Origin of the sequence: Leptospira perolatii, assembly GCF_002811875.1 — a bacterium.
Classification (GTDB): Bacteria; Spirochaetota; Leptospiria; order Leptospirales; family Leptospiraceae; genus Leptospira_B; species Leptospira_B perolatii.
The window spans coordinates 1-57,671 of sequence record NZ_NPDZ01000015.1 but is presented as its reverse complement, the minus strand read 5'-3'; the positions used below and the strand labels follow the sequence as shown (position 1 = coordinate 57,671).

The following is a 57,671-nucleotide window of genomic DNA, read 5'->3' as shown; positions in this document are numbered from 1 at the left end:
GATGTAGTTACAAAAAGCGGATTTAAAAATTTCCGCAGGGCTACAGAAACTCCTTTTAACATCGTATACGAAGCAAGACTCTGAACGCACTTTGGGTCCGCGGTCAGCTCGTCTGCGGACCCACTTTTTATATGCAGGTTCTAATTTTTCTCAATGACGGTAACTAATAATTCAGATTTGAACATATCCGAAGGAGACATTACGTTTTCATGATATGGTATTTTGGAGCCATATCGGGCTTTCATCATTTTTTGCACAAATGGGTCGCTAAGGTCAAAGTCGGAAAGATGAGATAGTGGTCCGAGTTCTACACCGATTATTTTTTTATAAATTTTCCAGACAAGTTCCGTGCAATAAATTCGTTCATCGCTCCATTCAAAGAAAGGATCGTAGTGTCGGCCCAGGAAACTTCTTCCATAATCTTTCATTTTTTGAATTTTTTGGTCGCTTAGGTGCTGATCGAAATTGTTTAGTCTTTTGATTACAAAATGCCTGTTCTTTCCTCGGGCGATAAAAGATTCTAACTCAGTGATCCTTACCGGCTCGACCGCTTCCAAGACTTTAAGCTCTTGGCCGAAGCGAAATAAAATTCCGATATGCGTGTATCTAGACTTCGTAGCCAATTTAAGAGCCTTACTTTGCTTAGATAAACTTTCGTGGAAAATAATATCTCCCTCTTTTAAGATTGATGGATCCAAGGAGCTTGCTTGCACATTGAACACTAAACTTAGAGAGAAGAATAAAAGCAGAGCCAAGAATGCTGTTCTAAATCTATAATTGAGTCCTTGGTAGAGCGTTAAGCAGAAGAGAGTTTTGAATTGTGGGGTGTGTTTTTTATCTTGATTCATATTTTCTTAAAATGCCTTGGTAAGAATACTTTGTAAGGTAATACTGAAAATAGGTTACTGTTGTTGGATTTCTTTTTCTAGTTTAAGTTTCCATTTTTCCAATTCTTCGTCACTGATTGGAATGAATGCGCTCAGTATGCATACTTTATTGTAACGCAAAAAACCTGTTCTGAACTGGAACTCTGGGTGCTTTGCTGCGGCTCGCTCGCCATATTTTCTTTTCAGGTCGGGCGGAATTTCCTGGATCCTAGGAAATCTTTCGTAGGCTTTGGTTTCATTTAAGAATGATTCTTCTTCTATCAGAAATTTGTAAATAGATCCGTCTTCGTTTTTGCAATCGGCAAGAATGCTTTCCTTTACTTGCAGCTCAAATTCCTTTTTTTCCCAAGGATTTGGAAGGCTAACGGTTCTGGATCGGACTTTGCAATTTGCAAGTTCCACGACCATTTGTAGGCTCTTTTTTGCTTTTGCGATTTTAGCCAGAAGACCGGAGTTCGAAACTAGAACCAAACTGAGGATGAGAATCCATACCGAAGAGTGGAAAAGGATCTTAGCCAAATGATGTCGCTTATCAGTTCGGTTTCGAGATCCGTACAAAAAAAGGGGAGTCTTGGAGACAAAACGTCCGGGGAGTGTCGAAAGCGCCAGGGATACGGAGGGCTGCAAAGCAGTCCGGAACGGACGAGCGGGGCTCCGCGAGCCCGAAGGTGCCCGGTCGGGGGTCTTTTTCGATATAAAAAAGGAATTGCTCACCTTTGGAATTCTCCATTGAAAAAAGACCTCCGAGGCGCCCCAAATGTTCCCGAAAAAGCCGGCTCTAACGCTAACTTGGTATTCGAATTGTACCCACTTTAAACGTTCCAGGTCTTAGGTGTGTAAAAACTGAAACCGCTTTACAGAATTATTTCCCTTCCGAAAAGTGAAATCGAGGCGGTCCCTTCCGAGGACAGATAAACAGCCTCTGTAGGATCATCGATGTCCATTGAGATAAAGGTCCCCGAAATGGGGGAATCCATTACCGAAGCAACAATAGCAAATTGGGTCAAGAAAGTTGGAGAACGAGTGGAACAAGACGAAGTCTTGGTAGAACTGGAAACCGATAAGGTGACCATGGAAGTTCCGGCACCTTCGGCGGGTGTTCTCCAGCAGATTCATAAAAAGCCCGGAGACACAGTCAAGATCAAGGAAGTGATCGGATTGATCGACCCGGCCGCAAAGGCGACCACGACCTCCTCTCCCTCACCTTCCGCTTCTGCAACCTCTACACCAGTTACTTCCTCAACAACTTCTACAACTCAAACAAACGAAACTCTTTCACCTGCGGTTCGCAAACTCATAGAAGAGAACGGATTGAATCCTTCTTCTATTAAAGGAAGCGGTAAAAACGGACAGATCACGAAAGAAGATGTATTACTCGCTATTTCTAATAAATCCTCATCTCCCGGAGCGACCAGCGGCGGAGTTACTTCTGCTGCAAGTTTAGCTGCTGGGTCTGTTGTCGCAGCTTCTGCGCCGATTCCGAAGGCTGTTCCTGCAGCGCGCAGAACGGATCGCCCTAGAGAAGAAGTGGTCCCAATGACCAGACTTCGTCGTGCAATCGCAGAAAGATTGGTGAGCGCGCAACACAACGCCGCTCACCTGACCACTTTTAACGAAGTGGATATGGGCGCCGTAATGGAGCTCAGAAATAAATACAAGGATAAGTTCAAAGAGGCGCATAACGTTGGCCTCGGGTTCATGAGCTTTTTCACTAAGGCGGCGATTCATGCCTTGCACGCAGTTCCGGCGATCAATGCTGAAATCAGAAATACCGATATAGTCTATAAGAACTTCTACGATGTAGGAGTCGCTGTAGGAGGTCCTAAGGGCTTGGTAGTTCCGATTGTGAGGGATGCCGATCTGCTTAGCTTCGCTCAAGTTGAATCAGAGATCGCAAGACTTGCGCAAAAGGTGAAGGATGGAAAAATAGAACTCTCCGAAATGGAAGGTGGTACATTCACCATTTCCAATGGAGGAATCTACGGCTCGATGATGTCAACGCCTATCTTGAATCCTCCTCAAAGTGGTATTTTAGGATTGCATAATATTGTAAAGCGCGCCGTTGTCGTGAACGATCAGATCGTGATCCGTCCGATGATGTATCTTGCGCTTTCTTATGACCATCGAATTGTCGACGGAAAGGAAGCGGTTACGTTTCTTGTGAAAGTAAAAGAAGCTATCGAAGACCCAACTCGGTTATTATTGGAACTATAAGGAATATTAAGAATGTCTGAAGTTTATGACGTTCTCGTCATCGGAGCCGGACCCGGAGGATATGTCGCAGCCATCCGGGCGGCACAGTTAGGGAAAAAAGTCGGAATCGTAGAAAAGAGAAAAACCTTAGGAGGAACTTGCTTAAACGTAGGTTGTATTCCCTCCAAAGCATTATTGGATTCTTCTGAAGAATATCATAAAATTCTTCATAAAGCGCAGGACCACGGTATCGGTGTGGGAAAGGTTTCCCTGGATCTGAATAAGCTCCTAGAGAGAAAGAACCAGGTTGTCAAAGAAGTCACCGAGGGCGTTGACTATTTGATGAAGAAGAACAAGATCACCAGATACGAAGGATTTGGAAAACTTCTGGGTGGAGAAAAAGTCGAAGTCTCGCTGGTCGACGGCAAAAAAGAAACACTCACAGCAAAGAACATCATTCTAGCTACAGGTTCTGTTCCTATCGATATTCCTAGTCTTCCTGTGGATGGTAAAACCATTGTGACTTCCGACCATGCGATCGACCTCAGGGCAGTCCCAAAACATTTGGTCGTAATCGGTGCCGGAGTCATTGGGCTGGAGCTCGGATCCGTTTGGAGAAGGCTGGGTGCCGAAGTCACTGTCGTAGAACTTTTACCGGGCTTGATCTCTAATATTGATCCCCAAATGGGAAATTTATTGCAAAGAAGCCTCGAGGCTCAGGGGATCAAGTTCTTGTTTGAGCATAAGGTATTGGGTGCGAACCTTTCTAAATCGGGTAATAAGACATCTGCAAAGGTGAAAATTTCTGCTCCTGATGGAAAAGAATCAGAATTAGATGCGGATGTGGTGTTAGTCGCGGTCGGCCGTCGTCCATTTATAGAGGGGATCGGTTTGGAAACTGCAGGAGTCCAACTTACTGAGAGAAAAAGAATTAAAGTGGACTCTCATTTCCGAACAAACGTTCCAGGAATCTATGCAATCGGGGACGTAGTCGACGGTCCTATGCTCGCTCACAAAGCGGAAGAAGAGGGCGTGGCACTGGCGGAGCAAATCTCTGGCCAAGCAGGCCATGTGAATTACGACGCAATTCCTTTCATTATTTATACCTGGCCGGAAATGGCCTGGGTCGGAAAAGGCGAAGAAGAATTAAGAGCATCCGGTGTAGAATATAAAATCGGAAGATCCTTATTTAAGCCAAATGCGAGAGCAAAAGCGATGAATGAGGCAGAAGGCCAGGTCAAGATTTTGGCGGATAAAAAAACGGACAAAATCTTAGGAGCTTTCGTCTGCGGGCCAAGGGCTTCAGATATGATTGCTGAATTGGCTGTGGCTCTAGAGTTCGGAGCCTCTGCAGAAGATATCGCAAGATCGTTCCATGCGCATCCGACTCTATCTGAAATTATTAAAGAAGCGGCGATGGCCGTTGACAAGTGGGCGATCCACGCCTGAGGGAGATTTACGATGAAGATAGAACAACTAATGGCCCTTTACGGGGAAAATGGTGTTCTCCTTGAGGAACTGTACCAAAAGTACAAACAAGATCCGAAAGCTATCGATAAAGAGTGGGGATTATTTTTCCAAGAAGTTGAGACAAACGGTTCCTATGTAGGAAACGGCGCGGTAACGAACGGAAACGGCAACGGAAAAGCCGCAGTCGCTACATCGTTTACCGACGCGCAAGCTGGTTCCATCCGAGAGATGGGGATTATCAACTTGCTGAACGCATACAGAAGGCAAGGACACTTAGCTGCAAAACTGGACCCACTTGGACTTCACCAACCGAACCGAGATTTTATCGATTCGAAATTAAGACATTTGAGTGAAGCGGATTTAGATACGGTTGTAGAAACAGATAATCCTACATTAGGAAGAGCTAAACTACGAGATGTAGTCGATTGGTTTGAGAAGACGTATTGCAATACAATCGGTGTCGAGCATTATTATTTAGTAAACGATGAAGAAAGAGAGTGGCTCCAAAAGCAATTAGAATCAGCGGAATTCCACGCGCAAATTCCAAAGAGCGCTAGACTAAGGCTGTTTGAGAAACTTTTCCAAGCAGACCATTTCGAGACCTTCCTCGCGAAGAAATACGTAGGTAAAAAAAGATTTTCTCTCGAAGGCGGAGAGAGCATGATTCCGATGCTCGATACCATCGTTGAGGAAGCAGGAAGATACCACATGGAAGGTTTGGTAATCGGTATGGCTCACCGAGGTAGACTGAACGTTCTTGTGAACATTATCGAAAAGCCTGCGTCTTTAGTCTTTGCAGAATTCGAAGAAAAGGCTGCGAAAGATGGAGCAAGCTATGCCGACGTTAAATACCATTTAGGTTATTCTAATAGTAAAATGACTACTGCCGGAAAGGAAGTGAAGCTTTCTTTAGCGTTTAATCCAAGCCACTTGGAAGCGGTAGATCCTGTAGTCGCGGGTTCCATTCGTGCAAGACAAGAGCAGTATGGTGATTTGGACAGATCTAAATATATGCCTGTGGTGATCCACGGAGATGCTGCTTTTGCAGGCCAAGGCGTAGTTGCAGAAACCCTAAACTTGATGAATCTGGACGGTTATACAACTGGAGGAACTTTTCATATAGTGATTAATAATCAGATCGGATTCACCACTCTCCCGGAAGAATCTCGCTCTACACTGTATGCAACTGATCTGGCAAAAGGATTCCAAATCCCGATCATACACGTCAACGGAGACGATCCTGAGGCGGTCTATCGCGTCACTAAATTAGGGATGGATTATCGTCAGAAGTTTAAAAAAGACTTTATTATAGATTTGATATGTTATCGAAGATTAGGCCATAACGAAACGGACGAGCCTGCATTCACTCAGCCTAAGATGTACTCCGTGATCAAAAGTCATCCGACGACCGCCCAATTGTTGGAAGAAAAGCTACTTTCGGAAGGCGATATCACTCAGGATGAAGTAGATTTTATTAAGAACGGTTCCGCGCAAGGCTTAGAAGACTCTTTCCAAAGAGCAAAAGAGCAAGACGTAAAAATGAAAGTGGATACCATGAGAGGTGTCTGGGCTAGATACTCCAAGGATCCACTGGATAGCGAGCCAGCTACTAAGTTATTGTCTGAGCAGATCAACGGTATCGTTCACGCGATTACAACTGTACCAGAAGGATTCACTCCGAATCCTAAGCTCGTAAAATTGTTACAAAGTAGAAAGGAAATGGCGGATGGAAAGATTCCTTTGGACTACGGAATGGCTGAGGCTCTTTCTTTCGGATCTATTCTAGAGAACGGCTTCCGGATCCGTCTTTCAGGACAGGACAGCCAAAGGGGTACTTTTTCTCACCGTCACGCAGTTTTGGTCGATATACACAGCGGCCAAAAATACGTTCCTTTGAATCACATTTCTCCGGCCCAGGCAAAAGCAGAGATCATCAACTCCTCGCTTTCCGAATATTCTGTTTTAGGATTTGAATATGGATATTCTTTATCCGATCCGAATGCGCTTGTAATTTGGGAAGCCCAGTTCGGAGATTTTGCGAACAATGCGCAAGTGATCTTTGACCAGTTCTTGTCTAGTTCCGAAGTGAAGTGGCAAAGACTCTCCGGTCTTACGATTTTGCTTCCTCACGGCTACGAGGGTCAAGGACCGGAGCACAGTTCCGGTAGGATGGAGAGGTTCTTGCAACTTTGCGCAGACCAAAACATGCAGGTCGCCAACTGTACGACTGCCGCGCAGTACTTCCATTTGCTCCGCCGTCAGATGTTGAGAAATTACAGAAAACCTTTGATTATCTTTACTCCAAAATCACTGCTACGTTTTCCAGGAGCATTATCTCCGATTGGAGAATTGTTACACGGTGCCTTCCAAGAGTTAGTGATCGGTCATTCTCCTGCCAAGGCAGAGAAAGTAGAGAAGATCATCTTCAGTGTCGGTAAGGTTTGTTATGATCTTTCTAAATACTGGGAAGAGAACCAAATTCAAAACACAGTTCTTGTAAGAATGGAGCAAGTATATCCTTTCCCTGAAAAAGAAATTCAGAATTTGATGAAAACATACAAGAATGCAAAAACTTTTGTATGGTGTCAGGAAGAGCCGAAGAATCAGGGAGCTTGGTTCTTTGTAAGAGATAGAATCGAGGAACTACTTCCGAACGGACAAAGACTGAAATACGCAGGTAGAAAAGAGTCTGCAAGTCCTGCGGCAGGTCATATGAAGGTTCACTTACAGGAGCAGGACCAACTGGTTCAGGACGCATTCCTAGCCTAGTGAGCGAGCCCGTATTATTAGCATTAATTTTTGCTGATAGAGTTATCACTGAAGAAAACGGAAAGCGAGGAATTATCGGAACCTTCACGAAGTTCTTCGCTCAACAATTTCCTGTAGTGTTTCCTCCTTGGGGAATTTATGTTTGCGTAACAAATCTTCGTCCGGGAGATCACGAGTTTTCCCTGGAGCTCGAACACGCAGAGACTGGAGAGAAGTCCATGGGTGTTGGCGGGACTATTCGGGTGAACAACGGAGCCGAGCCTGTCGAAATTAGCATTCCGATTCCACATGCGGTCTTTCCTCGCGAAGGAAGATATATTCTTTCGTTCCTAGTTGGAAAAGAAATCGTTGGAAGCAGGCCTCTCTGGGTAGAAAAAATCCTGCCTCCTGAGGAAACGAATCAGTAATTTCTTTTTGAGAGAAGCAACGTAGGAGCTCCTACAACGCTCACAAGAAACTACTTGCGTAAATGCAGTTTTTCTGATAGATGGACGGGAACGACGCTGCGGTTTTCCCACCACCAGCCCCCCACCCAAAGAGGGCGGGGAGATTCCGCGAACATAGGTAACACTTTAAACCGGAGACACAGGTTACACTTTTAGTTGTGGAATGAACCTTTCTCCTTTCTTCTTTCAAAATGATTTGGATAAAAGATTCAGCTAATTTATTCGGGAAGGGCTTAGACGAACTTGCGTATAAACTAGCAGTTAGGCGAAATAGGGCAAAAATCATAGATTAAAACGGAAAAGAAAACATTTTACAATTGGGTTATTTTCTTAAGCAAAGTGGATATATATCTGATTGACAGATATATCTGAATTGCGAATATATGGTTTAATGATCAAATCTTTTGGGGATAAGGAAACAGAGAAGATCTTTCACCAAGAGTTTTCGAAGAAAATACCTCCAGATATTCAGAGTAGGGCTTTAATTAAGCTCCTTATTCTCGAAAACGCTGAAAGAGAGGAAGATCTCAAAAGTCCTCCTACAAATAGATTTGAGCATTTGAAAGGAAATCTGAGAGGTTATTGTTCTGTAAGAATAAATGATCACTGGAGAATAACATTCAACTTTTCAGAAGGAAATTGTTTTGATGTATCTATCACGGATTACCATTGATAAGGCTTTATATTATGAAAACTAAAAGAATTCCAACACCAACAGTTTCTCAAATTCTTAGAGAAGAGTTTTTGGATCCTTTAGAGGTAACTCCTTATAGGCTCGCAAAAGAATTGCATGTTTCAACTTCTACAGTATTGGAGATTTTGCACAATAAGCGGAAAATCTCCGTGGATATGTCTTTAAGGTTAGCTAAGTTTTTTGGTATGTCGGATAAGTTTTGGATCAATCTTCAAAATGATTTAGAAATAAGAAAACAGAAAGAGAAGTTAAAACTCAAATTAGATAGTATTCAAACGCTACAAAGAACAGGCTGAGAGTCTATTGCCCTACTTTCCTAACTATCGGCTCTGAAGCTGCGCTTCGAGATCGCTTACGCGACTCTGGCTTGACCGTTAGGCGAAAAACCCGGCGAAAATTTTTCTGTTAGCTAAAATTTTCACAATCAGTCTCTGAATCGATGTACGTTCTATATGTAGATTAGCAAATGAACAAATATCAATTGACATACAAATGTTTAGCTCAATTGTAGAGTCGGATGCCTACAATACTCAAAATATATGGTTATAGATTTCATTTTTATTCGAATGAAGGCAAAGAACCACCGCATATTCATTGTAGAAAGGGGAATTCTGAGTGCAAATTTTGGTTAGATAGCATAATGTTATCTGACAACAAAGGCTTTAAAGCTCACGAAGTTCGCGAAATAGAGAAACTTGTATTTGAATATAGAAACCAATTCTTAAAGGCTTATAATGAGTTCCATAATTAAAGATAATATTCTTTCAAATGTGCCTGCGACTAAAGTCTGGACGGAAACTCGCATGGTCTATATCGAACTCTCTGATGGTCGTGTAATAGGTTTTCCTGCCGATCGATTTAAACTTTTGAAAGCAGCAACAGAATCAGAACTTAAAGAAGTGAATTTAGAGTTGGACGGATATGCCTTGAGATGGGAGAATCTTGATGAAGATTTGACAGTTCAAGGAATTCTTGAAGGTCGTTTTCAACTCCCTTTGTAAATATCTCAAAATTCAATTGATAGCGCCGGGTTCATCGCCTAACTGTCGGCTCTGAAGCTGCGCTTCTGGATTGCTCGGCAACCCTTGCTTGACCTCCGGTACATTTCGCTTTGACGCCCGGTGATGAAAGTATTTCTCGAATCAGTACTGAGTCAGAGATAACACGTTTTGGTCAGGATCCTTAAACCAGGCAATTTTTGCCCCGCTCGGAGAAGCCCAAATTCCACTGACATCTTGATTCAACCCCGGATAGCGCTCAAACTGAATCCCTCTTCGAGTCAGCTCCTCAATTTCTTTTTCTATGTCTTCCACCATCCAGCCCAAGGCAGTATATTCCTTTGGAGTGACTTTTTCAACAATCTGAACGCGCAACATTGTCTTGTTCAAATGGAAGACTAAGGCAAATTGATCCTCACTTACGAATCTTAGCCCCAGAGAATTTTGATAAAACTCTTTCGCTCTTGCAGGATTAGCTGTGGCGATAAAAGCAATTGGTTGAGCTTCGGTTAACATTCGAAATACTTTTTAAAGCTTCGTCAGATGAATTGCAATCTAATAATTACAAAAAGCTAATTCGGATAATAAATCTTTATAGAAATTGGCAGAGTAAAAGATTCTGCAACACCGAAGAATCAATGCGGGCTGTAGGACAATGAAGTATGGATGAAATGTAGGATGCGATTCGCGCTTTCGGCGGACAATGCTTGAAAAGTAGGAAGAAACGTGAAGCATAAATGTAGCGTTGTGAGGTCCAATGTTTTGGAATATCCTACTGGCCAGGTTCGATGCAAGCATTTGGAATTGTTGCCGGTAGCGAACAAAGCGGAAATGTCCTTTGGTCCGAATCGGTTTCTGCTCCATTGAATGATCCAGCAATCGCACAATTATTTCGGGAATTCGAGTCCACTTTCTATGTAGAATAAACTTTTGCTAAGTCGATTTCGGTAATTTACATAAAGCTAAATTTCAAAAGTTTGGAAGACGTCTCGGGATCTCGTTGCGCTAAACTGGTGTCTCGATTTTGAAGTGGATATGGTATCGTTTGCACTCAAAGAAGTTGTGCGGGGAGTTGAAATGAGAAACAAATCTGAATTGTTGAGAATAGCAACTAAGGTATTATTTTCTATAATGTTTGTTTCTCTGTTTGGTTTCACTGCTGAGATGGACTCGAAAAGCACGAGAGCTCGAATGAATCAGGCAGGCGAGACCTCGGATTTTAGTTCCGCAGACGTCCCAAAGTATTTTCCGTTAGAGCCTGGTAATCGGTGGTGGTATTCGGGAAAAGCAAAGCAGAGCATAGGTCCCGGTAAAACCATAGAAAAAAATATTTCTATAGAAATGCGCGTTTTGGAAGTAATAAAAAATCGAGAAGCCCAACTATTCATTCTTGAAGGTCATCCATCTCAGGCAGTTTGGTATCTTAAACCAGAACATAAAAATCTGAAGAAAGTGGTGATTCGCCCCGAAAGGTATGCGTATCTATCTGTCGGGGGAAAGCTATTTGAAATTAGAGGAGATTCCGTCGATACAGTAATTTCCGATCTGCGCAAGAATTCTAATTTACCAAATCTTGATTTGGATGATATTGCTTTCGAATTTCCCTTATTTGATGGGCAGAAATTCGGAGGCACCAAGGGCCCTGATGGGGAGGTAGAAGGATATGATTGGCAAGTAGACCGAGTTCTGTCTAAGGCCCAAAAATCATTGAGAAAGATGAAGAAATATCTTGCATTTCAAATTATCCAGCGCGCTTTATCTAGCTATACCGAAATTCAGTTTGAGCCGTATTCAGGCATTACAAAATACAAATATATTCATCATGGTTCTGTATGTGAGGTTTATTTAGACCTAAGAGAACATCATTTGAAGTAAAACCTTATTTTCAATGATAAACTGTCCGGGGGAAGGACGAAATCGATAAGTATAAATAGTACACTTTTTGGATGCTGGCCTTTCACAAGCACACAGAATTTATTAGAAAAATATGAATTATTGAATAGAAGGATTCATGAAAGCAATCATTTACGAAAATTATGGACCGCCGGAGGTCCTTACACTTGTAAACGCGGAAAAGCCTGAGCCTAAAGAGAATGAAATTTTAGTAAAGGTGCGTGCCACGACGGTTACAGCAGGGACTCAGTTTGTTCGGGCGGGAAGGCATCCTGATTCTAAGTTTTTTACGATCATGATGCGTTTAATCTTTGGTATGAATAGGCCAAAGAGACAGATACTGGGATATGAATTTGCTGGCGAAATCGAAAAGGTTGGGAAGGATGTGAGCCTTTTTAAAATAGGAGATAAGGTCTTCGGGACAACTACTGGATTGCGACAAGGAGCTTATGCAGAATATGTATGTGTACCAGAAAGTTGGAAGTTGGGCGTCGTAACAATCATGCCGAGTCAAACAACCTTCGAGGAAGCAACAGCGATTCCGATCGGAGGAATGACTGCATTACATATTCTTAAAAAGGGAAATATCCTAAAGGGACAAAGAGTTCTAATTTACGGAGCGTCTGGCAGTGTAGGAACTTACGCGGTTCAGCTCGCCAAATACTGGCAGGCGGAAGTTACAGGTGTTTGTAGTACTTCCAGTTTGGATTTGGTAAGATCGATAGGTGCCGATAAAGTCATTGATTACACAAAGGAAGATTTTTCAAAAGCGGACCAGCAATTCGATGTGATTTTTGATGCAGTAGGCAAAATATCAAAAGCTACGTGCAAAAATATTTTGAAGAAAAAGGGAACTTACCTCTCTGTAAAATCTATCACAAGTGAAAAAACAGAATCACTGATTTTTCTAAAAGAGCTGATCGAATCCAAAAAAATCAGGCCTGTAATTGATAAGATTTATCCGCTCGAAGAAACTGCACAAGCTCATGCTTACGCTGACTTGGGGCATAAAAAGGGAAATGTAGTGATTTCAATCTGATTCCCGACTGTTCCAAAGCGAGTTACTGAAACAAGGGAACTGCTCCATAAGCAGTTTCAAATGCCTCAGCTTGTTCTTCACAGGCCCAGAGTTCCAGGCTTTTGTCGTACCCGGATTTAGGGACAAGGGAAAATATGATTTGGTTTTTTCTGGTTTGGCAGCGGATCGTTTCGATCAGACCTTGTCTATTCCGATTACAAGCGCTCGCGACTCTTAGTAACCCCGATAATTTCTGAACTGTTTCTTGATCTCGCAAAGAAATTCTTTGGTATTCTCTGTGCTTCGCTTTGGGAGGGCTCTTTCTGTGGTACCTCGCGGTTAATGCGATTAACTCGATTTCTCCCCAAGTGAATCCTAACATCGCCTCCGAATTTCGGATCAAGTAGTAACTGTGCTTATGATAAGCAGAATGTGAAATGAAAAGGCCTACTTCATGCAAAAGCGCTGCCGCCTCTAAAAGTTCCCTTTCTTCCACACCCAAATGGTGAAACGATTTTAATTGATCGAATAGATCAAGTGAAAGTTTGGCAACATGTCTAGCGTAGTCCTCATCTCTAGTAAAGGAAACAAGCAAATTATGAACTGATTTCTGCCGAATATCATCCAAGTGCTTGGATTCTTTTACATCCTGAAAGTGCTCCCATTTTCGGATCGTATCATAAATGATTCCTTCTCTCAGTGCAAAGTCGGAGACTGTCAAAGCGGGGAGGTCCAACAGAGTAAACAGCTCTTCTAAGATCAGCATTCCTCCTACGATAATGTCTGCCCTTCGAGCATCTAACCCTGGTAATTTGGATCTTTTCTTAGAAGTGTCAGCTTCTAAGATCATATTTTTCGCCCTCTTAAATTCAGGAGATGTAAATGTGAAATGGTTCAGAGGCCTTTCTTCGGGATCCCCACTGGATGCTCTCACTACTTCTGCCATCGCCTGGATGGTTCCGGAAGATCCTATAATCGTATCAGGTTGCAGTTCCTTCAGAATCTTTCGGAAGGGCAAAAGCATCTCTTCTATATACAGTCTGCATTTTTTTACATCCGCAGAACTGATCGGGTCTGAGTTTAGAAATTTACCTGTGAGCCGGATTGCTCCTAGTTTAAAACTTTTGGAGAATAGGATATCGCCTCGATACCCAACGAGCACTTCTGTGCTTCCTCCCCCTATATCTATCATTAGAATCTTTCTATCAAATACTGGGAGACCTTGTAGAACGCCGAAATAGATCAAGCGAGCTTCTTCGTAACCGCTGATTACATCGATGCGTATCCCGGCTTCTTTCCAAGCGGCTTCCAAAAAGGAAATTCGATTGGAAGCCTCCCTGAGAGCCGATGTAGCGACTGCTCGAATTTCTGCCTTGGAGTTGTCGGCTAGTAGCTTGAATCTTTTCAAGCACTCGACAGCTCTTCGAAAAGCTTCGGGGTCTATTTCTCCGCCTTCTTCCAGCCCGCTTCCGAGACGAACGTTCTCCTTCTCTCGAGCCAGGGCCTCAAAGGTCCCGTTTTCACGGACCCGAACAATAATCATATGAAAGGAGTTTGTACCAAGATCGATGGCAGCTAGGGTATTGGCCCGGACCATAAACCACTAGTGTAGGAAGTCCGTCCATGTTTCCAATTTGTTTTTCGTTTTTTTTGTTTTGGAATTGCCCGTAAGGGTTGCGCTGGAAATATTGAAATGGATCGAAGGCTCAAACGCCCAAGATTCGTCGTACTGGCGGCGGCAGGAAATGTCAGTACGGAACTTCCTGAAATTTAAAATAGAACCGCTAGCCGGTGCAAAGGGAAAGCAATGATATTCGATAAGCTCTACGGATTATTTTCCAACGATATGGGAATCGACCTCGGAACCGCAAATACTTTGGTTCACGTAAAAGGGCAGGGGATCGTTCTTTCCGAACCGTCGGTTGTGGCAGTGCATGCAGCCACCGGAAAGGTTTTGGCAGTGGGCCAAGAGGCGAAAAGGATGCTAGGACGAACTCCGGGAGAGATCGTCGCCATCCGACCTATGAAAGACGGGGTTATCGCGGATTTCGAAACCGTGGAAAAAATGATCCGCTACTTTATCGCAAAGGTACACAATCGGACTACCTTTGTAAAACCTCGAATTGTGATTGGAGTTCCTTCCGGAATTACGGAAGTAGAAAGACGCGCCGTCCGCGAATCTGCAGAACAGGCCGGTGCGAGAGAAATCTTTTTGATTGAGGAAGCCTTGGCCGCAGCAATCGGTGCCAATATCCCAATCAACGAACCTGCGGGAAATATGATCGTAGATATAGGCGGTGGAACCACCGAAATCGCAGTCATTTCCTTAGGCGGAATGGTAATCGCAGAATCTATCCGTACGGGTGGAGACGAGTTCGACGAAGCAATTATCAAATATTTGAGAAATCAATATAACCTCGTAGTTGGTGAGCGTACCGCGGAAGATATCAAGCTTACGATCGGAAATGCATATCCAGAAAAGAAAACCGAGACGATGGAAGTAAAAGGTCGGGACGCGATTTCTGGACTTCCTAGAACCTTAGAACTGGAATCGAATGAGATTCGAAAAGCTCTTAAAGAACCTACGGACGAAATACTCGATGGAATCAAAAGGGTCCTGGAAAAGACTCCTCCTGAATTGGCTTCCGACATTGTAGAACGAGGGATCGTATTAACCGGAGGCGGTTGCTTGCTAAGAGGACTCGAAACCTATCTTTCCAAGGAAACCGGTGTACCTGTCTTCCGCGCGGAAAACCCACTGACCTGTGTGGTTTTGGGTACCGGAAAATACTTGGACGAGCTCAAGTACATCAAGCCGGGAATTCGCTAGAAATCTTTTTTGGGGGGCTGAAAGGATCGGGTATTATCGAATTTTCAAGTTCGACCGATCTATAGGTTGGCGGGCAAATACAATCGAATGCTTTGGATTCAGATCAGTAAAAGTAAAGAAACAGTTTCCCTCCTTTTCTGTGTACTCTTTTCTATTCTCTCTTTAACCTTTAGAAGTAACGTACTCGTTAGAGGTATTGCAAGTTTTCAGAGAGTCGGTGATAGTGTTTCAGGATCCATCGATGGCTTGGGTTCTTTTTTCAAAGGAGCCTACAACAAGTTAGAGTCTTTCGAAAGCGTAAGACAAGAAAGAGATGCTTGTGTCGCGGCGATCGACGATTACAAATTGCTTCCGCAAGATTTAGAAAAACTAGATAGAGAAAACGAATCCTTAAGAAGAGAACTCCGTTTTAACACCAGGCAAAAATATCCTACAGTAAAAGCGGAAGTACTTTCCGTTCGATTGAATTCCATTTATAGAACGATCATTGTAGACAAAGGATCAGAAGCCGGGATCAAACCTTATATGCCCGTCACTGCCCGAGCTGTGAACCAAAAGGGAGAGATCATTGAAGCCCTAGTCGGAAAAGTAATCGCGGTTACCGGCGGCTCTGCAGTCGTCCAACCTATCATCAACTCCAACTTCAATATGGGCGTTTCGATTCCGGACAGCAACCTTTGGGCAAATCTTTCTGGAAATTCCGGAAAAGGAATCGAAGCGCTATTGAACTATATTGATAGCGGGATCGTCATCGATCCGCGAGTATTCGGAGATTATCCTTTAGGTCCTTCCGAGATGATTCAATACACAGAATCTCTGAGTAAAATTGGAAAAGCAGTATACTCTTCCGGTTCTTCCGGAGTGTTTCCTCCCGGAATCCCAGTAGGTATCATCACGGAAGAGGGACCCAGAGATGGAAGTTTTAAGACCGCATTCTTAAAACCTTTTATTCGATTCGATATGATCGAGTCCGTAACCATTCTAATGAAGCTGCCAGAAAAATGGGCAGAGACATGGCCAGAAGGTCAAAATATTAATTTAGAAAATCCTTATTTTGGTGAATTAAGTTATCCTAAAGAAGAAAGGGAGAAGGAAAAACCCCAAAGCAATGAAGGGCAAACTCCTTTGAATGAAAATAAAAAGCCCCCTAAGTCTAAGCCGGAAGGCGGCGGTTTCTCCGAAGAGGAGAATGCGGAATGATTTTAGAATACGTCGTTATTGGCGCGGGACTTTTTATCGCGCATTTTTTGAACGGAACGAATTCATTTGAAACTTTCGGAACCAAGCCAGATTTTATGGTTCTATTCGTGCTTTTCTTTGCGCTCAGAAAAGGAGCACTTGCTGGAGTATGGGTGGGTTTTTTCGGAGGCCTGCTTTCTGATTCAGGGCTTGGCGGAGAAATCGTTGGAAACGTAGTCACTTATAAGATCGGGCTGCACTCACTCACATTTTGTCTGATGGGCTTTCTTGTCGGAAAGTTCGCACGTTCTGCGTATCACGAGAACTATCTTTCAATCACGTTATATTCTGTTATTATAACTTTCGTAACTAGGGTAGCGACCTACCTTCTGTTCTCTCTCTTTTTTCACGAGAATCTTAGTTATTCTCTATTTGGAACTTCCATCTACAACGCTATTATTGCTCCGCTCTTTTTCTATCTTCTCGGCAAGTTGTATCGTTTGGAGCAAGCGGAGGCTTAAGTGCTCGGTGGATCTCCTACAGCAACAGAGTTTAAGCTAGAAAGAAGCTTTCGAATCCGGCTCTATATCTTTTCGGGCTTCGTGGTGTTTACACTTGCCTCCTTTGTTATACAGCTATTCAATCTGCAGATAGTACACGGAACGGACAATTCCTTAAAGGCCGAAAAATTCGTTAGAAAGAGTGAGACGATCCCTGCGGCAAGAGGAGAAATGTTCGACCGGAATTTTCTCACTCCAGAAACATCCATGGCGCTTGTTTCCAACTACTCCAGTTTGGATGCTGTGTTAAACACTTCTTTATTAAAATATGATCCTGTAAAAGTAAGAAATTTTCTCCAGGAATTTTCCAGGACGCTTTCGATTCCTCTTTCCTATTACGAAGAGGATTTGATTGAACCAAGATTTTCCAAGAATATCAAATCTAAAAAGCCATTCGTTCTTTTAGAGGCGATTAGCAAGGCACAGCAAGAAAGAATTTCGGTATTCGATACAATTTCAAAATACGTAATATTGGTGCCGTCCCCAAGAAGAATCTACAAGATGGGTCCGGCGCTGGCTCATGTAACAGGCTATATCGGAAAACCCTCAAAGACTGATCTTCTCACTAGAGAAATTAAATCCTACCAATGGCTCGGAAAGAACGGTCTGGAGCTGGAGTATGATTCTGAACTTAGAGGTACAGACGGATTTCGCATCCAAAAAAGAAGTTCGGAAGGAAATATAGAAGAAGAGAGGGTAGTAGAACATTCCAGTCCTGGAAACAATCTCGTACTAACCATCGACAAGGATATCCAGATCGCAGCTTACAAAGCATTGAAAGGGATAAGAGGAACCGCAATCGCGATTCGACCTTCTACTGGAGAAGTCCTCGCGATGGCATCGAATCCGAGTTACGATCCGAACATACTCTCCGGAAAGAACAGATCCGAGAGGACCTCCCACTACAAGAGAGTGGATAAGAACGGAGGTTTTTTGAATTTGGCAATTCAGTCCAAATTTCCTCCGGCGTCGACTTATAAGACTTTGGTTGCAATGGCGGCACTAGAAAGCAGCCACAAGATAGATTATACAAAAGATACCGCTTATAGTTGCAACGGAAGCTTTACTCTCAAGTCCACTTTTGTGGGAGTTCCTGATCAAGTGTTCCTTTGTTGGGAAAAAGGCGGACACGGTACAAACGACTTAGCACATGCATTACAAAAATCTTGTTCAGTGTATTTTTATAATCTGGGATATAAAATTGGTTCAGATCCGATCTTGACATATTCAAAACATTTTGGGCTAGACTCCAAATCGAATATTGATCTTCCGGGAGAAATCACTGGTTTCGTACCATCCTCTGCTTGGAAAAAAAGAACTTTCGGTACCCGCTGGTTTGATGGGGATACGATTAATTTATCCATTGGACAGGGATTCATGTCGGTTACTCCTCTGGGAATGGCTTTATTTTACGCCGGGTTGTTGAACCGCGGACAAATCTATCAGCCGTATATCGTGGGAGAAATCCGCGATCCTCTCGATAATTCGATCATCAATAGAACCCAGCCTCAGTTATTAAGAGACATACCGATCCAGCCCTCTACGATCGAATCGATCAAGGCAGGTTTACGATTAGTTGTAAAGAATGGAACCGCAGCATTTGTCTTAAATAAACCCTTCCTTCCTGATATTGCGGGCAAGACCGGAACGGCTCAAACTCGAAGAAGAGGAGCTTCTGGATCCAACCACGCATGGTTTATCGGTTATGCTCCTGCAAATGCTCCGGTCAGCGAACAGGTATTAGTTGCAGTCTTCGTTGAATACGGAGTAGGTGGCGCCGCGGGAGCTGCACCTGTGGCCAGAGAAATATTTAAGGCAGCCTTTCCGCCAGGATCTTTTAAACGAAGTGTAGAGATTCCCGAATCCGATTCGCCACTACTTCCGGAGAATTCCAATGATGTCAGATAGAACCATCGACCGAATCGATTACTTTTTAGTGCTCTCTGTAATCATCGTAGTACTTTGCAGCGTCTTCACACTTTATTCCCAAGAGGTGAATTTCGAGGATTCTCCTGGAAAATGGTACAAGCAGTTGGTCTATTTTGGAATTGGGCTAGCCGCAATGTTTTTCGTTTCAAGAATCAACTACCAGTTGTTAGGCGCTTACGCTCTTTTTATTTATCTTTTCATGGTACTACTACTAATCTTAACCCTAATTCCTGGGATAGGATATCTTCCTTCAGGAAGGGGAGCAAGATCTTGGCTAAAGATCGGTCCAGTCGGATTCCAAGTTTCTGAATTCGCCAAGTTAGCAACCGTAATTCTTTTAGGTCAGTATTTAGTGCTGAGAGAAAAGGAAATGAAAAAGATCACGGTTTTGATTCTACCTTTCGTGATCGTACTGGTTCCGATGGCGTTTATCCTTTTGCAACCTGACTTTGGAACGGCGCTATCTTTTCTGCCGATCTTGTTCACGATGCTGTTTTTGGGAGGGGCGGATTACTTGCACATCAGTTCCTTTCTCACATTGGGTGGAATATCCTTGGTTCTTCCGATGTATGTGGAGTATTCCAGGCTCACTTTATTAAACGATATTCAGGAATTCTTGCAAAGAACCGGCAAAACCGATTTACTTTCGATTGTAAATCGACTCGGTGGAAAAGTTTGGAGAGTACTCGAAGGAGACGAAATAAAGAACGCAAGCTTGTCTCCAAAAACTTTTGCGGCACTCAAAGAAGCTGTAGACCAAGTTGTAGAAATTGAGGCCAGCTTTATTTTCAAACTTCTTTCAAATCAAGCGTTGTTGGTAGGATTTGGATCTACTCTGATTGTTCTAAGTATCATAATGATTTTCCTTAGAATCGCAAGAGGTGCAAGAAGTTTAAGAACTTATTATATTCCATTAGGAATTTTCGGAATCAGCATATTATCCGCAGTCGTCGTAATGAAGACAGTCCCATTCCGCGAAAATCAGGTCATTCGTCTAACTGCCTTCCTGAATCCAGACGGATTTAAGCAGGGGGCGGGCTACCAATTGAGAGCTTCCAAGCCTGCAGTAGGATCCGGAAAATTGTTCGGAAAGGGATTTTTGAACGCCGAAATGACGGAGGGCAGAATTCCTCACGTCCCGGAGTCTAGCACTGACTTTATATTCGCATCCTGGGCGGAGCAGTCCGGATTTATCGGATCCACCTTTTTGCTGTTCTTTCTATTTTCGATTCCCTTGCGAGGGTTGCAGATTAGCTACGAAAGTAAGGACAGGTTCGGTTCGCTATTGGCCTCTGGAATTGTTGCATTATTATTTTATCATATTGCAATTAACATAGGGATCGTGATAGGATTATTACCGGTGACAGGGATACCTCTTTCTTTTATGAGTTACGGGGGATCTCATTTGGTCATGTCTATGATATCTGTCGGGATCATACTGTCGATCAAGATGAGAAAACACGCGAACTGATTCGTATGGAAAGAGTCAAAGATTCCAGATTTCTATTCGATTTAAAGAGAAAGTTTCGGTATATTCTGGAGGAGGTCGAGAAGGCCACTTTTGACCAAACTTCCGAAGTAAGAGAACTTGAATCTCTATGGGAGGAGATGTTCGAAATCGCCTCCAAAAATGATACTCCATATTTTAGAGCTAGGCTCACCAATCTAAAACGCCAGTTAGACGGCTTTGTGAGAAGCAAGGCATACGAGAAAGGCGAGTTTGATCGAATTTATAGACAACTGGAAAAGATTCGTCGGGATGATACTGTCGAGTTCTTAGACGAATCCATGCGCGGAAATTTGGAGCGCGTGTCCAAGCAATCTGGTTATATTCCGGATCTACGTGCAGCCCAAAAGCAGCTTAGAGAACCAAGTGGGCTTTCAGCAATTCCTTTGTTTCTAACGTTTCGCTGTGGAACGATTCATTTTATCGTAAAGAGCGGACCGAAAAAGATTTTTAAGAACATTCATAGAACTAAGGACAAGGTTTTGTACGAAGGGAAAAAGTATCCGATCTTTCCGAGTCGCTCCGTATATTTTTCGTGGGAACCGGACAGAAACTGGGAAATGGAACCCGGAAATCTATTAATGATTCGTAATGTAACCAAGGTTCGATTTTTCAGATATGATTCGCTGGGAGACACATTTCGAATTCCAGAAGAAACTTTCCAAAGAAGATTGCAGCCCGCAGAAAGCGGATGGACGAAATCGTACAAGTATTTTAGAAAAGCTGGGATTCGTTATTATTATATTCCGGATTCGGAAGATGGGGCACTAGGCACCTAAGGGATAGAAAACTTACTTACTTAAGAATTTTTGAATGCAAAATAAGATACAGAAACAGTCCTAAATCGGGCTGCTTCTGTTTTAAGATGTTTATTCCTCTGAATCGTCTATCAGATTGTTAAGGCTCTCGATTAGAACCTCTACTTCCACACCGTAGCCCATGCAAACTTGTTCTATCGTTTCCAATTCATTAATAGAACAATGGGAACATCCTCCCAGGTGGTAGCTAGAAAAAACAAGCCCGGCTTCTGGATGGAGTGCCATCGCTTCACCGACCGTCATTTCCTTATAAAATCTAGGCTTGACCGCTTCCGACATTGAGAAAATCTCCTACTCGTACGGGTATACTTCCAGTATATAGACTGCCGGGAGCCACGTCAATCACCAATGTTTTTTCAGGAATCAGGTAAATTCTACATTCGAATCGAGGATAAATTTGAGTCTTCGCATTACCTATACAAGTACTTCCCAGACGGATCCGATGAACCGATTCACGGGCATTCGTTTAAGATTGAGGTGTACTTATCCGGTAATAAGAACATAGGGGAAGACGGTATTAGTTTTGACTTTTTGACATCCAAGAAGCGTCTCAAGGAACTAGTACACGAACTCGATCATATTTTGATCAACGAGCATCCGGATTTTAAAACGATAAACCCTACTTCCGAAAATATGGCTCGTTGGTTCTATCACGGACTCAAACACAGTGTGCATTCTGCCGACGGAAGGGTAGATCGGATCGTAATCTACGAAGGTCCGGAAAATTTAGCCTACTACGAACCTTCAGAAGGATGATATTCTTATTCGAATTTCCTAACTATTGCGATGGTAGAATAAAAATACGATATGTGCAAACGTGAATATTACGGTTAAATAAAATCCGACTCGCACAGGTTTTGGAAGCTGGCGCAACCCGCAGAGTATTGAGTGAATACAGAGAAACGTAAGTGAAAGCAAGTTGGTCCAGAGAACTGCTTTGACTGGAGCCGGTTCAATTCCATAAAGAATCAATAATACAGCCGGAAGTAAACCCATAAAACTCATGAACCCACCGGTTGCAATCCATACCATTAACAGCAAGCGAGATTGCCTTTCGTCTGGGTGTTGGAACACTGCGATCGCGCCCCCCACGATAAGCTGGTGCAAAAAACCGTGAACAGCGTAAACTATGCTAATGCAAAGGAATATGATTGAGGCAAGATCGAGGTGATTTAGAGCGGACAATGGAAGACTCCCGAGTGTAAACGTAGCGTAAATCTAGAGGCCGAGTTCACAACAAAAATTTACTGTTGACCGAATCCGGTTTTTTTCGACCATCAAAGTCCACCATGAATGAAATCCTTTGGTCTCCCTCAGAAAATCAAATTTATTCGTCCAGGATGACTCATTTCCAAAAGTTTATTGAGTCAAAAACCGGACGCAAATTTCCAGATTACAGAAGCTTTCATCAGTGGAGTGTGGAATCAATTTCGGAATTTTGGGCCCTTTTGTGGGAGTATATTCCGGTACAACACAGCGAGTCCTATTCCGAGAAATTTCAGAAGGGAAAGCATTTTTGGGAGTCGAAATTCTTTTCTGGAGCAAAGCTCAACTTTGCGGAAAATCTTTTGAGAGGAAGACAGTCCGGACTAGCAATCCAGTACAAAGGGGAGAATGGATTCCAAGAGGAAGTTACCTACAAGAGTTTGTCGGAATCAGTCGCAGCGTTAGCCTCCTACTTGAAAAGTTTAGGAGTGGTCCCGGGGGATCGGGTGGTTGGGCTAATGCCAAATCTTCCTTCTGCAGTAATTTCCATGTTAGCTGCGACTAGCTTGGGAGCGATCTGGTCTTCTTGTTCTCCCGATTTTGGAACCAAAGGGGTGCTGGATCGATTCGGCCAAATACGACCAAAAGTATTAATTACTTCTAATGAATATGAATTTAAAGGAAAGATAATTCAATTGAATATGACGATCCGTGAGATCTCCGACCAGCTTAAGGATTTGGAAAAAATCATTGTTGTAGGATATCCTTCGGAAAGAAAAGAATCAAACGAATCCAGATTGAAGGATTTCCCCAAGAATTCGATATCTTGGGAAGAGGCTATTTCAGCTCGCTCTGGTTCGGGATTAGAATTCGTTCAGCTCCCGTTTGACCATCCGGTCTATATAATGTATTCTTCCGGAACCACCGGCTTACCGAAATGTATGGTTCAAGGGAGCGGAGTGTTTCTCAACCATTGGAAAGAATTGGCGCTTCATACTGATCTGAACGAAGCGGATAGAATCTTTTTCTACACTACCTGTGGTTGGATGATGTGGAACTGGTTGGTCAGCTCTCTTTCTATCGGTGCCACGATCCAACTCTTTGACGGAAATCCGTTTTATCCCAGCATAGATGTTCTATTTCAGCTCGCCGAGGAACTTAAAACGAACGTATTCGGAGTGGGCGCAAAGTATATCTTGAGCTTGGAAAAAGAGAAGTGGAAGCCGACTCAAGGCTTGAATTCCTTAAGGACAGTTCTGTCCACTGGATCACCTCTACCGCCATACGGATTCAAATATGTCTACGAATCTTGGAAAAAAGATATAAGACTTTCGTCAATTTCAGGTGGCACAGATTTGAACGGTTGTTTTGCATTAGGAAATCCTAATCTTCCAGTTCGTGCTGGAGAATTGCAATGCGTCGGATTGGGAATGGCTGTAGAGATATGGAACGAATCTGGAAATTCAGTTTCGAATGAAAAGGGTGAGTTGGTCTGCACCAAGCCCTTCCCTTCCATGCCCTTATATTTTTGGGATGATGCTGATGGGGAAAAATACCGGAAAGCATACTTTGATGTTTTTCCGGAAATTTGGAGACACGGAGATTTTGCAGAGTTCACCTCGCAAGGTGGGATGATGGTATTCGGAAGATCCGACGCTACTTTGAATCCGGGTGGAGTTAGAATCGGCACCGCAGATCTATACAGTCTTTTGGAAACAATTCCGGAAATTGCAGATTCTGTAGTGATCGGGCAAGATTGGAAGGACGATGTGAGAGTTGTGCTCTTTTTGAAAATGGCTTCAGACAAATCTCTCACCAAGGAATTCGAATCATATGTCCGCAAGGAAATTCGAGAAAAGGTTTCTCCTAGGCATGTGCCTGCAAAAATACTTTCGGTCCCGGATATCCCATATACCAGAAATCTAAAAAAGGTAGAAATTGCCGTAAAAAAAGCAGTACAGGGAGAAACTATTCTGAATAAGGATGCGCTTGCCAATCCGGAAAGTCTTGAGTATTTTTCTAATTTGTCGGAGCTAAAAGTAGATTAGAATAAGTTAAAGTAGCTTCAAATATGTTCATGGATATAAAACCTGAGGTGTATTGAATAGATTTATGATATCGTCCCCTAAAATTCTTCTTGTAGGCCTATTGCTCTGTGTGTTAGCGAATGTAACTCCGCAGAACGCGAACGGAAGGGAGTCTAGACTGGACCAGATTTTGAAGAGGGGAGAATTGAGAGTTTCCGGCAACAAAAACCTTCCTCCTTTCTATGTGTCGGATCCAAAAGAAGGATATCCTGGTTTCGATGCAGAACTTGGAAAGAGATATGCCGATTTCTTAGGAGTGAAATACATCTTTATTCACAAACCGAATTTTGAAGATCATGCCGAGGCATTAGCTTCCGGAGAAGTAGATTTGTCTCTTTCCGGATTGGCTGCCACCTTGGAGAGGTCGAAAAGAGTAAAGTTCAGTAGCCCCTATATAATATCTAGTACCGCTGCTTTAATCCAAAAAAGACTGCTTCCTCCTCCTCCTGAAGGGGATATAGTGACCACCGTAAATTTCAGAAACATTTTGGACTTGAAGTATGTATCCGGGATTAGTTTTGGTGTAAGAGCATTTTCAGGTAGTCACGAATTTGTACAAAATAAATTTCCAAATTCCAGAATTTATACTTACGGTAGTGTCGCGGAAGCTTGGGCCGCAGTTCAGGAAGGCAAGGCGGATTGTTTTGTCGCGGATACTTTTTATATTAAAGGTCTGTTACTTAGAGACCCTGCCATTGTTTCAAATTTTCGGCCTTTACTCGAGCAGGTGAGTGAAGATCATTTGAGCGCCTTACTTCCTAAAGGCGATCTGGTCTATTACCGGAACTTTGAGTTTTTTCTTTCCGAGTTATCTAGAACGGGAGAATTGAAAGCTTTAGAAAACAGGTATTTTCAATCATCGAACTGGGTGAATACTCCCAAATAATCTGGGGCCAAGGATTCGGAGAATTCAGGACGGGACCAGTCTAAACAGAGAATGGGAACTTACTCCAAAAAAAGACCAGAAAATGTATCGGGCAATTTTTATGTGGATTCGACTTGCATCGACTGTGAAACTTGTCGAATTATCGCGCCTTCTACCTTTTCAGAATCAGGAGGGCGTTCTTACGTTTATCATCAACCCGAAAGCGAGGAAATGCAGCAGGAAGCTTTGAGAGCTCTCGTAGCCTGTCCTACATCTTCGATTGGAACAGAATTTCCGATGGATCTTCACTTAGCAAAATCAAGTTTTCCTTATTTATTAAGAGAGAATATATATTATTGTGGATTCCACTCTAAATCCTCTTACGGAGCCTTTTCCTATCTAATTAAGAGAGCTGATGGAAATGTACTGGTTGACTCTCCTCGCTATGTGCCTTCCTTAGCAGAAAAAATGGAGGAAATGGGCGGCGTCTATTATCATTTTTTAACGCACCAGGATGATGTGGCGGATCATTCTAAGTTTCATGATAAGTTTTCGACGCAAAGAATTATCCATGAAAGCGATGCCTCCGCAATAGGTAATCCCGAAATCTCCATTGCCGGCTCGGAACCATATCGCTTGGCGGATAGTCTGGAAATCATTCCAACCCCTGGTCATACGAGGGGACACGCGGTTTTGCTGTACAATAATTCTGTTCTATTTACAGGAGATCATTTGGCCTACGACCCAAATAGAGAAAGGTTGATCGCTTTTAGAAACGCGTGCTGGTATTCCTGGAAGGAACAGATACACTCCATGGAAAAATTGATGGATTACACCTTTGAATGGATCTTGCCAGGACACGGTCATTGGTACCATGGAACGGCTTCAGATGTGAAATCAATGCTCAAAGACTGCATTCAGTGGATGAAGGATAAGTAATAATTTTATAATATTCGAATATTTTGCTATTTCGATATAATTTGTTCCTTCGTTTCTGTAGGAGGTCCCACAACCTCCCCGCGAATTAGACTTGACAAAAAAGATGATTTATGCTATGGAGAGCGCTTCGCTTTGCCACCGCACCGGCCCCCGCCCAAAACCAGGGTGGGGACTCCTCCCATGGGAATTCCGCCCCTATAAAAGAAAAAAGCCCGCCTTTGATTTCGCAAAGAGCGGGCTGTGTACTGAGAATAGTGAAGAGAAATTAAAACTTATTTGGTAAACCGGATTCCATTCTATGTGGATTTGGGTCACTTCCTCATTCCAAGGTATTCCTCTTGGAAGTAGAAAACATCTTCTGCGTATTGTTTCACTCCGCCCCATTTTTTCACGGCAGCGGGACCGGCATTGTAGGCAAGTAATGCTTTTCTGATGTTTCCCTCTTGGGAATCGATCAGGTGGTTTAAGTAGCTTACCCCTAAGTGAATGTTCATTTTGGTTTCAAAAAGGCTCTCAGGCTGAACTTTGATTCCTTCTTTACGGCCCATCCAGGCGCCTGTGTTTGGAACCACCTGCATATATCCTCGGGCATTTTTCTTGGAGCGTGCTTTTCTAAAAAATTCGGATTCTACTCGAATGATTCCGAGTAAAAGGCCCACTTTTTCACCCTCCTCGCAATAGATTCCGCAGGCACCATCCTGAATTTGGTTAGATTCCGCCAGGATAGTCTCGATCAGGACCTCTAGTTCTGGAGGGGATATTCTGGCTTTGTGGCTGAGTATGAATTGGCGAACCGATTCGCTTTCTTGAACTACAGATTTTCTCTTCCAGGATTCCGAAAGAGAGCCTGCGATGGGGGCCACGAAGGATTGGTATAAAAGAGGCAAGGAGGCAAATACGATATATCTTTTACGAAGTTTCGGTTGTTTCATTGGACCGACTCCTGAAATTTGTGCGATGCACTATCTTTTGTCATTCTTTTTGCGGCGCACTATGGTGAAAGGAATTTTCTAGATCAGTCTCCTCAATCAGAGGAAATTAGCGAACTTACGGTTAATTTTCAGAAGGAAAATGGAGAAAACCTGTAAAGAAGGCATGCATATTATGTCACATTAATAGAGAAATCTAGGAAGAAGCTGTAGGAGCTCCTACGAGATTCTTCCTATTGGGAATGTCTTGCCAACCGCGAGATTCTGTGAAAAAGCGACCACTGGGCTTGCCACCGCACCGGCCCCCACCCAGTGGAAGGGCGGGGCCCTTCCTCATTTCTTCCTAGGAACCGGCTGCAGTTCCCGAATAATTCCAGTCCTCCAAAGGAATCCCGTTTCCAACCAATCACTTAAAAAATTGGCCACCTGGTCGGCCTCGAGGTAAAAGCAGTATTCACCGTCGATTGAAAATTCCTTCTCTTCTTCTCGCGCGGATTCCTGGTATTCGATGAAAACTCCCCTTTGGTCTGGACCTTCCGAGTAGAAAATCCAACCGGATCGAATCTGGAGTATATCTTCCCTCGGAAATATATGACAGATCTTATCCTCTTTGATGATTAGGATATCCTTCAGCACAAGAATTCCGTTTCTCAAACGACCTTCTTCTGCATCTCTCTTCATTTTTCGCGATATATTGATTCTCGAAAAGATGAACAGGACGATCAATGCAGTCCCTAAAGAAATTCCTCCGATTTGAACTATTCGAACGTCTCTGGGGAGGTAAGAATAATAAAATTCTAATATTAGAGGAATGACCACTAACATCGACAGAGAGTATAGCAGGTGCCTCGTAAATAGTTCCGGTTTAAATGGAAAGAAGGCGGAGTTCTTAGGAAGTTCGGACTTTCCGGATAGAACTCCGAAAAAATCCGGACCCGCCTTTTTTAATGGAATGTTTGTCCTGAGTTGCGTCAACGATCGAAACCAGTTAGAGACTGAGCCGAATATCTGTCTATTTCAGTTTTTCTAGCTTTTCTGCTAGATCCACAAGCAATCGTACTCCGTATCCTGTAGGACCATTTCCGATCTGGGTCCCTGAAGCTTTTTTGCGCCAGGCAGTACCAGCGATATCTAAATGCGCCCAATCAATTCCTTTATCAACGAATCTCTCCAGGAATTTCGCGGCTGAAAGACTTCCTCCAGGTCTACCGGCGACGTTTCTCATATCTGCAATATCGCTCTTCAGTTCCTCTCCGTATTCTTCCCACAAAGGAAGATTCCAAGTTCTTTCATCCGAAGAAAGCGATGCTTCGTCTAACAATGCAGTCAGCTTATCCGAATTGCACATTACACCAGCCGCCTCGTGGCCCAAGCAAATGATGATTGCTCCTGTTAAAGTCGCCAAGTCCAGCATATAATCAGGTTTATACTTCTTTCCGATATAGGAAAGCACATCTCCCAAAACTAGTCTTCCTTCTGCATCTGTGTTTTGTACTTCGATGGTCAGTCCGTTGTGAGCAGTGTAAACATCGCCTGGTTTGATTGCCGCAGCATCGGGCATATTCTCCGCGACTCCGATTGCTGCTACTACCGGGACTCCGATTCCAAGTTCCGCAATCGCCCCTATCGCGTGAATCACCGCAGCTGCTCCACACATATCGTATTTCATTTCGTGCATGTCTTGGGCCGGCTTTATACTTATCCCGCCTGAATCGAACGTAAGTCCTTTTCCGATCAGCGCTAATTTCTTTTTCGTTTTTGGTTTTGCAGGAGTATATTCTAGAATGATTAACTTTGCTTTCTTATCCGATCCTTGGCATACAGAAAGGATTCCACCCATCTTTTCTTTCTTAAGTTGAGGCTCATCAAAAACGATAATTTTCAATTTGTTTTCTTTTGCGATTTCTTTCGATCTGGAAACAAATTCTTCTGGAGTAAAATGGTTCGCAGGCAAATGCGAGATATGTCTGGCTCCATTGATATACTTACTTACAGCTTTAGATTTTTCTAATCCTGCCTTAGCGGCTTTCTCGCTCCCCGAATCTTCGAGCAAAAAGGTCACCGGACCAAATTTGGATTTTTTTTCCTTAAAATCTTTTGCCAGAACGTTTAAAGGAAACGCTCCTAGATCGATAGAGTTTGCTATTTGATAAACCAGGGTCGCGGTCGATAGAGATTTGAGTAAGCCAGAACCAAGGTGGATCTCCAAGCCTACGCTTTCCCACTTTCTGAGTTTTTCACCGATTCCCAAAAACTGTTGTGCGATCGAGCGAACTGAAATTTTTTCAGGGTCACCGATTCCAATGTAAATGATTTTGTTTAATTCGTCGTTTAACGATTGTCCAAGTTCTCCGGTAAATATTCCGGCTTGGATCTGATCCGCAAATTTTGCAGACAATTCCTTCGGGAGGAGGCCTTTGCTCACTAGGATAATCTTATAATAGTTTTTGCTCGGATTTCTTCCTAAGCCGAAACTGATCTTGGAATTTTCTAATTTCATTTTTTCTCCAGAGATTTAATGTCCGCCAACACTTCGTCGACGTGACCTTTTACGCTTACTTTGGGATAGACTTTAAGTAGTTTCAAATCGCCACCGATCAGAAATGTGCTCCTGATGATTCCCATAAATTCTCTACCCATAAACTTCTTAAGTTGCCATACACCGTATTTTTCGCAGATGCTTCCATCTTCATCCGAAATCAAGGTGAAATTCAAATCTTGCTTTTGGATGAATTTTTGATGCGAATTTATGGAATCTCGAGAGACACCGACGACATTGTACCCTTCTTTTTTAAATCGAGAGAAATTATCGCGATAATCGCAGGCTTCCGTAGTACACCCGGGAGTTTGATCCTTTGGATAAAAATAAAGGACCAATCCTTTTTTACCTAACAGATCCTTTAAGGAAACTTTATTACCCTTATCATCTACACTATTAAACGAAGGCGCTTTGGATCCGACTTTAATATCACTCATAAGATAGACAAATGACAGAGTCCTGAGGCAAGGACAAGAGATTTTGGAAAAAATAGTTTTTTCCGTCTCTCAAGTCTAATCGCACGGGAGGGCGGAAAAAAGCTTGTGAATTCGACAAAAAAGGGCGATCTTAATCACATGAATCCCAAAGAGAGAATGGAGCTGATTCGGGAGGGCAATCTTGCCTTTAACGAGGGCGATATTCGAAAAGCAAGAGAATGCTTTTTAAAGGCCGAGTATAAAGACGGCCTGATTCGACTTGGGGACTATTTCATGTTCGATAAAAAATTGCCTATTCTAGCCTATGGATATTATAAAAAGGCGGGATATCAAAAGAGAATCGACGAAATTTTCCAAAGAATGCTTTGGGCTTTATCACAATGGATCGGTCCCGATAAGTTTAAACTTGCGGAATCCCAATCTAAAGCACCAGACCCCAATGATTTTACGGTTCATCCTATTTTGCGAAAAACCGCCCTGGACATACTCGCAAAAAATAATATTCAGCTTTGAACCAGCTTTTATCCAGTTTGTGAATTTACCCAAACCTTATGCCCTTGGGATAACACCTAAGACTTTAGAATAAATTAATTTTTACTGCAGCAGGATTTTACTGCGCTTAACAATTCATCCGGATCCCAGGGTTTGGATAAAATTGCGAAAGTTCCAGTTTGTTTTAGCTTTTCTGCAACGTTTGCTTCCGCATGTCCGGTAATCAAAATTGATCGAATGTTTGGATACTTTTTATGAACGATGGCTAAGAATTCGTCTCCTTTTAATCCGGGCATCAACCAGTCGGAAAGTATTAGGATTACGTTCAGGCCTTCCGAAACGAGTTCGTCTACGATTTCTAAACCTTCTGCAGAATCCTGTGCAGTTTCATACAGGAACTCATGACCCAATTCCTTTCTGAGTTCTTGCACCAACGAAATGAGAATAGTCGGTTCGTCATCAACACAAAGAATCACATTTTGTTCTCGCTGAGTATTCATAATCTATTCCGATTTTTTAATAATTCCTGCAGGTCGCAACCAAACACTAAATCGAGTTCGGCCTGGCAAACTCTCGAATTCTATTCTTCCACCTATACTTTCTATAATTTTTTTACAAATGTCAAGTCCCAGGCCTACTCCTTCCCCATGCTTTTTTGTAGTAAAAAACGCATCGAATATATGAGCTTGTATGTCTATAGGGATCCCTGGTCCAGAATCAATAAACGACACAACGATCCAGTCTTCTCTTTTCTGAATATAAATTTCAATTTTTCCCTTATAATCCATCGATTGTAATCCGTTGTTTATCAGATTGATCCAAACTTGGTTGAGTTTATTAGCGTTTCCGATGCATCTTTCTTCCGTTTCGTAATTCTTAATGATCTCCACTCCGTGCTTGATTTTGTACTGGTATAAAACCAAAATCGTTTCCATTTCGGAGATCAGATCTATTTCCGACATATCCTCTTCTTTACTTTTATCTCCGGGATGAAGGTAGTTTTTCAGAGCACCTACTACGTGTGTTGCTTTGCCCGTAGCGACTGAGATAACTTTGCTTAAACGATTGATCGTAACAAAACACAAGACTGCTTTTAGTATATCTAAGCATTTTTCGGACTGAAATAGTTCGATCAATTGATTGCTTATTCTGTCTGCTCCGATATCCAGAATCATGCCAGCCACTATCATAGGATTTTCTACGCCAGAGTCTGAAAGGAAACGAGTCAAATCTGCCTTTCTTTTTCTATTCGGTAGGATGTCGTTGTTGGAGAGATCCGACTGACTTTCTTCAAGCAATACCTTGAACCAGTTAAATTCTACTTCATTCAGATTTGATAAATAATTCGGAATCTCTCTAACTTCCTTATTTATAATTTCTAATATAGCTCGATTCGAAGAAGAGATTGCTCCGAGGGGAGTATTTAGCTCGTGAGTCATTCCCGCGGCTAATTGACCGATCGCAGCTAACTTTTCGGACAATAATAGCTGGCTCTGCGCTTTGGTCAGATCGTTCATTAATTTTTCTAAGCTGTGGATTGCTCTAAGTAACTCCGCATTCGATTTATTGAGCTCTTCGGTTCTAGACTCTACCTTTAATTCCAAATTTGCATTCAAATCTAAGATCATGGCTTCGGTTTGCTTGCTACGAGTAAGGTTGACGATAAAGATCGTACCTAAGCCGATTAAGATTGCGATTGTGAAAAATAAAATAAGATCTGCGCCGCTTTCCGTCTTATTCACAGGCATGCTAACTTCGAGGATTCCCCTTACATCTCCCACTTTCCAATCTCTCTTGGGTGATTCGGGATGTGTGTTGTGGCAACCTACACACGAAGGTTGCATTCGATCAGCTAAAGCATATCTAATGTATGGAACAGAATCTATTTCCTCAAAAACATAATAAGGCTTTTCGGGAGTTTTTTCTAAAGAACTCAAGGCAGATTTTTCGAACTGGTCCAAACCTCCTTTCTTGCCTCTGTTCGGAAAAGGATACCGACTAAAAAGCTCTACGCGAATTCCTTCGAACTGATTCGTAAGATGAATTCCGAATTCTTTGACCATTGTAGCGGGCAAGGGAATACTTTTCGGAACTTCTTTATACTTGTAAGTTACTTCCGTTTTTTCTTTTAATGCCTTCTTGACGATGTTGTCGGAATAGTATACTCGTAAGGCTAATAATTGTTCAGTAATGACCTTTACGTTTCGAATCGCAGTAGTCTCGGTATTTTTCATCTGAAAGTAAAACAGCAAAAGTCCTAAAAGCAAAACTAACAATAGACAGCCTAGGAAAAACGGGAGTAAAATCCGGCTTTCAATATTCAGAATTTTGAAATCTAGAAAACTGAATCCGCCTTTCCCGCTACTCATGATTATGGTTCCTACTTTTTATCGTTTCGCAAAAGCTAACTTTAGTGTGATCTTGAAGATGAATTTTTCGGTAAAAGATACTATACTAGTATGAGAACATTGACTATCCCTTTGCCGGAAATAGGACAAGGATCTCCCTTTTTTTCTGAATTTATAAAGAAGCTGTTTTGTGTGGATCGTTAGAAAACGAATGCTAAAAAAAGAAAGTTCGAGCAATAGTGAGGCAAGAGGCCTCATTGCTATGTTGAGAAATATTTCAAAAAGGCCTACTAATCTCTTGCTAGCGGGGAATCCCTTTAAAATCTGGAAATCATCTTGGAACTGACAAAACGTTACAGAAAATTCTTTCTGATTCTTACGGCAATCGTCATAGGATTTCTAATCCTAGCTTTAGTGGATTGGCTCGGAGATTTTCGACCGAGGAAGCTTTCCAATCAAGAGTCCAATCAGGTTTCTAATGAGCCTCGGAGGTTGCTCGCATCTACTTGGTCCCAGGATTTTTTCGCGATTTTACAGTATATACGCCTCTATGACGAACTTCACCCATTTCTCTATACTCTGGAAGGTGGAAGAAGGAACTCCGGCAAAATTCTATCAGTTTGGACTCCGGAAGAGATCGGAGAAAGAATGCTTTGGTTTAGGTTGGTCTCTCCGAATACCAAAATTATACCTACGATTTTTCGATGGGAAAATGATTTTGAAAAAGTTTCGGATGCGATCGGACTGAACGGAAACACAAATATAAGAGATTTTCATATTCAAACCATTTTGCAAGAAATTGACAAGTATGGATACGACGGTATCGATATAGACTACGAAGGGATGACTTGCGAAAAAAAGGAAGCGTATGAAGAGTTCTTAACTCTCTTAAAAGCGGAACTACATAAGAAAAGTAAGATATTGTCCGTATCGATCCATCCAAAAACAGGAGTGGAAGAAAAATCCAAGTATAGTTGTTCCGGCCTAAAGCGGAAAATCGATGTCGATTTTTACGAAACTTACAGAGGGCAATTAACCCATGACTACGATTTTTTGGGGAAGACTGCGGATAAAGTCAAAATTATGGCCTACGAATTACACCCGCGTAAGAATGGCTTTCCAGGGCCGGGGCCTCAAGCACCGAATTGGTGGATAGAAAAAATACTAGAATATGCAGTAAAACGTATTCCGAATGAGAAGCTTTACATGGCGATTCCGACGTACGGCTACGACTGGCCTTTGAATTGTGATGTGGATTCAAAAGCTGTCTATTTTTCTCGCGCGCAATGGATAAAAGATCGAATGTCTCCCCGTCAGGAGCAACCTACTGACGTATTAGAAATATATAAAACACAGGGAAAGATTTCGGATTGGGTCTTTTTGAGACCATTTTTATACAGACACGAAGGAAAGGTCTACGAGGATCCTTCTCTATGGTACCGCATGGGTGGCTGTGACAGGGTAGCGTTTTATATGAATCGCGCATCCTTTGAGTCAAAGATGAAAATTTTAGAAAAATATAATATAAGAGGATTCTCGTTCTGGCAGCTGATCGAGGATAACGATCCAGAGATTCATCATTATCTTGAGGAAAAACTAGGAAATACGTCCGCTCGAGTTCGAGCGACCGTCCTCAGTGATTGAATTAGAAATTAGTTCACTTATTTAGTAAACCGAACCGGGTGTATTCGGTTTATTTCATTAAACTTCCGGAAATGATCAATTTTTGAATTTCGCTGGTTCCTCCTCCAATTTCCCCCAAGCGAATATCGCGGTATAGACGGGATACTCTATACTCATCCATGAATCCTGCACCGCCGTGTATTTGTACCGCAAGATTGGTCGCTTCCCTGGCCGAAGTGGTAGTGAAGAATTTGCAAGCCGCGCATTTTCCGGCGAGCTTCATATTTCCTTTTCCCTCTTTTTCTAATTCCTCGGTCTCCCATGCCACATTGTAGGTCATCCATTTAGAAGCTTCCAATTTCGTGTAAATTTCAGCTAACATAAATGCTACGCCCTGGTGTTGATAGATGGATTTTCCAAAACTTTTTCTTGTTCTTGCAAATGATTTCGAATCTTGCAAGCAAGCCCTCATTACTCCTAAGGAATAGGCGGCTAAAGAAAGTCTTTCCGCATTAAAAGTTTGCATGGTTTGCCTGAATCCCTTTCCGATTTTTCCAAGTACATTCTCCTCCGAAACTTCCACAGAATCGAAGAATAATGCTCCTGTAGGAGATCCCCGGAGCCCCATTTTATCCATAGGATTCGACCTACTTATTCCTTTGGAGTCCAATGGAACAATAAAATGAGTCAGGCCTTTTTCGCTTCCTGTTTCATCAATCGCACGCGCTAATACCAACGAATAATCTGCGTTAGGTGCATTCGTGATATAAGTCTTTTGCCCAGAAAGATAATATCTGTCTTTCCCCATCTTTCTTGCGACCGTCTTAATGGAGGATACGTCCGATCCGCTCTCTGGCTCTGTGACCGCTAGGCAGCCTATTTTCTCACCGGAAATAATTTCGGGTAAGTATCGCCTTTTTTGCTCCGAGTTCCCAAAATGCTTGATTGGAAGTCCAAATAATCCGCCGGACGCTCCGACGCTGAAAAAGGTGCTTCCGCAATATTCGGATATTACCTCCATTGCCAGGGTGCTTAGGAGAGCTCCTCCATTTTGTCCTCCGAATTCCTCTTCATGCATCAATCCGATATATCCTGATTTACCGAGTTTTGAAAAGTGGGAGCGAGGGATTTCCTTCTTACGATCAGATTCCTCGGCAAAGGGAAAAATCTCCCTTTTGCAAAAGTCGTGAAAAGATTCGATAAACATTTGTTCATCTCTGCTTAAATTAAAATCCATAAGTTCCTCGAAGTAAGATACACGCTCGGTATCTGGAGCGATTCTTCAACAATATTTCTTTTATTTTTAACAGGGTTCGGAATCGCTTTTGTGGGGAGGATTCCGAAAAAAAGAAGGTGAGGTATTTTGAAGTTCGTTCTTATAGATTTAAAAAAATATAATATAATATCTTTGATTGAAGTATGGATATTTTTGCTGTGCCATGATTTCTCTACTTTGATCCAAAAAGTGTAAAATGCTTACATGCGACTCGATTCTAATCTATACAAAACAATTACAAAATGATTTCGTAATGAGAGGCACTGTCATAAATCTTTATTTTCAAGCTTTGTGAAACTGTTTCTTTTTCGGCATTTCATATCAATCTTGTTAATTTATTTTGAAAGAAACGGCTAAGAGTAGAAATATTTAGCCGTTTCTTTCAAGGAATATTAAGAAAATATAACAAACAATCGTTCGTTACATCTAGAAAAACGAAAACAAACAAAAAATACTTGGCAAAGAGGTGAGGATAATCTCAGGCTAACCGTTTGAAAGAGCAGTTGTTACTGAAATCTTAATCGAAAAAGTTTTTTGTTGCTGGGTGGTGTGTGAATATGAAGGCGAAAGAGTTGGGCGAGAATCTACAGTATGTTGAAAGTGAAGTTCCTCCCGTTTTTGATTCTGGCTATGTCGATTCTAAAATCTGCGTGCTATTTGGCGGACAAGGTGCAGATGTTTGGACAGAACTTTCTTCCTTCTTTGAAGAGGAGGGCGAGCACAGTCCATTTTTCTTGGAGCTATTTCGCTCGGTAGAAACTTCACTCAGTTACTTAGATCAAGAATCGTTTGAACTATTGTTTCCTGAAGGTTTTGATTTACGTTCTTGGCTATTGAATCCGGATTCGGTTCCACGCTTAACTTTGGTAAGTAGAAGCACTTATAGTGTTCCTTTAATCTTTGCGGCCCAGGCCGCCAATCTTTATCGCTTTTTCCGAGATCCTAAGGATTGGAACCTTTTACGAGAAAGAACTTCTGGAATTTACGGACATTCTCAAGGTGTATTTGCCGGAATTTTATTATCTGCATGTGAAGATAGAAATTCTTTTTTAGAAAAATTTAACACTACTTTTGTCGCGTTATTTTTGTTAGCAGCAGAGTCGCAGAAAAGATTTCCTTTCTTAGAGATTGATCCGGACTTTTTGAATAAGTACGCTTCTGAAGGAGAAACTCTTTCTCCGATGGCTCACATTCGTTCAGGGGATGGCGAATATCTAGAGGATGCATTAAAAGAATTTAATTCAGGAAGACGTGAGCAAGATAGCGTTTTCCTTGGACTGCGCAATGGTCCGAAAGACTCGGTTTATTGCGGTTCTCCCGAGGCATTACTCGAGTTCCGACATTTTCTTTCACAGTCAGGATTTCAAGGGATTCAAAGCTGGAGTTTTTTGAGGGTCTCTGTTCCATTTCATTCTCCGTTTCTCCTGGGCATTCCTGAGAAACTGAAAGTTATTTTTGATGAGATTGGATTTTCTCCAACTGGTGGAGAGTTTACGATTCCTTTATATAGTACAAAGGATGGGGGCGATCTTCGCTTTCAAGCAGGAAACTTAGCACTAGTTTTTTCATCCATGGTTGTTTCCGACGGCCTGGAATGGGGTGCGGCCTTAGATTCAATGCTCAAGTCCGGAGAGAGAAAAATACTTCTCACCTTTGGACCCGGGGATTCCGTAGAAAAACTGAGTTCCTCTCTTTTACAAGGAGGCTATTACTCGATTCAGAACTTGACCCAAACTGCAAGGTTTCGTTCATTCAAAAAAAGTAAACCGGAGTTTACGCTTTCTTGGGAAGAGTATGCCCCGAGATGGATTAAATTGCAGAACGGGAACCGCTTCCTATGGAACTCTTACTCAAGGTGGACAGGAAGAGCGCCAGTGTTTGGTGGAGGAATGACGCCTTCCACGGTGGAGCCTGATATTGTAATCTCGGCGGCCAAAGAAGGCTATATTGTAGAACTAGCAGGCGGAGGACAAGTTACCGAGGAGCTGTTCCGGAAACGATTGGATCAAATCTCCAAAGAATTGCCGGAAGGGAAAGGCATTGTAATCAATCTACTTTATTTGGATGCATATCTTTGGAATCTGCATGTGCCCTTAGTGAAAAGATTAAAGGCCGAAGGAGCTCCTATCGAAGGAATTACGATATCCGCCGGAATCCCTGAACCGGAGGAGGCAGCTCGTCTTTTAGTTGAATTCAATTCGATGGGAATCTGGTTGAACTCCTTTAAGCCGGGTACGATTTCGCAGATTCGCCAAGTATTAGAAATATCTAAACTAATTCCCGAAATTACTTTTATGATGCAGATCGAAGGTGGAGCAGCGGGAGGCCATCATAGTTGGGAAGCTCTAGAAGATCTAGTTCGCGCAACTTATTCAGATATACGTGATAGAAAAAACATAATCCTTGCTGTAGGCGGCGGAATTTCGAGCCCAGAGGAAGCTGCTCATTGGCTGAAAGGTTCTTGGGAAGCGGATTGTTTCATGCCAGTGGACGCCGTTTTCCTTGGAACTAGACTTATGGCTGCCAAAGAATGCAAAACCGCCGAAAGCATTAAGCAGCAGTTAGTTGAGCGAAGCGGAGCCTTGGAATGGAAGAAGACCCAGGATGGCAAGGATGTTGGCGGTGTAATTTCGGGAAAATCCGGACTGGGTGCTGACATTTATTATGCTTCCAATACGTGGACAAGGCTTTCAGAGCTTGCCGAATCGCTTACAAAAGGGAAATCTCCGGAAGATGCTAGAAAGAATATATTAGAAAAAAAGAATGATATTTTGTTATTGATTAACAAAACTGCGAAACCTTATTTCGGCGATTTGACTCGCATGACCTACACGCAGGTTCTGGAAAGGTTTTTTTATCTCGTCTGTCCCGAGGACAGGCTACTTTCTCCTGAAGGTGATTGGCCTGACCAACCCTTTATCGATAAAAGCTATCGCTCTCGCTTGGAGGAACTGATTTATCGATTTGAGGCCAGGGTAACTTTTCATCAGGCTCCTGCAGAAAAAATTATATTAGAAAACAAGAATGTATTGTCCGATTCGAAAAGATTTCTGTCGATTTGGAAAGAGAAGCATCCTCAAGCCGAAAAAATGTTACTACTTCCCGAAGATCGAGTTTTCTTTTTGGAAGTTTGCCGTCGTGCAGGAAAGCCGGTGAATTTTATTCCGGTTCTAGATGAGGATCTGACGAAATGGATTCGATCAGATTCCCTCTGGTACTCGCACTGTGTAGGTATCGATCCTGATTCCTGTGCCTGGATTCCGGGGCCGAAAGCTTTAACCGGAATTACGGCCTTGAATGAGCCTGTGACTAAGATCCTATCTGACTTTTTGCAAGGAGTAGACTTAGATAAACATTCACCAAAAACGATCGATCTTTGGTCGGAAATTCCCAAGAAGGCGAATCTATTCTTACCATTTGAAGTCAATCTACTTGAAAAGGAGAATGTGGGAGAAGCGATCCCGATGGTGCAAACTTCAATCGAATCAATTTCTCAGAAGGAGAAAAAAGCCTGGATCGATTGGTTGGCTGAACGAGGCGGCGGCTTTCTTTCCTCTTTATTGAGGACAAATATAATCGAAGGAATTCCTTCTGATTTGCCGAACATTTTTAGTCCGGAATCTACAAGAACATATTCTTGGGAAATAGGTGCTCAAGGAGAACTGGTTCAGCTCGATGTGCATTCCGTTAACAGAAATGTCGCCAAACTGAGATTATTCGAGGCGGAGAAAGCAGAACTGCTTTTGTTTTTCAGGAATCCTAAAACTGGACAAGAGGTCCCATTTAAAAGGAGATTTTTTTCCGGAGAAACTCTGGATTCATTATTTAGGGAGAATCTAAAAGCAAGAGGAGAATCAATCCGATCCTTTTACGCGGAGGTTTGGGGTTTAAGGAAGGCGAATAATTACGGGATCAATGGTGCGAAAAAGGAAGATGTTTTCAACAAAGAATGGGTATTCGAAGAGACTATTGAAACAAATGACGTTTTAGAATATCTTAAATCTATAAGAGATTTTTTCAGAAAAGATTTGAATAGCCAAGAGCTAACCCAGCCTTCGCTTTCGATGGGCGCTGTCTTTGCGTGGAAAAGTATTCTTTCTCCCTTGTTTGCCTTTGAAGACATAGATCTATTTAAACTACTTCATTTGTCGCAATCCTTCCGTTGGGAATCCGGCTATAGCAGACTAAGGCCAAAAGATAAAATTGTCGCAGCATCAAAAATTTCTAAAGTAACTAAAATCGGGGATTCAACTGCAATTTTTATCACCGGAGAATTGTACAAAGACAAAGAAACTATATCTTCGTTTGAAACCGGCTTTCTGGTTCGAGGATATCTGGCAAACGTCGAGTTCGGTCGAAAAAAAATAGACAGGACTTTTTCGATTTCGAGCGAATCCGAAATTTTAGCCTTACAGGAAATTCCTTGGATAACGAAAACTGAAAGTGCAGAACCTCTAGAAATCGGTACATTGATCCATTTCGTAGGGGAAGAAGTAATAAGTTCGCTAAACTCGAGCCGATCAGAAGGTTCGATAGCCGGAGAAATTACTTTTAGCAAAAACAATGAATCACGCACATTCGGAAGTTTTTCTCTAAAACTAAATGCACCCAAAGGGGAACTATCTCCCTTGGATCGCCTGTTTCTGGTGTTGCGAGAATCAGACCCGGAAATAAGATTAAAAAAGCCTTATAGAATATTATCTGAGGTCTTTGTTGCTCCGGTTCATATGTTGTCGTATTCCAAAGCTTCCGGAGATACGAATCCGATTCATACGGACGAAATTTTTGCCAACCTTGGTGGATGGAAGAAAGAAATCGTACACGGACTTTGGACATCCTCCCAGGTCGTTAACGGTATAAAAAGAAAGGTTTGTGACGGGGATTCGTCTAGACTGATTTGGTTGGAAGAAACTTTTGAAGCGCCAGTAAGCCTAGGCGAAGAGCTTCGCTTGGAAGTCTTCCATGTTTCGCAAAAGACCGGAAACAAAATTCTAGAGTTTAGATTGGAGTCGATTCAAGGCGAAACTAAATTACGTGGAAGGGCATGTGTGACTCCGCCTAAGACCGGTTATGTGTTCACTGGACAAGGGTCTCAATCCCAGGGAATGGGAATGAGTTTCCTGGAAGAATTTCCAGAAGCGAAAGAGGTCTGGAACCGGGCAGAAGAAACCACGACTAGAAACTTAGGATTCTCGCTTTTAGAGATCGTTCGGAAAAATCCGACCTCTATTCACGTGAAGGGAAAGGAGTGGAATCATCCTAAAGGAGTGCTTCACCTAACACAGTTTACACAAGTAGCTTTAGTCACAAAGTCTTTGGCCGATTGGGCAATCTTGGAAAAGCGAGGGCACCTTGTGCCGAATTCTGCCTTTGCGGGGCATTCCTTGGGAGAATTTTCTGCCCTGTCTGCAAGGCAATTCATTCGAATGGAAAACGTGATCACCATCGTTTATAACCGAGGGTTGACCATGCAAAATTTAGTTCCCAGGGATTCCGAAGGTAGGAGTTCCTACGGAATGAGCGTAGTGCTTGGAAATAGGCATGTAGGTCTCAACGAAGGAAAAATTCTAGAAATCGTGGATTCTTGCCAAAGGGAGACCAATCTTCCTCTAGAAGTAGTAAATTATAATATTCGGGATAAGCAATATTCTGTCACAGGGGATTTGAAAGCTCTTGAGATGATGGAAAGACGCTTTAAGGAATTTGTTCGCGGGAAAAAAACCACGATTCGATTGGAAGGGATCGATGTTCCGTTCCACTCGAGGGTACTGGTCGGGGGTGTTTCGGATTTCCGTAAAATTCTGGAAAAGAATATTCCGATGGATTTACCTTTGGGTCAACTCGATGGAAATTACATTCCAAATTTGGTCGCGTTACCGTTTGAGGTCACTACGGAGTTCTTGCAAGAAGCTTTGAAAATCTCAGGAAGTCATATTTTGCAGGATATCCTTAAAAAGAATCTATCAGAATTCAATTTTAACGGTATTCGCAGGAAAATTCTCATAGAACTTCTCGCCTACCAGTTAGCTATGCCTGTCCGCTGGATCCAGACTCAGGATGTTATATTCGAAAAATTGAATGTACGAAGGATGATCGATGTAGGCGCGCGCGGGGATTTGGCGGGAATGGCCAGGCAGACTTTAAAAGAGCACAAAGACTCAGCTCAATTTCAGATCTTACATGTAGAAGAAAATCGCCAGAGCGTTTTCTGTGAATTAGATGATGTGTCGCCAGCTGAATGGAAATCGGTTCAAATCTCGGAAACTTCGGAAAATGTAAATAGTGATGATAGTTTCACAGTTAAATCTCCAGATCCATCGAATGGATCTCCGACAAATTCCGTTTTTGTGAATGGATCCAAACCGGTGTTTGCAAAAACGGAATCTCTTTCTGCTCCTTTGATCCACTTCCAGAAAAGTGAAGCTTTAAGGACGGTGCTCGCCTTAAAGGCTGGGATTAGAACTGAGGAAATTTCCGATACGGAAACCATAGATGAAATTTTTGGAGGAAATTCATCCAAAAGAAATCAGGCACTTGCCGATATCGCCACTGAATTCAAAACAACAAATTTGGAAGGTGGGCAGGATAAACCGATCAAGGAACTGGTGAAGATTTTGGAAGAACAATCTTCTTACCAACAACCCGGACCTTATCTTCGGACCGCTTTCGACGAAAGTATCCGGAAATTCTTTCCGCCAGACTTCGGAAGAGCCGAGATATTTAAACACTTAAAAGAGGAGCGATTGTTAAACGAAGAGGGAATATTTTCGGTTAGCTTGAGTGTTACTCTGGCGCTCAGAGAAGGTGATTCAGTTCGAAAAGGAAAACTGAGTCAACATGGTCTTGCTACTAGATTAGGCGGAGCAAAAGAAGCCGCGACCTGGTTGGAAAAGGTGGTAGATTCCTATGCGTCTGCAAACGGGGTCCTGATTCCTAAGCGTAGTGAGCATAGTTCAGGCCACGGAGGACCTACTGTAGATGCTGCGGCGCTTGAGGAGCTTGAGAAAAAATACTTCGGTATCGAAGGTCTTTTTTCTAAGACTATAAAAGATTTTAGAAGAAGAATTCTAGGAGAGGATCCTTTCGCGGAGTTTTTGGTAAAGGATCTTTCTCAAGTGGAAGAAGGCAGAGTGGTTCGGATAGAAGATCCGGTTGTTTCTCTATTTGACAAAAAGAAAATCGTTTCTTTTAGAAACTCTTGGCAATGGGCCAAAAAGAGAATCCTACTCCTCAAAGCGGCCATTCTTAGAGGAGAAGTTTCCAAAATTTCAGAGAAAGATTTAGATTACCTGAAAAATCATTCTTCCGAGGAGCTACTTCAGATTCTGGAATTTGAAAGTTCCAAATTGGGAAGTTTGGATAACAAAGGCGAAAATCAAAAAACGAATGCTCGCGATGAGTTCCTTAGAGCAAAGAACTCGATTTTGGAAGTGGGATCTCACAACCCAGTCTTTAAGCCCGAGAGTGCTTTTCTTAAGCCGAGAATTGAACTAGGACAGGAGGGAAATTGGAAGTATTATGAAGAAACAGTTCGTGATAGCTCTGTTTCTAACCTCTCCAAGTATTCTTTTCTCTTTACATCTCAAGATTTTGGAGCGAGCTTTTCTGATTCAAAAAGAATTCAGGAAGAATATTCTAAAATAATAATAGATATCTATCGGTCTGGAGTTTCGTTTTCAGGGAAGAAAGTCTTAATTATAGGCACAGGGCCAAACTCAATTGCTTGGGAGGTCGCAAAGGCGTTTTTGTCCGGCGGAGCGGAAGTGATTGTCACCACTACTTCTTATAATTCGAAAAGAATTCGCTTATACAAGAATTTGTACAGGGATTTCGCAGGAAAGGAAGCCGCGCTAACCGTGGTTCCTTTCTCTCCCGGCTCTTTTGCGGATATTCGATTTTTATCCGACTGGCTAGATTTGGAGAAATGGAGTCCTGATTTTCTGCTACCGTTTGCTGCGGTAGCTGAGGAAAATTTTGTTTCTGCGTTAGACGACACATCAATGACTTCCCTAAGAGTCATGTTAGTCGGAGTGCAGAAGTTGATCGGAGAGTTAGGAAAGCGTCGAAAGAATTTACTCTCTGAAAATCCTCTGAACGTGCTGCTTCCTCTATCACCGAACCATGGTATTTTCGGCAGAGATGGAATGTACGCGGAAACCAAGTTAGGCTTAGAGACTCTCTTCCGGAAAAAATTCTCCGAAGCGGCCGATTGGGGAGAGAAAGTAAGAATTATCGGATGCGTGATCGGATGGGTAAGGGGAACGGGACTAATGGAGGCAAACGATCTAGTGGCACCTGGATTAGAGGAAAATCTGGGAGTAAAAACTTTTTCCAGAATCGAAATGGGCATCCTACTTACTGGCCTTGCAGCTCTATCATTGAAAGATTCAGAGTTTGAAGTTCTCAAAGCAGATCTGACCGGTGGACTCGGCCATGTGAAGGACTTAAGCAGCAGATTAAGCGAACTCAGATCCGGTTTGATGAAAGAGGCAAAACAAAAAAGAGAAGTCAAAGAAATTCTGACAAAAGTAAATTCAGAATCTCTTGAACTGAATTCTGACTTTATGATTTCTCCTCTGCCAAAGCAGGCATTCAGGCTTCCTAGAGTTCCTTCGAATACAGAGCTGCAAAGGTATAAAACAGCGGAACATTCTGATATCTCCTCTATAGTTTGCATTGTAGGTTTCGCTGAAATAGGTCCAGGTGGGAGCTCCTTCACACGCTGGGAATTAGAGAAAGACGGGCAATTATCGATTGAAGCGTGTTTGGAATTTGCCTGGATGATGGGTTACATTCGCTTTCAGCCGAGTGATCAGGGGAAGGTTTGGGTGGACTCCGAGAGTGGAGAGATCGTTCAAGAGTGGGAAATAAAATCTAAATATGAAGAAAAAATAATAAATAATTCTGGAATACGCGTTATTGATTTAGACTCAACAGGATTTGATCCGAGTGCTTTGGGCGTTTTCGTGGATGTGGTCCTGGAGGAAGATTTTTACTTTCCAGTAGTAAATCGAGAAGAGGCGGAAGAGTTCCAAAAAGCCGATCTTAAGTTCACCGAAATTTACAAAAATCCGGACTCAGAAAAATGGTTCGTAAAAAGGAAGAAAGGATCAGTATTAAAGGTTCGTAAAGCAGTTGGAATTAGACGCAAGGTCGCAGGGCAGATTCCTTCTGGATGGGATCCGGAAAGGTATGGAATTTCAAAAGAACTGATCCGCCAAGTCGATCCGATTACAATCTATAATCTCTACTGCACATGTGAGGCATATCTTCGAGCAGGATTGGACCCCCTTGAACTCTTTCAATCAATTCACCCTAGCCAGGTCGGATCCACGGTAGGCTCCGGGATGGGTGGAATGAAGAAGTTGCAAAGAGTATTCCAGGATTTTGAGCAAAACAACGAACGACAACTCGACGTACTTCAAGAAACTTTAATCAATGTAACAAGCGCATGGGCGATCACCACCTATTCTGGTGCATATGGTCCTCTGCAAACTCCTGTGGCCGCTTGCGCGACCGGTGGCGTTTCTCTAGAACTCGCGTTTGACCTTATACTTTCCGGGAAAGCAAAATTCATGATATCCGGCGCTTTCGACGATCTAGCAAAAGAAAGCATGGTTGGATTCGGAGACATGAATGCAACCGCTGATTCGGAAGAAATGCTTTCACAAGGAATTGCTCCCTCCGAAATCTGTAGACCGAACGATATCAGAAGAAATGGGTTTTTGGAATCGCAAGGTGGCGGAATTCTTCTTTTAGCACGAGGGGATCTTGCCTTTGAACTGGGTTTGCCCGTCTACGGAGTGTTAGGTCTTTCGGCATCTAGAACGGATGGAATTCAAGCTTCCATACCAGCACCTGGTCTCGGCCTACTATCGCTTGCGTCTGAATCTTCAGCTAGTAAGTCTCCGCTCCGAACCGTTTTGGGAAAGTTTGGGCTCACTGCTGACGATATAAACATAGCCTACAAGCATGATACATCTACAAAAGCAAACGATAAGAACGAAAATCGATTACTGAATTCGATCGTAAAAAAATTAGGCAGAACTCCAGGAAACCTTCTCCCAGTCGTTTCGCAAAAATCTTTTACAGGACATTCGAAAGGCGGTGCGGCGGTTTGGCAAGCGATCGGTCTTTTGCAGGCACTCGAAGATGGGATTCTATCAGGAAATCGTAATTTATTCGACGTGGATCCAGATATGAATTCGTATTCTCATATCGCTTTTAGCGACGAATCGATTTCTTTCGGATCGCATGAGTGGAAGGCAGGCTTGCTGACTACATTAGGTTTTGGTCATGTAGGGGTGCTTTGCCTGCTTCTTCATTCTAACTTTTTCCTCGCGCTATTATCGAATGAAGAAAGAGAACTCTATTTGGAGAAAAGATCTGAACGAGAAATCAGTTCCTTGAATCGATATCACGAAAATAGACTCGGAATTGCGAAGATGTTCGAGCGAAAGAGTGAGTTTCCGTTTGGAGATGTGGATGAGGAAACGGCTCTACTAGACGATACTTTCAGAACAAAATTAAAAAATCGTTAATTGATAGGTTTGTTTGTGAAGTATTCGCTAGGAGTGGACTTGGTGTACGTGATGGAATTTCAACGATTCTTAGAAGACTCTGCGAGCAGTTTTTTCGAGAAAACTTTTACCGAAGTAGAGAGAAGTATCGCATTCCGAAAGCCTTTTTCTCAAAGAGCTTTGTTTTACTCGGGGAGATTTGCCGCGAAGGAAGCTTTCGTAAAGGCTCTGGATGGTCCAAGGCTGCACCTCCCGCCCGAGTTGAAAATCTCCTATCCTGAGATAGAGATTCGTAACGATGAGTTCGGTCGTCCTTTTTACAGATTTTATGGTGAGCTATCAGAATATTTAAGAAAACTAAATTTCTCAGGTTCACAGCTCAGCCTTAGTCACTCGGGCGATTATGCGATCGCTTATGCTTTAATTGAATATTAGGAAAATTTTATGAATAACCATCTGGGCATAGCTACGGCGGAAAAAATAGAGCAGGAATTCTCTCGTGATGAGATGGAAAAGTGTATTGCGGAATTGCGTAAAAAGAATCTTGCCTGGACCAAAGAATATACAAGCCAAAAGGTGAGAAGTGGAAGACTTCAGAAAGTCCTAGTAGCAAATCGAGGTGAGATCGCAAAAAGATTCTTTTTGGCTTTGCATGAAGAGGGAATTCCTACGGTAGCTGTGGTTGCTGATCCGGATAAGGGGCAATCTTGGTTCGAATTCGCAGATGAGGTAGTTTATATAGGTGAAGCAGGCAATTATACAAATGCGAAGATTCTGACCGCTGCAGTCTTGGAAACAGGTTCGAATGCAGTTTATCCTGGTTACGGCTTTCTTTCCGAAGACTTTCGATTTGTAGATACGCTCAAATGGGCCGCAGAATTGTACAATACTGAAATCATTTTTATGGGACCGAAATCTTCAGTAATGAAAAGAGTCGGTAACAAATTGGATGCCCGTCGTCTTGCGGCTGCTAATGGAATTCCGCTTTTCGAAGCATCTGGGCCCTTAAGCGAAGATTCTAAAGAAGCACACAATGAAGCCGAAAGAATCGGATATCCAGTGATGATAAAGTTAGACGCCGGCGGTGGTGGCAAGGGAATGCTAGTTGTTCGCTCCAAACAGGAGTTAGGCGACTCTATACAAAGTGCAGTAAGGATTGGTAAGACTTCCTACGGCAATGGAACTTTCTATTTAGAAAAATACGTCGAGAGACCTGCACATTTTGAAGTTCAAATTTTTAATGGAACCGCCGTCGGAATTCGAAAATGCGCGGTTCAAAGAAGGAATCAAAAGATTATCGAAGAGTCAGGGGAGACATTTCTGGATGTTCGAACTCAACTTCAATTGCTTTCTTCGGCAGAGAAAATTGCAGATGTTTCCGGCTATTCCGATGCTTGCGGAGCAGGTACTGTAGAATTTTTATTCGATAGAGAGCAGCAGAAATTTGGCTTTTTAGAAATGAATACTCGTCTGCAAGTTGAGTACCCTGTAACCGATCAATCTCTTGGAATCGATTTGGTCAAATGGCAGATCTTTCTCTTTGATGGAAGAGAGAATGAAATCCAGTATTCCACAGTATTAAAACAAAGATTCGCGGAAAAATCACATTCAATCCAGTGCAGAATTTACGCGGAGGATCCTTTTCAAAATTACTCTCCATCTCCCGGTAGAATTCAAGAGATCGAATTACCCACGTTTAACGGGGTACGATCCGATTTTGGGTTCAAGAGGGGCGATTTAATTTTAGGTGAGTATGACCCAATGGTGGGCAAGTTAATCGCCAAAGGAAAGGATCGGGGAGAAGCCCTTATGCGGATGGAGAGAGCACTGAGCGAACTTTATATCCGTGGAATTACTACAAACATAGAGCAGCTCCTTCAGATTGTCAGAGATTCGATTTTTAGAAGCGGAGATTACGACAATCGGTTGTTAGATGATAATCCGCAACTGGTGACCTCTGATTATAGCTTATCTAGTGAAGCGATCGTGTATGCCTGTGTTTCGGAAACGATTCGTGAAGCAGGAAACATGGCCGCAGAGACGTTTCGAGAAAGGGATCTTCCGAAATTGCTTTATTCGGAAGAATCCGAAGAATCTCCTTGTAGATATTCTATATATGTTAATGAAAAGGTATATTCCATTTTAGTAATAAGAATTGGAATCGAAGAGTTTTTAGTTTTTGGAGATGGAATCGGCTCTCGCAAAATACGAGTAAGCCGGCCATCAGAAGATGGAAGGGAGTTCCTTGTGAAAACGAAAGGAAGATTCGTTTCTGTTCGGATAGACTGCAGGCCTAACTTTTATTCGATTCGATTCAGTGATTCCTTCGGAAAGTTGCGTTATGCTCGTTTGAAAATTGAAAAGGAAAATTCACTAAGTCGGATTAAAAACGACTCCGTACTGAGATCTCCTTTTCAAGGCACGTTTGTAAAATTCTGCGAGAATCCGCAAACTGGAAAATCGTGGAAAGAAGGTGAAGCGATTCGAAAAGGGGATCCTATTCTAGTGATCTCAGCTATGAAAATGGAAACTCTTTTGAGATCACCTTCTAATGGAAAATTGGAATATTTAGCGGAACACGGAGAAGAAGAAAAGTTAATTCGAGGTAAGAGCCCCTCAGGATTCATACTGGGGCGTAGCTTTGCAGAAGGCGAAATTCTCGCGCAGGTTTCCGGAGATTCGATTCCGAATCAAACGGAAAAGCAGGAACCAGTGATGAATTCAAATGTTGCATCTTCTGATTTTGTCGACCGCAATGAAGCAAACTATTCAGAAGCACTGTATTCGATTTGGCAGGAGATTCCTGTAGATATATTAAAGAAAGTTAATCCTTTCTTCGAGGAAAAGGCACGCTATTTGTTGGTGGCTCATGCTTCCGAATTAAGAGAGTTGCTTTGTTCTTGGATTCTGGGATTTTCGCAAGGGAAAGAAACCCGGGCAAAACTTACTTATTTGCTAAACCATATCGAAGTTTCACGGCTCGAAGAAAGCACGGAGGAAAAAGCAAAGTGGGAAGATTTCCTTTTGCAAACAGTCAGGTTTTCCGTATTGCTTCGCAGGCTATTCTCATCTGATTTTGGGTCTTCACATTCTCACTTTGGGGAATTGCAAAGACTTTTAGCAGAATGGGATCATGAATCTTTAAGACCCATTCTACCTACTTCTAAACTTTTATCTAGAGCTTTTTCCTATTACAAAGTGGGGGATTGGAATCCTAGTCTGCACAAAAAGGAACAGGCGCATGCATTTGCATTTCTCCTTTGTGCTTACAGAAATTTACGGGAAGGGATGGATCTGTTGGCCAAGGTTTTGGAAAAATTTGTTCACTTGGCTCCAAAGGTTCGCTCTTGGGATTTTGTACTTCATCAACTATTGGCTCTGGAGGAGAGGGAAAGAGAGCCGAAAATGGAAGGGATCATTCGGCAAAACCTATCTTCTCGCCGGAGAGTATCTGGGCCTTCGCCGGAAGGAGTTCCTACAATCTCTAGAAGACACCTTTCTTCGTATGTTCGATTTTCAAAAGACCCTTGGTCCTTGCTGGGATTGAAAGACCAAAAGAGTGCAGCAGCAGACTTTCTCCGTTCTTTCCAAGAAGAAACAGATTTGCTGCCGCAAAAGTTGGGTTCCACTGTCACAAAGGAAATCGAAAAGAGAATTCATTATTGGTCGGAAAAGGGAAAAGTTAGAAGGTTATCTTGTCCTATCCAGTCAGGGTATATGTATCTGTTGGAATATGAAGATACCTCTGAGTATCTCTTAATCAAAGTTCTACCTCGCGAATTACTAAAGCTAGTAAAGGAGTCTGCAAGCTGGGATAGCCATTTTTATCCGCTGGAAGAATATTGCATCGAGTCCGCAGCGCTTTTACAGGGAGCCTTGAAACTCTGCTCGGTTGATTCTCTTCGACTCGAGCTTATGGTAGAGGATTCTAACGAAGGGAACTTAGATATACAGATTGTTACATTCGAAAATAATTATGAACAAATTATGAGGTCAGCTTCTTCGGTCATCCGATTCTTTTTGGATGCTAGATATTCTTCCTTGTTGCTGACTGCGAATTTCAAACCTATAAATCGATCTCAAATTGTGAATAAAACATATTCCTTCTTTTTTCGAGAAGGAAAACTACGAATCGATTTGATTGGGGCCAACGATATTAGATTTCCTTATACGAAAGAGAAAGAGGTAAACGATTCTAAGTTGTATGCAAAAGGGAAATGGCCGGTAGAACGCTGGGTGGAAGAAGCCTTCGACATCGGGGCCGCAGCAGAAATCACGATCCCTGGAATAGATTTTGAAGTGGAAGGAACTACTTCCAGCGAAAAGAAAAACATTCGAGTAGGAGCCAAAATATACCTAGGCGAAATAGACGGAAAGGAAGCTCTCTTTTTCTTAAAAGATTCCAGAGTCGCCGGCGGTGCTACAGGGGACTTAGAAGGACAAAAATACATCGCGGCATCCTACATCGCATACAGAAAAGATATCCCTTTCTATGTATGGAACGATGGAGCAGGGGCCAATATAAAGGAAGGAATGGTTTCTCTCAATCGCGCCGCAGAGGGCTTCTTTATGAACGCACTGCTTTCTAACCGAGTCAGTGCCGAAGAGTTCAAGGCAGCGATCTATTCGCATAACGATCCTAAGCTGATTGAAATCATAAGTAGCCTCGAAGCCGATCCTAGGTTCGAGTTTACTTCGTATGTTCGAGGACAAAAACCTAAGTCCTGTTTTGTGGTGGCAGTAGGAGTCGGTTCTTCGACCGGTCTGGACGTATACGGTTCTTCTCAGGCGTCTTTGCAGATTCTTTTGGACGAGGAGCAATCTTACAGAGTACTAACTGGCGCGACAGTCATCGAGTCTGTGACAGGAGAAAAATTCACCAACTATGAGATTGGTGGAGCAAAGGTAATGGGAAGAGGGACAGGCACAGTAGATTTAGTCGCCCAAGATAAAATTGAACTACTCTCATTTATCAAGAGGATTCAAAATGTTTTTGCACGAACGAATGGAAATTGGCACTTACCTCGAAAACTTCAAAAGGATGAAAAAGACAATGTGATTTCGGAATCCACTCTTCGAGCGTATTCGAAGGAGTTCCTTCCGATCAAAGAAACATACTCCGGTTCGGGGTCCTTGGTTTCTGGCATTTCTAATCTAGGCTTAAGTCCAGTTTTGATACTTGGGCCGCGGACGCAGCATGGGTTTCACTCCTTCTCCTCTTTGATCAAAGCAAAAGAATCGGTCCAGATTGCGAGAAAAACTGGAGCCGGAATTTTGCTTGTATACGGATCCAAGTGGTTTCGAAGTACTCATTTGGTTGGCGCGGAAGAATTAAGAGCACGGAAAGATTTTCAAAACCAATTGCATACGTTTCCGAATCCGATTGTTCATATACTCAAACATCCGGAAGGGTTTCGTTTGCCAGAGTTATACGAGACTGGAGATGCCTGGATACTTATTCGTAAAAAAAGATCCGACAATCAAATCACGGAGATAGAAAAAGGGGCAACTTTCGCAGTAGAAACCGAAGAAGAGGCTTTCTCTATTGCATCTGAACTTTTTTATCTTTTAGGAGAAAAAAATATTCAAAATTTTGAATATAATACTTTTGCTCCCGAAATCCCTCCTGAGTCTACACGGACCTATGATATGAGAGAAGTGATAAAGTTCATACTGGACAGAGATTCCTTTTTGGAATTTCACAAAAACGATGCTGGGACTAGCCTGTTAACCGGACTAGGGCGCTTAAACGGAAAGACTGTTGGAATTATCGCCGACCAACCAATGTTAGGCGAGGCACCAGACGCGCAGGGTACGGAAAAATTTCGAGTGTTTATGGAGTTCCTTTCCAGAAGAAATCTACCATTGCTAATGCTATCCGATGCACCCGGTTTTGTACCTGGAACAAAACAGGAAAGACTACGAATCCAGCAGATTGGAGGAGAATCTCTGGACGTGAATGTGCTCTCAAGCATTCCGGTCGTTTCAATTGTTCTCAGGCAGAATTACGGAGGACGGCAAATACATGCGTTCAGCGGCTTCCTGAGACCGGGAGTTTCTTATTATGCTCAGGAAAACTCTACGTTAGGAGTGATGGGTGCTTCCTCTGCTTTCGATCTATTTGAGGGAGCGAATGTTCAAAAGCTTTCTAAAGAAGGGAAGAATATAGAAATAGAATCTTTGAGAACAGAGTTCCTACAAAAATTTCAGTCCAGGGCAAACGCAAGCCAGGATGCAAATTCAACAGGTGTATTGGACGGATTGTATACTTCGTACTCTGAACTGCGGGAAGTAGCGATCTCCGGGATGAATATCGCCGAAAGAAAGGTAGCAAACTGGAATCGACTCAAATTCGAAGACAATTCCGAACATCTATTTAAACAGAGTGTTGCATCAAGAAACGTGGAAGAGTGGGAAAAGTTTATACTTCCATAATATATTCTGATCTAATTGGATCTTTCAAGGGAAATTTCAGAAGTTCTAAGACTGCGCCTCAGAGCTCCTCGCAGAATCTGACTTTGATTCTTTTCTTATTTTTCAAAACTGCAGAGGGACTATGGCCATAGACTTCTCGAAAAGTACGACTGAAATGTGCCGAATCGGCAAATCCAGCCTTGCGCGCCGCTTGGGTCATATTCATTCCTCGGTAAAAAAGGAGCGCGGTCCTTCTTACTCTTAGGTTCAGAATGTATCTGCGAATCGAAATACTTAAGTTTTCTTTAAACAAGTGCCTGAACCTGTCCTCTGAAAGCTGGGCCATTCCAGCTAAGTAGTTCAATGACATGTCCTCGTTAAGATCTTCTAAAGATTGCAGATATTTTAATGCGGATAAAATTCTGGGATCGATTTGTTTAGAAGAATTCATATCTCCGATGGACTGAGAAGCGGCTTGAATCATCGATTCGCAAAGAAAGAGCGCTTCCTCGCAGGAAGCATCGTCGTTAATGATTTTCTCCGCGGTTCCTCTAAGATTCGGTATTAGATTCGCGTCGAATCGAACCACTTCTTGTTCCAAAATACCGAAATGCCCTTTTAGTAGGGGGGAATGCGGATCGATTTGTAGGATAAACAGGTGGGTTCCTTTTGCTTCGTGCTTATGGAAATAGTTTGGTGGAATCAGTACGCCTGAATAATCCAAGGTTTCTTCATTCGGGAGGAATAGTTTTGCGGGTTGGTCCACAGAGAGAACGATTGATAAGGAGTAGTGTTGATGAAAAGCGTTCGTCTCCTCATAAGAAACAAACAACACATGACTTCTCCAAATAAATAATGTGTTTTTCATCTTTAGCTTCTGCAGTTCGTTTTCCATGAAGAATTCTACTTAAAGTTCTATTTCACGATCAATGAAATCTTCACACCTTAAATCACACACACTGTTGTAACAAACGATTCCAGCTAAAAGGTTTCATATTGTCTCGTATAAATTTGAATATAGCCTAGTATTGCTTCATATATTTTGAAAGAATTGAGAATCTTTGACCGTTTTATTCAAAAAAGGGCATTAAAAAAGAACATCGTTTAGCAAAATTTAAGCAGTCCTCTCTAAAAGTAGAATTCAAAGCATAAAAAAAACAGGATCCATTCTAGATTTCTTTTTATAGAATCGAACGACAAACTAGGAGACTTAGTGTATATTTAAGTTTGCTTCCGTATCTAAAAGCGGTACGGACCAACATTGCTTCTGGCATCTTGAGAGAAATGAATCTGGGCAAAAACAAACTGAACTTGACGGAAGAAGAAAAGACGAAGCGAATCATACGCTGGATTCGATACGCTGATAAAAGACTTCGTAGGAAGTATCGTATCCTTCAATACCAAGACAGTATCGGAATGTGTATCGCGCTTGGCTCTGCTTTTGGGATGATTCTTCTGGGGACCTCCTACATTTTAGGATGGATATCTGCTTGGATTTGTATTTTCGGAAATGCGATATTTGCATCTTTGCTTCACGAAATGGAGCATGACTTAATTCATAATCTGTATTATAAAAAAAGTCCTAAAATCCAGAACTTTCTCTTTTGGATCGTTTGGCTATTTCGCCTAAACGTAGTTAACTCTTGGTTCAGAAAGGAAATCCATCTTCTGCATCACAAGGTCTCTGGAAATAAGGAGGACGTCGAAGAAAGATTTATCGGGAACGGAATGCCATTTGGCTGGAGAAGAATACTGACCATGGTGGACCCTGTCATGGCTTTGGCAATACAGGGACCTAAAATTGCTCGTGATTCTGCGGAAAATTTAAAAAAGATTCAGGCTCCTCACCGAATCGGGATCATACGAGAAGTTTATCTGCTATTGTGGTATAGTTTTTTAGCTCTAAGTCTATTTTCTTTTTTGGTCTGGCTTTTCAATTTGCCTTTTGAGGAAAGAGGTTGGATCAAGGAATATCATGAATTTCTAAATATTGCAGCCATAGTATATATGATTCCGAGCTGGATCCGACAGACCGCAATCCAAGTCGTATCCTCTAATATGCACTACTATGGAGATATCGGAAACTTGTACAGACAAACACAGGTATTGGATTCTTGGATCATTTTACCGTTGCATCTATTTTGCTTTAATTTCGGTTCTACCCACGGGATTCACCACTTCGTGGTCAATCAGCCTTTTTATATAAGGCAAGCTGTCTCGCCCTTCGTCAAGCCTGCACTCCGAAAATATGGAATTAGATTTAACGATTTCAGAAGCATGTTCAGCTCCAACGGATTCGTAGAGGAACTTCGAGCTCCAAGAGAACCTGTTCTCAATTCTTAACCGATTCCGGTTTTCTGCGAAAAGGAAATCGATCGAATACTCTCCTGCCGTACATCCAACCGCTCAAAAGTAGAACCATTCCTATCCAGGATAAGAAAATTGTAATGTAGTTTTGCGAATCTTCCCCCAATGAGGGAGTTTGCAATATTAACCCAGCTAACATCAAGATCGTGTGAACTTCTGCAATCTTGCTTCGTTTGTCGGATAAGAATTTTCCGAGACCGCCGCCAGTGAAAAACGAAAAAAGTCCAAAGACTGCCCCGATTCTTCCTAAAAGTAGGATGTCCTCTCTTGAAAGTCCCTCGATTCTAATCTCGTAAAGAATGCACTTGGAAAGTAGAAAGAATAAAGAGCAAATACCCAGCAATCTATGAATCCGAAAGCGGGATTTTGCTCCAAAAAAAGATCGCAAGTTCTTAGAGTATATCCGCGCTTGCTACAGGGACCGGCTCGTTCTCGGGGAGAAGACTGGTAGGAACTCTTTCCAAAGAAGAAATATAGGGTTCCATTTTTGGAGCTTCGTGAGTGGAAGCTCTCTTGGTCCTTTTGAAATAGTAGTAGAGAGGAACCGCTAACAAAGTAAATCCGAATCCCCAAAGAGCCTCTGCCGGTTTGCTCCAGAGCAGGGCCGCGATGATAACTATATTAGAAATTATGTATATAAATGTGGAATACGGATATCCCGGAATTCGGAATTTAGTTCTTAAATGTCTTTTTTCGAAAAGAATCGGAGTGTAGGCGGTAATCGTAGCGAGAAGCAAAGTCGAACAAGTGATCAAGTAGAGCAAAGATTCGATATCTTTTACCAAAGAAAACAAACAAGCGTAGGCACATTGAAAAGCAAGGGACATGTAAGGGCTCTTGTGCTTGCTATGGAGTTTGGACATGCTTTTAAAGAAGTAGCCGTCTCTTGCCATCGCAAAGTAGATTCTAGAGCCGCCGATGATATAGGCCGAAATACCGCCCATGAACACCCAGCAAATAAACGCTGTCACAAATAGAGTCGCTTTCTTGCCGAAAAGAAAGCCCGCCGCGGTCACCCCAATCTGTGCATCTCCGGCAAGCATGGAGCTGGGAGCGGAACTCAAATAAAGAAAGTTAATTAGAACATAAAGGAGCGTCACCAATGTGCAGGAAACAAAGACTGCTTTGTAGATGTTCTTTTCGGGATCTCGAACTTCCTCAGCCACATATGTAATCATGTTCCAGCCAAGATAAGAAAAGGTAACCGGAATTACGCCAGCAAGTACATATTTCCATGCGCTCGTATCGCTCGGTAATACCGAGAAGGATTGAAAATGGTCCAGGCTATAATTCCCAATCGTGAGTCCCAGGACTACGAATGCCACCAGTCCAAGTATCTTAATCGTAGTGAAAAAATTTTGGATCCTCGAGGCGATGCTGATCCCGAAGTAATTCACGATCGTAAACGAAAGAATTGCACCCATACCGAGCAGTTGGGCGGTTCCAACTGAAAAGTTAATTCCTAAGAATTTCCATTCTAAAAAGTAATAATCCAAAGAAGGATCGATCAAAGAGAAGAAGGTCTTCGAAAAAGCAATTGCGGAGAGAGAAATCGAAGCCGAAAAATTCACAGACAAAGAAAGCCATCCGCTCGCGAAGGCAACCAAAGGAGAGTAGGCCTCCTTTAAATAAACATAATCTCCCCCCGCATAAGGAAAGATACTCGCGGACTTTGCATAGCTCATGGCTCCGGCAACAGCGAGCAATCCTCCAAGGATCCAGCAGAATAAAACAATGTTTGGATTCGGAGTTTGGCTTAAAATATAGCCAGTTGTTATAAAAACGCCCGGCCCCACCATCGAGCTAAACATCAATGAGATAGAATCATATAGATTAAGGGATCGGTGCAGTTTCATCGGTAGGGGTTTTGGTCAGAATGCACTTAAGCGAAACTCCCACAAGAATTTTTCTCATATCTTCTGGCGCAAGTAAGGGCTTTGCCGCCTCTACTCAAGTTTACATTTGGCATTTGCGTTTTGCAATTCGGGTCGATTTTGTATTCTGATTTGGTTTATTAATATTATATAATGTTATATTCTGTCGGCGGGTTTCCTGGGACTTGTTTTCGCTCGTATCACTCGGTGGATTCCCCCGTGGCTTGGTCGAAGATTATAGTATTATGTCGCATATATACGTGACAAAAGTAGAAATAGAACAGGAAACTGAAAATTTGTCTAAAAACAGTTTGACCGGCTCAGTCGATTTTGTATTTTGGTCTTTCAGGCCGGTGGGCTCCATTCTTGAGTTCCGGTCGAAACCGAAATCAAGCAAGATGAACGGAATGTTTTCATTCCCTTTGTTTGTTCTGATTTAGGGAAACGCAAAGATCCTTAACAACATACATAACTGCGAATGAGAAATTAAATTTTTTATTAGCTGAGATTATTACAATCAATTGAGTTCGATTGTGTAGTGATCTCGAACACTAAAGAAAAGAT

General features: G+C 42.5%; 43 protein-coding genes (1 of these 43 running past the window's edge). 27 read left to right on the top strand and 16 right to left on the bottom strand.

From position 1 onward, the window contains the following. Nucleotides 1-84: the final stretch of a class I SAM-dependent methyltransferase gene (locus CH373_RS16750; protein ID WP_100714931.1), read on the top strand. The gene continues 972 nt to the left of window position 1, outside the view; only the last 84 of its 1,056 coding nucleotides appear in the window; its start codon lies off the left edge, out of view; it ends in the stop codon at nucleotides 82-84. A 56-nt stretch (nucleotides 85-140) separates the two neighbouring features. Here CH373_RS16750 and CH373_RS16745 read toward each other — a convergent pair whose 3' ends face one another. Beyond that, entirely contained in the window at nucleotides 141-848 is a 708-nt protein-coding gene (locus CH373_RS16745; RefSeq protein ID WP_100714930.1) for a YiiX family permuted papain-like enzyme, read from the bottom strand. A 54-nt stretch (nucleotides 849-902) separates the two neighbouring features. Then, the gene (locus tag CH373_RS16740; RefSeq protein ID WP_100714929.1) at nucleotides 903-1,406 is read right to left on the bottom strand and encodes a hypothetical protein; all 504 of its coding nucleotides are present in this window, start codon (nucleotides 1,404-1,406) and stop codon (nucleotides 903-905) included. A gap of 417 nt (nucleotides 1,407-1,823) precedes the next feature. Here CH373_RS16740 and odhB point away from each other — a divergent pair, with 417 nt between their 5' ends. The 8 genes from odhB to CH373_RS16695 all read left to right on the top strand — a co-directional run bounded on the left by odhB (nucleotide 1,824) and on the right by CH373_RS16695 (nucleotide 9,460). Continuing rightward, nucleotides 1,824-3,101 carry a 2-oxoglutarate dehydrogenase complex dihydrolipoyllysine-residue succinyltransferase gene (odhB, locus tag CH373_RS16730; protein ID WP_100714927.1) on the top strand — a complete coding sequence of 426 codons (1,278 nt, stop codon included), beginning with the start codon at nucleotides 1,824-1,826 and terminating at the stop codon, nucleotides 3,099-3,101. A 12-nt stretch (nucleotides 3,102-3,113) separates the two neighbouring features. Then, the gene (gene lpdA, locus CH373_RS16725; protein ID WP_100714926.1) at nucleotides 3,114-4,529 is read left to right on the top strand and encodes a dihydrolipoyl dehydrogenase; all 1,416 of its coding nucleotides are present in this window, start codon (nucleotides 3,114-3,116) and stop codon (nucleotides 4,527-4,529) included. Between the two features lie 12 nt (nucleotides 4,530-4,541). Next, nucleotides 4,542-7,319, top strand: a complete 2,778-nt coding sequence (locus CH373_RS16720; protein ID WP_100714925.1) for a 2-oxoglutarate dehydrogenase E1 component — start codon at nucleotides 4,542-4,544, stop codon at nucleotides 7,317-7,319. Then, nucleotides 7,319-7,726, top strand: a complete 408-nt coding sequence (locus tag CH373_RS16715; protein WP_100714924.1) for a DUF6941 family protein — start codon at nucleotides 7,319-7,321, stop codon at nucleotides 7,724-7,726. Before CH373_RS16720 ends, CH373_RS16715 begins: the two co-directional genes overlap by 1 nt. Before the next feature lie 430 nt (nucleotides 7,727-8,156). Continuing rightward, a complete protein-coding gene (locus tag CH373_RS16710; protein WP_100714923.1) occupies nucleotides 8,157-8,438 on the top strand; it encodes a type II toxin-antitoxin system RelE/ParE family toxin in 282 nt (93 codons plus the stop codon). Nucleotides 8,439-8,452: 14 nt separating this feature from the next. Beyond that, complete coding sequence (locus CH373_RS16705) at nucleotides 8,453-8,755, top strand: HigA family addiction module antitoxin (protein WP_100714922.1); 303 nt, start codon at nucleotides 8,453-8,455, stop codon at nucleotides 8,753-8,755. Nucleotides 8,756-8,976: 221 nt separating this feature from the next. Continuing rightward, nucleotides 8,977-9,210: a DUF4160 domain-containing protein gene (locus CH373_RS16700; protein ID WP_100714921.1), complete on the top strand. Its 234-nt coding sequence runs from the start codon at nucleotides 8,977-8,979 to the stop codon at nucleotides 9,208-9,210. Beyond that, nucleotides 9,194-9,460, top strand: coding sequence for a DUF2442 domain-containing protein (locus CH373_RS16695; protein WP_100714920.1), 267 nt, complete (start codon nucleotides 9,194-9,196; stop codon nucleotides 9,458-9,460). Before CH373_RS16700 ends, CH373_RS16695 begins: the two co-directional genes overlap by 17 nt. Before the next feature lie 141 nt (nucleotides 9,461-9,601). Here CH373_RS16695 and CH373_RS16690 read toward each other — a convergent pair whose 3' ends face one another. After that, nucleotides 9,602-9,973, bottom strand: coding sequence for a VOC family protein (locus tag CH373_RS16690; RefSeq protein ID WP_100714919.1), 372 nt, complete (start codon nucleotides 9,971-9,973; stop codon nucleotides 9,602-9,604). Between the two features lie 561 nt (nucleotides 9,974-10,534). On the opposite strand from CH373_RS16690, the gene CH373_RS16685 reads away from it, so the two are divergent. Next, complete coding sequence (locus tag CH373_RS16685) at nucleotides 10,535-11,332, top strand: hypothetical protein (protein WP_100714918.1); 798 nt, start codon at nucleotides 10,535-10,537, stop codon at nucleotides 11,330-11,332. A gap of 136 nt (nucleotides 11,333-11,468) precedes the next feature. Next, entirely contained in the window at nucleotides 11,469-12,389 is a 921-nt protein-coding gene (locus tag CH373_RS16680) for an NAD(P)-dependent alcohol dehydrogenase (protein WP_100714917.1), read from the top strand. A gap of 22 nt (nucleotides 12,390-12,411) precedes the next feature. Here the strand turns inward: CH373_RS16680 and CH373_RS16675 are convergent, their stop codons facing one another. Further along, nucleotides 12,412-13,965 (bottom strand): Ppx/GppA phosphatase family protein, encoded by a 1,554-nt coding sequence (locus CH373_RS16675; RefSeq protein ID WP_100714916.1) that lies wholly within the window; start codon nucleotides 13,963-13,965, stop codon nucleotides 12,412-12,414. Between the two features lie 210 nt (nucleotides 13,966-14,175). Here CH373_RS16675 and CH373_RS16670 point away from each other — a divergent pair, with 210 nt between their 5' ends. The 6 genes from CH373_RS16670 (at nucleotide 14,176) to CH373_RS16645 (ending at nucleotide 21,152) form a co-directional block, all read left to right on the top strand. Next, entirely contained in the window at nucleotides 14,176-15,198 is a 1,023-nt protein-coding gene (locus tag CH373_RS16670; protein WP_100714915.1) for a rod shape-determining protein, read from the top strand. Between the two features lie 87 nt (nucleotides 15,199-15,285). Next, complete coding sequence (gene mreC, locus CH373_RS16665; RefSeq protein ID WP_100714940.1) at nucleotides 15,286-16,398, top strand: rod shape-determining protein MreC; 1,113 nt, start codon at nucleotides 15,286-15,288, stop codon at nucleotides 16,396-16,398. Continuing rightward, nucleotides 16,395-16,898, top strand: coding sequence for a rod shape-determining protein MreD (gene mreD / locus CH373_RS16660; RefSeq protein ID WP_100714914.1), 504 nt, complete (start codon nucleotides 16,395-16,397; stop codon nucleotides 16,896-16,898). Before mreC ends, mreD begins: the two co-directional genes overlap by 4 nt. Further along, entirely contained in the window at nucleotides 16,899-18,845 is a 1,947-nt protein-coding gene (mrdA, locus tag CH373_RS16655; RefSeq protein WP_100714913.1) for a penicillin-binding protein 2, read from the top strand. Next, the gene (gene rodA / locus CH373_RS16650) at nucleotides 18,835-20,337 is read left to right on the top strand and encodes a rod shape-determining protein RodA (RefSeq protein WP_423789802.1); all 1,503 of its coding nucleotides are present in this window, start codon (nucleotides 18,835-18,837) and stop codon (nucleotides 20,335-20,337) included. The genes mrdA and rodA overlap by 11 nt, the downstream gene beginning before the upstream one ends. A gap of 5 nt (nucleotides 20,338-20,342) precedes the next feature. Then, entirely contained in the window at nucleotides 20,343-21,152 is an 810-nt protein-coding gene (locus CH373_RS16645) for a hypothetical protein (RefSeq protein ID WP_100714911.1), read from the top strand. Nucleotides 21,153-21,242: 90 nt separating this feature from the next. Here the strand turns inward: CH373_RS16645 and CH373_RS16640 are convergent, their stop codons facing one another. Further along, the gene (locus CH373_RS16640) at nucleotides 21,243-21,470 is read right to left on the bottom strand and encodes a disulfide oxidoreductase (RefSeq protein WP_100714910.1); all 228 of its coding nucleotides are present in this window, start codon (nucleotides 21,468-21,470) and stop codon (nucleotides 21,243-21,245) included. A gap of 69 nt (nucleotides 21,471-21,539) precedes the next feature. On the opposite strand from CH373_RS16640, the gene CH373_RS16635 reads away from it, so the two are divergent. Further along, a complete protein-coding gene (locus CH373_RS16635; RefSeq protein WP_100714909.1) occupies nucleotides 21,540-21,947 on the top strand; it encodes a 6-pyruvoyl trahydropterin synthase family protein in 408 nt (135 codons plus the stop codon). An 18-nt stretch (nucleotides 21,948-21,965) separates the two neighbouring features. Here the strand turns inward: CH373_RS16635 and CH373_RS16630 are convergent, their stop codons facing one another. Next, nucleotides 21,966-22,376: a hypothetical protein gene (locus CH373_RS16630; RefSeq protein WP_100714908.1), complete on the bottom strand. Its 411-nt coding sequence runs from the start codon at nucleotides 22,374-22,376 to the stop codon at nucleotides 21,966-21,968. Between the two features lie 104 nt (nucleotides 22,377-22,480). Here CH373_RS16630 and CH373_RS16625 point away from each other — a divergent pair, with 104 nt between their 5' ends. The 3 genes from CH373_RS16625 to CH373_RS16615 all read left to right on the top strand — a co-directional run bounded on the left by CH373_RS16625 (nucleotide 22,481) and on the right by CH373_RS16615 (nucleotide 26,288). Then, the gene (locus CH373_RS16625) at nucleotides 22,481-24,445 is read left to right on the top strand and encodes an acetoacetate--CoA ligase (RefSeq protein ID WP_100714907.1); all 1,965 of its coding nucleotides are present in this window, start codon (nucleotides 22,481-22,483) and stop codon (nucleotides 24,443-24,445) included. A 64-nt stretch (nucleotides 24,446-24,509) separates the two neighbouring features. After that, nucleotides 24,510-25,370, top strand: a complete 861-nt coding sequence (locus CH373_RS16620) for a substrate-binding periplasmic protein (RefSeq protein ID WP_100714906.1) — start codon at nucleotides 24,510-24,512, stop codon at nucleotides 25,368-25,370. Nucleotides 25,371-25,421: 51 nt separating this feature from the next. Beyond that, nucleotides 25,422-26,288: an MBL fold metallo-hydrolase gene (locus CH373_RS16615; RefSeq protein ID WP_100714905.1), complete on the top strand. Its 867-nt coding sequence runs from the start codon at nucleotides 25,422-25,424 to the stop codon at nucleotides 26,286-26,288. A 311-nt stretch (nucleotides 26,289-26,599) separates the two neighbouring features. Here the strand turns inward: CH373_RS16615 and CH373_RS16605 are convergent, their stop codons facing one another. The 4 genes from CH373_RS16605 to bcp form a co-directional block, all read right to left on the bottom strand. Then, nucleotides 26,600-27,220: a lytic transglycosylase domain-containing protein gene (locus CH373_RS16605; protein ID WP_100714903.1), complete on the bottom strand. Its 621-nt coding sequence runs from the start codon at nucleotides 27,218-27,220 to the stop codon at nucleotides 26,600-26,602. Nucleotides 27,221-27,550: 330 nt separating this feature from the next. Beyond that, nucleotides 27,551-28,192, bottom strand: a complete 642-nt coding sequence (locus CH373_RS16600; protein ID WP_125170040.1) for a hypothetical protein — start codon at nucleotides 28,190-28,192, stop codon at nucleotides 27,551-27,553. Between the two features lie 37 nt (nucleotides 28,193-28,229). Next, nucleotides 28,230-29,717 (bottom strand): leucyl aminopeptidase family protein, encoded by a 1,488-nt coding sequence (locus CH373_RS16590; protein WP_100714900.1) that lies wholly within the window; start codon nucleotides 29,715-29,717, stop codon nucleotides 28,230-28,232. Then, entirely contained in the window at nucleotides 29,714-30,193 is a 480-nt protein-coding gene (bcp, locus tag CH373_RS16585) for a thioredoxin-dependent thiol peroxidase (protein WP_100714899.1), read from the bottom strand. Before bcp ends, CH373_RS16590 begins: the two co-directional genes overlap by 4 nt. 138 nt (nucleotides 30,194-30,331) lie before the next feature. On the opposite strand from bcp, the gene CH373_RS16580 reads away from it, so the two are divergent. Then, nucleotides 30,332-30,706 carry a hypothetical protein gene (locus tag CH373_RS16580; protein ID WP_100714939.1) on the top strand — a complete coding sequence of 125 codons (375 nt, stop codon included), beginning with the start codon at nucleotides 30,332-30,334 and terminating at the stop codon, nucleotides 30,704-30,706. A 74-nt stretch (nucleotides 30,707-30,780) separates the two neighbouring features. Here CH373_RS16580 and CH373_RS16575 read toward each other — a convergent pair whose 3' ends face one another. Both CH373_RS16575 and CH373_RS16570 read right to left on the bottom strand, forming a co-directional pair. Further along, nucleotides 30,781-31,185: a response regulator gene (locus tag CH373_RS16575; protein ID WP_100714898.1), complete on the bottom strand. Its 405-nt coding sequence runs from the start codon at nucleotides 31,183-31,185 to the stop codon at nucleotides 30,781-30,783. A 3-nt stretch (nucleotides 31,186-31,188) separates the two neighbouring features. After that, a complete protein-coding gene (locus CH373_RS16570) occupies nucleotides 31,189-33,054 on the bottom strand; it encodes an ATP-binding protein (RefSeq protein ID WP_100714897.1) in 1,866 nt (621 codons plus the stop codon). Nucleotides 33,055-33,375: 321 nt separating this feature from the next. Here CH373_RS16570 and CH373_RS16565 point away from each other — a divergent pair, with 321 nt between their 5' ends. Continuing rightward, nucleotides 33,376-34,677, top strand: coding sequence for a glycosyl hydrolase family 18 protein (locus CH373_RS16565; protein WP_423789801.1), 1,302 nt, complete (start codon nucleotides 33,376-33,378; stop codon nucleotides 34,675-34,677). A gap of 49 nt (nucleotides 34,678-34,726) precedes the next feature. Here the strand turns inward: CH373_RS16565 and CH373_RS16560 are convergent, their stop codons facing one another. Continuing rightward, a complete protein-coding gene (locus CH373_RS16560; RefSeq protein WP_100714896.1) occupies nucleotides 34,727-35,893 on the bottom strand; it encodes an acyl-CoA dehydrogenase family protein in 1,167 nt (388 codons plus the stop codon). Nucleotides 35,894-36,489: 596 nt separating this feature from the next. Here CH373_RS16560 and CH373_RS16555 point away from each other — a divergent pair. From CH373_RS16555 to CH373_RS16545, 3 genes are read left to right on the top strand one after another with little or no spacing between them, the layout of a single operon-like run. Beyond that, nucleotides 36,490-46,473: a type I polyketide synthase gene (locus tag CH373_RS16555; RefSeq protein WP_100714895.1), complete on the top strand. Its 9,984-nt coding sequence runs from the start codon at nucleotides 36,490-36,492 to the stop codon at nucleotides 46,471-46,473. Between the two features lie 15 nt (nucleotides 46,474-46,488). Further along, complete coding sequence (locus tag CH373_RS16550; protein WP_243393451.1) at nucleotides 46,489-46,887, top strand: holo-ACP synthase; 399 nt, start codon at nucleotides 46,489-46,491, stop codon at nucleotides 46,885-46,887. A 9-nt stretch (nucleotides 46,888-46,896) separates the two neighbouring features. Further along, a complete protein-coding gene (locus CH373_RS16545) occupies nucleotides 46,897-52,887 on the top strand; it encodes a carboxyl transferase domain-containing protein (protein ID WP_100714894.1) in 5,991 nt (1,996 codons plus the stop codon). Between the two features lie 58 nt (nucleotides 52,888-52,945). Here CH373_RS16545 and CH373_RS16540 read toward each other — a convergent pair whose 3' ends face one another. Further along, nucleotides 52,946-53,734 (bottom strand): AraC family transcriptional regulator, encoded by a 789-nt coding sequence (locus CH373_RS16540; protein WP_165778862.1) that lies wholly within the window; start codon nucleotides 53,732-53,734, stop codon nucleotides 52,946-52,948. A gap of 416 nt (nucleotides 53,735-54,150) precedes the next feature. On the opposite strand from CH373_RS16540, the gene CH373_RS16535 reads away from it, so the two are divergent. Beyond that, nucleotides 54,151-55,209, top strand: coding sequence for a fatty acid desaturase (locus CH373_RS16535; RefSeq protein WP_100714936.1), 1,059 nt, complete (start codon nucleotides 54,151-54,153; stop codon nucleotides 55,207-55,209). Here the strand turns inward: CH373_RS16535 and CH373_RS16530 are convergent. Both CH373_RS16530 and CH373_RS16525 read right to left on the bottom strand, forming a co-directional pair. After that, nucleotides 55,199-55,576: a hypothetical protein gene (locus CH373_RS16530; protein ID WP_243393450.1), complete on the bottom strand. Its 378-nt coding sequence runs from the start codon at nucleotides 55,574-55,576 to the stop codon at nucleotides 55,199-55,201. The genes CH373_RS16535 and CH373_RS16530 overlap by 11 nt on opposite strands. Nucleotides 55,577-55,625: 49 nt before the next feature. Next, nucleotides 55,626-57,089, bottom strand: a complete 1,464-nt coding sequence (locus tag CH373_RS16525; RefSeq protein WP_100714891.1) for an APC family permease — start codon at nucleotides 57,087-57,089, stop codon at nucleotides 55,626-55,628. Nucleotides 57,090-57,671: the final 582 nt, after the last annotated feature.

Bases quoted from the DNA above. Each gene is read 5' to 3' on its own strand.
- CH373_RS16700 (WP_100714921.1), top strand. From the start codon at position 8,977: ATGCCTACAATACTCAAAATATATGGTTATAGATTTCATTTTTATTCG.
- CH373_RS16525 (WP_100714891.1), bottom strand. From the start codon at position 57,089: ATGAAACTGCACCGATCCCTTAATCTATATGATTCTATCTCATTGATG.
- CH373_RS16615 (WP_100714905.1), top strand. From the start codon at position 25,422: ATGGGAACTTACTCCAAAAAAAGACCAGAAAATGTATCGGGCAATTTT.
- CH373_RS16570 (WP_100714897.1), bottom strand. From the start codon at position 33,054: ATGAGTAGCGGGAAAGGCGGATTCAGTTTTCTAGATTTCAAAATTCTG.
- CH373_RS16690 (WP_100714919.1), bottom strand. From the start codon at position 9,973: ATGTTAACCGAAGCTCAACCAATTGCTTTTATCGCCACAGCTAATCCT.
- CH373_RS16545 (WP_100714894.1), top strand. From the start codon at position 46,897: ATGAATAACCATCTGGGCATAGCTACGGCGGAAAAAATAGAGCAGGAA.
- CH373_RS16580 (WP_100714939.1), top strand. From the start codon at position 30,332: ATGAATCCCAAAGAGAGAATGGAGCTGATTCGGGAGGGCAATCTTGCC.
- CH373_RS16590 (WP_100714900.1), bottom strand. From the start codon at position 29,717: ATGAAATTAGAAAATTCCAAGATCAGTTTCGGCTTAGGAAGAAATCCG.
- CH373_RS16620 (WP_100714906.1), top strand. From the start codon at position 24,510: ATGATATCGTCCCCTAAAATTCTTCTTGTAGGCCTATTGCTCTGTGTG.
- CH373_RS16680 (WP_100714917.1), top strand. From the start codon at position 11,469: ATGAAAGCAATCATTTACGAAAATTATGGACCGCCGGAGGTCCTTACA.
- CH373_RS16540 (WP_165778862.1), bottom strand. From the start codon at position 53,734: ATGAAAAACACATTATTTATTTGGAGAAGTCATGTGTTGTTTGTTTCT.
- CH373_RS16670 (WP_100714915.1), top strand. From the start codon at position 14,176: ATGATATTCGATAAGCTCTACGGATTATTTTCCAACGATATGGGAATC.
- rodA (WP_423789802.1), top strand. From the start codon at position 18,835: ATGTCAGATAGAACCATCGACCGAATCGATTACTTTTTAGTGCTCTCT.
- mreC (WP_100714940.1), top strand. From the start codon at position 15,286: ATGCTTTGGATTCAGATCAGTAAAAGTAAAGAAACAGTTTCCCTCCTT.
- CH373_RS16675 (WP_100714916.1), bottom strand. From the start codon at position 13,965: ATGGTCCGGGCCAATACCCTAGCTGCCATCGATCTTGGTACAAACTCC.
- CH373_RS16645 (WP_100714911.1), top strand. From the start codon at position 20,343: ATGGAAAGAGTCAAAGATTCCAGATTTCTATTCGATTTAAAGAGAAAG.
- CH373_RS16640 (WP_100714910.1), bottom strand. From the start codon at position 21,470: ATGTCGGAAGCGGTCAAGCCTAGATTTTATAAGGAAATGACGGTCGGT.
- CH373_RS16575 (WP_100714898.1), bottom strand. From the start codon at position 31,185: ATGAATACTCAGCGAGAACAAAATGTGATTCTTTGTGTTGATGACGAA.
- lpdA (WP_100714926.1), top strand. From the start codon at position 3,114: ATGTCTGAAGTTTATGACGTTCTCGTCATCGGAGCCGGACCCGGAGGA.
- CH373_RS16605 (WP_100714903.1), bottom strand. From the start codon at position 27,220: ATGAAACAACCGAAACTTCGTAAAAGATATATCGTATTTGCCTCCTTG.
- CH373_RS16625 (WP_100714907.1), top strand. From the start codon at position 22,481: ATGAATGAAATCCTTTGGTCTCCCTCAGAAAATCAAATTTATTCGTCC.
- CH373_RS16705 (WP_100714922.1), top strand. From the start codon at position 8,453: ATGAAAACTAAAAGAATTCCAACACCAACAGTTTCTCAAATTCTTAGA.
- odhB (WP_100714927.1), top strand. From the start codon at position 1,824: ATGTCCATTGAGATAAAGGTCCCCGAAATGGGGGAATCCATTACCGAA.
- CH373_RS16635 (WP_100714909.1), top strand. From the start codon at position 21,540: ATGTTTTTTCAGGAATCAGGTAAATTCTACATTCGAATCGAGGATAAA.
- CH373_RS16745 (WP_100714930.1), bottom strand. From the start codon at position 848: ATGAATCAAGATAAAAAACACACCCCACAATTCAAAACTCTCTTCTGC.
- CH373_RS16555 (WP_100714895.1), top strand. From the start codon at position 36,490: ATGAAGGCGAAAGAGTTGGGCGAGAATCTACAGTATGTTGAAAGTGAA.
- CH373_RS16535 (WP_100714936.1), top strand. From the start codon at position 54,151: ATGAATCTGGGCAAAAACAAACTGAACTTGACGGAAGAAGAAAAGACG.
- CH373_RS16560 (WP_100714896.1), bottom strand. From the start codon at position 35,893: ATGGATTTTAATTTAAGCAGAGATGAACAAATGTTTATCGAATCTTTT.
- CH373_RS16720 (WP_100714925.1), top strand. From the start codon at position 4,542: ATGAAGATAGAACAACTAATGGCCCTTTACGGGGAAAATGGTGTTCTC.
- CH373_RS16710 (WP_100714923.1), top strand. From the start codon at position 8,157: ATGATCAAATCTTTTGGGGATAAGGAAACAGAGAAGATCTTTCACCAA.
- CH373_RS16695 (WP_100714920.1), top strand. From the start codon at position 9,194: ATGAGTTCCATAATTAAAGATAATATTCTTTCAAATGTGCCTGCGACT.
- mreD (WP_100714914.1), top strand. From the start codon at position 16,395: ATGATTTTAGAATACGTCGTTATTGGCGCGGGACTTTTTATCGCGCAT.
- bcp (WP_100714899.1), bottom strand. From the start codon at position 30,193: ATGAGTGATATTAAAGTCGGATCCAAAGCGCCTTCGTTTAATAGTGTA.
- CH373_RS16685 (WP_100714918.1), top strand. From the start codon at position 10,535: ATGAGAAACAAATCTGAATTGTTGAGAATAGCAACTAAGGTATTATTT.